49 protein-coding genes and 1 riboswitch (1 of these 50 running past the window's edge) are annotated in these 57,671 nt (G+C 47.1%); of the genes, 15 read left to right on the top strand and 34 right to left on the bottom strand.

The features are described 5' to 3' along the window. From MH144_RS22155 to MH144_RS22115, 9 genes are all read right to left on the bottom strand, one after another. On the bottom strand, positions 1-679 hold the 5' portion of the coding sequence (locus MH144_RS22155; RefSeq protein WP_239304201.1) for a beta-galactosidase. 2,492 nt of this gene lie to the left of the window's left edge; the window shows 679 of its 3,171 coding nt (coding positions 1-679); its start codon is at positions 677-679; the stop codon falls past the left edge of the window. Beyond that, entirely contained in the window at positions 676-1,995 is a 1,320-nt protein-coding gene (locus MH144_RS22150; protein ID WP_239304199.1) for a glycoside hydrolase family 125 protein, read from the bottom strand. The genes MH144_RS22155 and MH144_RS22150 overlap by 4 nt, the downstream gene beginning before the upstream one ends. 259 nt (positions 1,996-2,254) lie before the next feature. Next, positions 2,255-5,362 (bottom strand): alpha-mannosidase, encoded by a 3,108-nt coding sequence (locus tag MH144_RS22145; RefSeq protein WP_239304197.1) that lies wholly within the window; start codon positions 5,360-5,362, stop codon positions 2,255-2,257. A 3-nt stretch (positions 5,363-5,365) separates the two neighbouring features. Continuing rightward, a complete protein-coding gene (locus MH144_RS22140; protein WP_239304195.1) occupies positions 5,366-7,675 on the bottom strand; it encodes a glycoside hydrolase family 3 N-terminal domain-containing protein in 2,310 nt (769 codons plus the stop codon). Between the two features lie 33 nt (positions 7,676-7,708). Beyond that, a complete protein-coding gene (locus MH144_RS22135) occupies positions 7,709-8,563 on the bottom strand; it encodes a carbohydrate ABC transporter permease (RefSeq protein WP_217506623.1) in 855 nt (284 codons plus the stop codon). Positions 8,564-8,647: 84 nt separating this feature from the next. After that, complete coding sequence (locus tag MH144_RS22130) at positions 8,648-9,577, bottom strand: ABC transporter permease (RefSeq protein ID WP_239304193.1); 930 nt, start codon at positions 9,575-9,577, stop codon at positions 8,648-8,650. Between the two features lie 79 nt (positions 9,578-9,656). After that, complete coding sequence (locus MH144_RS22125; RefSeq protein WP_239304191.1) at positions 9,657-11,129, bottom strand: ABC transporter substrate-binding protein; 1,473 nt, start codon at positions 11,127-11,129, stop codon at positions 9,657-9,659. Between the two features lie 283 nt (positions 11,130-11,412). Continuing rightward, on the bottom strand, positions 11,413-12,927 hold the full coding sequence (locus tag MH144_RS22120; protein WP_239304189.1) for a response regulator transcription factor: 1,515 nt from the start codon (positions 12,925-12,927) through the stop codon (positions 11,413-11,415). 1 nt (position 12,928) lies between these two features. After that, complete coding sequence (locus MH144_RS22115) at positions 12,929-14,758, bottom strand: sensor histidine kinase (protein WP_481857387.1); 1,830 nt, start codon at positions 14,756-14,758, stop codon at positions 12,929-12,931. Positions 14,759-14,969: 211 nt separating this feature from the next. Between MH144_RS22115 and MH144_RS22110 the strand changes: the two genes are divergently transcribed. After that, positions 14,970-17,726 (top strand): endo-beta-N-acetylglucosaminidase, encoded by a 2,757-nt coding sequence (locus MH144_RS22110; protein WP_239304187.1) that lies wholly within the window; start codon positions 14,970-14,972, stop codon positions 17,724-17,726. A 122-nt stretch (positions 17,727-17,848) separates the two neighbouring features. Here the strand turns inward: MH144_RS22110 and MH144_RS22105 are convergent, their stop codons facing one another. The 3 genes from MH144_RS22105 to MH144_RS22095 all read right to left on the bottom strand — a co-directional run bounded on the left by MH144_RS22105 (position 17,849) and on the right by MH144_RS22095 (position 20,927). Beyond that, entirely contained in the window at positions 17,849-18,523 is a 675-nt protein-coding gene (locus MH144_RS22105) for a hypothetical protein (RefSeq protein WP_239304185.1), read from the bottom strand. Positions 18,524-18,734: 211 nt separating this feature from the next. Further along, the gene (locus MH144_RS22100) at positions 18,735-20,270 is read right to left on the bottom strand and encodes a replication initiation and membrane attachment family protein (RefSeq protein ID WP_239304183.1); all 1,536 of its coding nucleotides are present in this window, start codon (positions 20,268-20,270) and stop codon (positions 18,735-18,737) included. 363 nt (positions 20,271-20,633) lie between these two features. Further along, positions 20,634-20,927 (bottom strand): YuiB family protein, encoded by a 294-nt coding sequence (locus tag MH144_RS22095; RefSeq protein ID WP_095292079.1) that lies wholly within the window; start codon positions 20,925-20,927, stop codon positions 20,634-20,636. 253 nt (positions 20,928-21,180) lie between these two features. Between MH144_RS22095 and hemQ the strand changes: the two genes are divergently transcribed. Continuing rightward, positions 21,181-21,927 (top strand): hydrogen peroxide-dependent heme synthase, encoded by a 747-nt coding sequence (hemQ, locus tag MH144_RS22090; RefSeq protein ID WP_095361279.1) that lies wholly within the window; start codon positions 21,181-21,183, stop codon positions 21,925-21,927. Between the two features lie 96 nt (positions 21,928-22,023). Here hemQ and MH144_RS22085 read toward each other — a convergent pair whose 3' ends face one another. Next, positions 22,024-22,281 carry a hypothetical protein gene (locus MH144_RS22085; RefSeq protein ID WP_095361278.1) on the bottom strand — a complete coding sequence of 86 codons (258 nt, stop codon included), beginning with the start codon at positions 22,279-22,281 and terminating at the stop codon, positions 22,024-22,026. Beyond that, positions 22,278-23,471, bottom strand: coding sequence for an NAD(P)/FAD-dependent oxidoreductase (locus MH144_RS22080; protein ID WP_175399242.1), 1,194 nt, complete (start codon positions 23,469-23,471; stop codon positions 22,278-22,280). Before MH144_RS22080 ends, MH144_RS22085 begins: the two co-directional genes overlap by 4 nt. 557 nt (positions 23,472-24,028) lie before the next feature. Between MH144_RS22080 and MH144_RS22075 the strand changes: the two genes are divergently transcribed. Both MH144_RS22075 and MH144_RS22070 read left to right on the top strand, forming a co-directional pair. Then, the gene (locus MH144_RS22075; RefSeq protein WP_217990005.1) at positions 24,029-25,003 is read left to right on the top strand and encodes an NAD(P)/FAD-dependent oxidoreductase; all 975 of its coding nucleotides are present in this window, start codon (positions 24,029-24,031) and stop codon (positions 25,001-25,003) included. 74 nt (positions 25,004-25,077) lie between these two features. Then, positions 25,078-25,329: a hypothetical protein gene (locus MH144_RS22070; protein ID WP_239304181.1), complete on the top strand. Its 252-nt coding sequence runs from the start codon at positions 25,078-25,080 to the stop codon at positions 25,327-25,329. 21 nt (positions 25,330-25,350) lie between these two features. Here MH144_RS22070 and sda read toward each other — a convergent pair whose 3' ends face one another. Together sda and MH144_RS22060 are read right to left on the bottom strand one after the other, a co-directional pair. Next, a complete protein-coding gene (gene sda / locus MH144_RS22065) occupies positions 25,351-25,494 on the bottom strand; it encodes a sporulation histidine kinase inhibitor Sda (protein ID WP_017692430.1) in 144 nt (47 codons plus the stop codon). A 353-nt stretch (positions 25,495-25,847) separates the two neighbouring features. Then, a complete protein-coding gene (locus MH144_RS22060) occupies positions 25,848-26,507 on the bottom strand; it encodes a YheC/YheD family protein (RefSeq protein WP_239304179.1) in 660 nt (219 codons plus the stop codon). 236 nt (positions 26,508-26,743) lie between these two features. Between MH144_RS22060 and MH144_RS22055 the strand changes: the two genes are divergently transcribed. Together MH144_RS22055 and MH144_RS22050 are read left to right on the top strand one after the other, a co-directional pair. Beyond that, a complete protein-coding gene (locus tag MH144_RS22055) occupies positions 26,744-26,998 on the top strand; it encodes a hypothetical protein (RefSeq protein WP_127538927.1) in 255 nt (84 codons plus the stop codon). Between the two features lie 25 nt (positions 26,999-27,023). Next, positions 27,024-28,550 (top strand): Ppx/GppA phosphatase family protein, encoded by a 1,527-nt coding sequence (locus MH144_RS22050; RefSeq protein WP_239304177.1) that lies wholly within the window; start codon positions 27,024-27,026, stop codon positions 28,548-28,550. Here the strand turns inward: MH144_RS22050 and ppk1 are convergent. Further along, positions 28,510-30,591 (bottom strand): polyphosphate kinase 1, encoded by a 2,082-nt coding sequence (gene ppk1, locus MH144_RS22045; protein WP_239304176.1) that lies wholly within the window; start codon positions 30,589-30,591, stop codon positions 28,510-28,512. The genes MH144_RS22050 and ppk1 overlap by 41 nt on opposite strands. A gap of 249 nt (positions 30,592-30,840) precedes the next feature. Here ppk1 and MH144_RS22040 point away from each other — a divergent pair, with 249 nt between their 5' ends. The 3 genes from MH144_RS22040 (at position 30,841) to MH144_RS22030 (ending at position 33,120) form a co-directional block, all read left to right on the top strand. After that, positions 30,841-31,068: a hypothetical protein gene (locus MH144_RS22040; protein WP_153979887.1), complete on the top strand. Its 228-nt coding sequence runs from the start codon at positions 30,841-30,843 to the stop codon at positions 31,066-31,068. A gap of 422 nt (positions 31,069-31,490) precedes the next feature. Next, entirely contained in the window at positions 31,491-32,471 is a 981-nt protein-coding gene (locus tag MH144_RS22035; RefSeq protein ID WP_239304367.1) for a glycoside hydrolase family 53 protein, read from the top strand. 145 nt (positions 32,472-32,616) lie between these two features. After that, entirely contained in the window at positions 32,617-33,120 is a 504-nt protein-coding gene (locus MH144_RS22030; RefSeq protein ID WP_239304174.1) for a hypothetical protein, read from the top strand. 213 nt (positions 33,121-33,333) lie between these two features. On the opposite strand, the gene MH144_RS22025 is transcribed toward MH144_RS22030, so the two are convergent. The 6 genes from MH144_RS22025 to MH144_RS22000 form a co-directional block, all read right to left on the bottom strand. Then, positions 33,334-33,975 carry an NAD(P)-dependent oxidoreductase gene (locus MH144_RS22025; protein ID WP_239304172.1) on the bottom strand — a complete coding sequence of 214 codons (642 nt, stop codon included), beginning with the start codon at positions 33,973-33,975 and terminating at the stop codon, positions 33,334-33,336. Between the two features lie 222 nt (positions 33,976-34,197). After that, the gene (locus tag MH144_RS22020; RefSeq protein WP_239304170.1) at positions 34,198-35,187 is read right to left on the bottom strand and encodes a Gfo/Idh/MocA family protein; all 990 of its coding nucleotides are present in this window, start codon (positions 35,185-35,187) and stop codon (positions 34,198-34,200) included. Further along, complete coding sequence (locus MH144_RS22015) at positions 35,184-36,227, bottom strand: Gfo/Idh/MocA family protein (RefSeq protein WP_239304168.1); 1,044 nt, start codon at positions 36,225-36,227, stop codon at positions 35,184-35,186. Before MH144_RS22015 ends, MH144_RS22020 begins: the two co-directional genes overlap by 4 nt. A 50-nt stretch (positions 36,228-36,277) precedes the next feature. After that, positions 36,278-37,891 carry an extracellular solute-binding protein gene (locus MH144_RS22010; RefSeq protein WP_239304166.1) on the bottom strand — a complete coding sequence of 538 codons (1,614 nt, stop codon included), beginning with the start codon at positions 37,889-37,891 and terminating at the stop codon, positions 36,278-36,280. Between the two features lie 36 nt (positions 37,892-37,927). Next, on the bottom strand, positions 37,928-38,809 hold the full coding sequence (locus MH144_RS22005) for a carbohydrate ABC transporter permease (RefSeq protein ID WP_239304164.1): 882 nt from the start codon (positions 38,807-38,809) through the stop codon (positions 37,928-37,930). 13 nt (positions 38,810-38,822) lie between these two features. After that, positions 38,823-39,800, bottom strand: coding sequence for an ABC transporter permease (locus MH144_RS22000; RefSeq protein WP_239304365.1), 978 nt, complete (start codon positions 39,798-39,800; stop codon positions 38,823-38,825). A 295-nt stretch (positions 39,801-40,095) separates the two neighbouring features. Here MH144_RS22000 and MH144_RS21995 point away from each other — a divergent pair, with 295 nt between their 5' ends. Next, on the top strand, positions 40,096-42,381 hold the full coding sequence (locus tag MH144_RS21995; protein WP_239304162.1) for a helix-turn-helix domain-containing protein: 2,286 nt from the start codon (positions 40,096-40,098) through the stop codon (positions 42,379-42,381). 135 nt (positions 42,382-42,516) lie between these two features. Here MH144_RS21995 and MH144_RS21990 read toward each other — a convergent pair whose 3' ends face one another. After that, a complete protein-coding gene (locus MH144_RS21990) occupies positions 42,517-42,873 on the bottom strand; it encodes a HesB/IscA family protein (protein ID WP_239304160.1) in 357 nt (118 codons plus the stop codon). A gap of 472 nt (positions 42,874-43,345) precedes the next feature. Here MH144_RS21990 and mqnE point away from each other — a divergent pair, with 472 nt between their 5' ends. Both mqnE and MH144_RS21980 read left to right on the top strand, forming a co-directional pair. Continuing rightward, positions 43,346-44,452, top strand: coding sequence for an aminofutalosine synthase MqnE (gene mqnE / locus MH144_RS21985; RefSeq protein WP_239304158.1), 1,107 nt, complete (start codon positions 43,346-43,348; stop codon positions 44,450-44,452). Positions 44,453-44,668: 216 nt separating this feature from the next. Further along, entirely contained in the window at positions 44,669-45,730 is a 1,062-nt protein-coding gene (locus tag MH144_RS21980) for an NAD(P)/FAD-dependent oxidoreductase (protein WP_095292109.1), read from the top strand. On the opposite strand, the gene MH144_RS21975 is transcribed toward MH144_RS21980, so the two are convergent. Further along, positions 45,727-45,981: a YuzB family protein gene (locus MH144_RS21975; protein WP_095361258.1), complete on the bottom strand. Its 255-nt coding sequence runs from the start codon at positions 45,979-45,981 to the stop codon at positions 45,727-45,729. The two genes, MH144_RS21980 and MH144_RS21975, sit on opposite strands and share 4 nt — an antisense overlap. An 80-nt stretch (positions 45,982-46,061) precedes the next feature. On the opposite strand from MH144_RS21975, the gene MH144_RS21970 reads away from it, so the two are divergent. Further along, a complete protein-coding gene (locus tag MH144_RS21970) occupies positions 46,062-46,307 on the top strand; it encodes a NifU family protein (protein ID WP_062324083.1) in 246 nt (81 codons plus the stop codon). A gap of 73 nt (positions 46,308-46,380) precedes the next feature. Here the strand turns inward: MH144_RS21970 and MH144_RS21965 are convergent, their stop codons facing one another. After that, positions 46,381-47,163 carry an SDR family oxidoreductase gene (locus tag MH144_RS21965; protein WP_239304156.1) on the bottom strand — a complete coding sequence of 261 codons (783 nt, stop codon included), beginning with the start codon at positions 47,161-47,163 and terminating at the stop codon, positions 46,381-46,383. A gap of 274 nt (positions 47,164-47,437) precedes the next feature. Between MH144_RS21965 and MH144_RS21960 the strand changes: the two genes are divergently transcribed. Then, positions 47,438-48,376 carry a DUF2167 domain-containing protein gene (locus tag MH144_RS21960; protein WP_239304154.1) on the top strand — a complete coding sequence of 313 codons (939 nt, stop codon included), beginning with the start codon at positions 47,438-47,440 and terminating at the stop codon, positions 48,374-48,376. 120 nt (positions 48,377-48,496) lie between these two features. Here MH144_RS21960 and MH144_RS21955 read toward each other — a convergent pair whose 3' ends face one another. The 6 genes from MH144_RS21955 to MH144_RS21930 all read right to left on the bottom strand — a co-directional run bounded on the left by MH144_RS21955 (position 48,497) and on the right by MH144_RS21930 (position 54,010). Beyond that, positions 48,497-49,333 carry a MetQ/NlpA family ABC transporter substrate-binding protein gene (locus MH144_RS21955; RefSeq protein WP_239304152.1) on the bottom strand — a complete coding sequence of 279 codons (837 nt, stop codon included), beginning with the start codon at positions 49,331-49,333 and terminating at the stop codon, positions 48,497-48,499. 83 nt (positions 49,334-49,416) lie between these two features. After that, positions 49,417-50,076, bottom strand: a complete 660-nt coding sequence (locus MH144_RS21950) for a methionine ABC transporter permease (protein ID WP_239304150.1) — start codon at positions 50,074-50,076, stop codon at positions 49,417-49,419. A 1-nt stretch (position 50,077) separates the two neighbouring features. Beyond that, a complete protein-coding gene (locus MH144_RS21945; protein WP_239304148.1) occupies positions 50,078-51,112 on the bottom strand; it encodes a methionine ABC transporter ATP-binding protein in 1,035 nt (344 codons plus the stop codon). 125 nt (positions 51,113-51,237) lie between these two features. Continuing rightward, positions 51,238-51,379: riboswitch (SAM riboswitch) on the bottom strand. Positions 51,380-51,502: 123 nt separating this feature from the next. After that, positions 51,503-52,231 (bottom strand): Cthe_2314 family HEPN domain-containing protein, encoded by a 729-nt coding sequence (locus MH144_RS21940; RefSeq protein ID WP_239304146.1) that lies wholly within the window; start codon positions 52,229-52,231, stop codon positions 51,503-51,505. A gap of 207 nt (positions 52,232-52,438) precedes the next feature. Then, positions 52,439-53,377, bottom strand: coding sequence for a COX15/CtaA family protein (locus MH144_RS21935; protein ID WP_275440247.1), 939 nt, complete (start codon positions 53,375-53,377; stop codon positions 52,439-52,441). Between the two features lie 288 nt (positions 53,378-53,665). After that, positions 53,666-54,010 (bottom strand): thioredoxin family protein, encoded by a 345-nt coding sequence (locus tag MH144_RS21930; protein WP_095292122.1) that lies wholly within the window; start codon positions 54,008-54,010, stop codon positions 53,666-53,668. Between the two features lie 118 nt (positions 54,011-54,128). Here MH144_RS21930 and MH144_RS21925 point away from each other — a divergent pair, with 118 nt between their 5' ends. Beyond that, positions 54,129-55,400 (top strand): DUF2515 family protein, encoded by a 1,272-nt coding sequence (locus MH144_RS21925; RefSeq protein ID WP_239304142.1) that lies wholly within the window; start codon positions 54,129-54,131, stop codon positions 55,398-55,400. A 130-nt stretch (positions 55,401-55,530) separates the two neighbouring features. On the opposite strand, the gene MH144_RS21920 is transcribed toward MH144_RS21925, so the two are convergent. Both MH144_RS21920 and MH144_RS21915 read right to left on the bottom strand, forming a co-directional pair. Further along, positions 55,531-57,159: a putative polysaccharide biosynthesis protein gene (locus MH144_RS21920; protein ID WP_239304140.1), complete on the bottom strand. Its 1,629-nt coding sequence runs from the start codon at positions 57,157-57,159 to the stop codon at positions 55,531-55,533. A 60-nt stretch (positions 57,160-57,219) separates the two neighbouring features. Continuing rightward, entirely contained in the window at positions 57,220-57,660 is a 441-nt protein-coding gene (locus MH144_RS21915; RefSeq protein ID WP_095292156.1) for a DUF456 domain-containing protein, read from the bottom strand. Positions 57,661-57,671 lie beyond the last annotated feature (11 nt).

Below are 57,671 nucleotides of genomic sequence, written 5' to 3'. Positions count from 1 at the left end.
AAAATGAAGCGGAGAGCGGCAGATTCACAAACATCCAGCGTGAACCAGCAAATGTAATGCGGGAGTTCTCCCACAGGACGACCGGAGCAGCGATGCTCCGTTCATCCTTACTTACTCCGCAAAGTAACGGATAGATCTGCGTGCTCATCGGTCCTGCTGAACCCATCTGGTGAGGCAGATCACTAGACTTGGTGGTATGCGGGACCAGATTCCACGTATCTGCAATCTCAAACAAGCCCTCTTTGCCTGAAAGTAGTGAAATTTGTTCAGAGGAAGTGTACGTTTGGATATTAGCTGACGATACGTTCAGTGCCTCGTGAATATAAAGCTCCTGGTGATATGCAGTCTGTTCCGACTCCACAACCCAAGCTCCGTCCTGATCCCGGACAGGGCGCTTAAACGGTGCTCCGCCCACACTGATCAGGCTTCCTCCCTGATGCAGATAGGCTGCAATTTCCGTCCAGGCCGATTTGGGAAAATAGGGTGCATGCAGGTTTACCAGACAGCCCTCGCCTGCTGTTGCTTTCAACACCTCAGCCAGTTCGTGCGCGCTTGCTACGGTGACTTCATTAGACCCTTGCCAAGTATCCAGTGCCTCGCGGGATGGCCGCTGGCCTTCTGCCGGAAAAGCGGGATCAGCGAAGATAATCAGCTTGTTATCCTTCACATGTGTACTCATAACAGGCCATCCTTCATGGATTTATAGACCAACTGGGAGAACAGGCTGTTGGACCATGCAAACCATTTTCTCGTGAAAATGGTTGGATCATCCGCATGGAAACCTTCATGCATATAACCTGTATCCGCATCTGTTGCTTCCAGCATACGAATGATCTCCAGCTTCTCCTCGGCAGATTGTGCCGTCAGTCCCTGCATGGATAGACCCATATGCCAGATGTAATCCGGTGGTGTGTGCGGGCTGCCGATCCCTTTGGCAACCTTGCCCTCATAATAGAACGGGTTCTCTTTGCTCAGGGCGAAGCGGCGGGTATTTTGATAGATCGGATCATCCGCTGTGACGTAGCCGAGATACGGAATGGACATCAGTCCCGGTGTACCGGCATCATCCATGAGACAGTAATTGCCGTAGCCATCCGTCTCGTACGCATAGATGGGACCGAATTCCGGATGACGATAAATGCCGTACAGCTGAATGCCGTGATCCACATCCTGCTCCAGATCCTTAAGCTCCTGCAGCATTGCCATATCCCGGAACACCCACTCGGCAAACTCCTGCATTTGGCGCAAAGCTACGACTGCAAACATGTTGCCCGGGATATTGTAGTGAAAATCGCATGCATCGTCGCTGGAACGGAAGCCGGACCAGATCATCCCTGTATAATTGACCGGCATGCCCTTCCCATGATTACGCAGTGAATCTGTAGGAATGCCGTTATTGCGCGTAAAGCGATATGGAGATTGTTCCATGTGATGCTGTTCCACCTTGAACAGATCCACGATTTTGCGCATGGCTGCTTTGAAGCTGGAATCAAAAATGTCAGTCAGCTCCGTTTCCTTCCAATATAGATAGGCCAGCCGTACAACAAAGCACAACGAATCAATCTCGAATTTGCGTTCCCATACCCAAGGCGACATGTCGGTCTCGTCCGTTGTGTTCCAATGCCAGTCATTAGCCGTCTCATTGAAAGCATTGGCATACGGATCAATATGAACATACTGGATATGACGCTTGATCAGGCCGCCAATGATCCGCTGCAGATCCTCATCTTCCTTCGCAAACGGAATGTAGTGAATGACCTGCTCCACGGAATCACGCAGCCACGAGGCTGGGATGTCTCCAGTGATGACAAAAGTCGTACCATCGTCCATCAGTTTCGTTGTCGTTTCGATTGTATTAGGGAAACAATTTTTGAATAATTGAAGCAGCTTCGGTCGATGAGCCAGTTTCTGTTCCGCCTCTTCAAGCACTGCCTGAATGGATTGCGGCACAGCAACGGGCGGCATTGGTATTTTGGGTAATCTGAATTGTTCCATGGATGAGTGCAACTCCTTAAACGTATTGAATGGTGTAGCTAGATAAGATCAACCCGTGAACTGTTACACATGGTCACTACGATTGCAGTACCATCTTCCGATCGCTGTTATCCCCGGATTTTTTTGGATTCCCTTCTTCAAAGGGAAAAATCCTGTGATAAACGCGAGCGCTCTGCTTCTCCAGACTGGTTCTGCACTCTTCGTTATCGTGTAAATGTTTAAGTTCATCTTGCGTAGCTCAAAGATATGTCAAAAAGGTTTACCGCAGCAGCACGGTTTTAATTTCGTAAGGGGCGAAGGTCAATGTAATCTGACCCTTCGTCATATCCAAAGGCTCGCCCGGTTCTTCCAACGCGTTGGAGAGATAGGCCTGCTCAGAGGCATGTGGCCATTGCAAGGTTACACGTTCACGTTTGCCTGAAGATTCATAGAAACGAAGGATCGTGCCGTGTCCGTCTTCGGCCGGCTTAACCGTATCCAGTACAACATGGCTGCTACCAAAATCGATCCAGGCACCTGTTGCCGGACGTACGCCTGCGCTTTGTTCCGCATGCTGTACCGTCACCTCATGATTCAGCTCTGCAGCATGACGTACCGTGTGCGCATTACGCCAATCCCCTTCATGCGGATACAGGGAATAGGTGAATTCATGCTCTCCCAGATCAGCTGTCCGGTCCGGCCATTTCGGTGCACGAAGCAGGGATAAACGAATGGTGCTTCCCTGTACGTCGTATCCGTATTTGCAGTCATTGAGCAAACTCACGCCGTATCCGTATTCGGATACATCCGCAAACCGGTGGCCGCAAACTTCATATTGCGCTTGTTCCCAGCTGGTGTTACGGTGCGTTGGCCGCTCCAATGCGCCAAACGGAATCTCATACGTCGCCTTGGATGTTACGACATCGATTGGAAAACCGACTTTCAGGAGCTTATGGTTTTCGTTCCAGCTCACCTGCGTCTGGAAGTCGATCCGCCGTGAATCATGGTAGAATACGACATCTTGTGTAATCTCCGATTGATGGAGTTTCCAGCGGAAGCGCAATACGTCCTTCGTTGTACCAGCCAGCACCAGCTTTTTCTCCAATAACTCGACTTCTCCAGCAACCTGTTCTTCATAACGGCTGTCAATATCCCACGCATCCCAGAGCGTCGGACGGTCGTGGAAGAAGTGGAACTGATTGCCCCGTTCACCCGGCTTCAGCATTTCCCGCTCTGCTGCCTTATCCCACAGACGAGTAATCTCCCCTTGGTTGTTAAATTCCACATGATAAAACGCGGTATCCCATGTATCATTAAAGACCGGATGACCGGCAAGGCTGGCCACTTCTGGTACATTCGTTTCCCTAGTATTTTCAGGTACCAGCCAAATCGTCTTATACCCTAACGCCGGAATGTCATCCACAAGAATCGAGATCGCGTTATCCTCCCGATCCATTCGCAGGTGCTCACCTTCTACATCTACCACATAAAGATCCATGCCATCGTCCACAGGGAGCTGAACGACTGCATTACGCTTCCAGCCAAGGCTGTTGAACACTACATAGGCCGCTGAACCCTCTGGACCCTTTGTATTAATACCTGCCGTCAATGCCGCAACACCTTGATTCAACCCTGCTCTACCTAATTCAAAAACTCGTACATACTCCTCATCCGAAGTCACGTATGACTCCGTAATCGCTGAGCCTGGGATAATATCGTGGAATTGATTCAGCAAAATCAGCTTCCAGCCCTCATGCAGTGCCGAACGGACTTCAGCTTCCGCCTGCGCCTCCATGTCCGGCAGAGCGAGTGTGTTCCACAGCTCGGCTTCACGATACAGGACCTCTGCTTTGCGGTTGTTCCGCTTGTTTCGTGCATGTGTCGTGTACGTGCCTCGGTGCAGTTCCAGGTACAGGTCACCGTGCCATTCTGGAAGTGTAGGCTGCCCTGCTTCAATACCTGCAAAAAAAGCTGCAGCTGTACTGTAGCGACTGGCAGGCTGTCCTACCATCAAGTCTGCGCGATCCACGTACTCCAGCATTTCGCGGGTTACGCCGCCACCACCATCACCATGCCCGTATAGAAGCATGTGCTCGGGATGTGCTGCTTTCTCGCGGTAGGACTGCCAGTGATCATGAATATCCTTCGGTAAAGTGTGTTCATTGACACCATGGTTGAGATAAGACAGGATCGGTGTACCGTCAATGCCAACCCAGTGAAAGAGATCGTACGGGAATACATTGGTATCGTTCCATCCCAGCTTCGTCGTCATGAAATAATCCACATTGCCATGCTTCAAAATCTGAGGCAGGGAGGCACAGTACCCGAATGTATCCGGCAGCCATTCAATCTGAGATGTCTTGCCGAACTCTTCCATGTAAAAACGCTGGCCATATAACATTTGGCGAATCAGCGACTCCCCGCTCGGAATGTTCAGATCCGGCTCAACCCACATGCCGCCAACCAGTTCCCAGCGTCCTTCTGCAATACGCTGCTTCACCCGTGCATACAATTCGGGATCATGTTCCTTCAGAAAGGCGTACAACAAAGGCTGGCTCTGGGAGTACACATAATCGGGATATTCATTCATCAGTGCATCCACGGTTGAGAATGTACGACTTGTCTTGCGTACCGTCTCCCGTACAGGCCACAGCCAGGCAATATCGATATGGGACTGTCCCACCATATGTTCCAGACCTTCGGCGTTACCACCAATCTCTCGCACTTGATTCTTTAAACTCTCTTCAATCTGGCGAATGCCATCGCCCTGCTTGATCTCTTCAACTGTCATGCCGACAAATTGATCCATCGCACGATAGATGGCTTCCAGCAGACGTACACGCCGGAAGTCGCTCTCGGGCAGCAGTACGGCCGAATCGCGTACAATAATGACCGTATACATCAGGCTGCGAACCGCCTCGTTCGGTCTCACCAGCAGACTGGTGATCGATGTGATTGGCGGCTGAATAACGGCCTGCTGGTTCAACGGATCGACAGGCTCAGGTACCGGATCGAACAGTTCGATTTCAAGTTCAGGATGGATTCCAATGCTGGATGGGTCCAGCGTAACGTACGTATGATTGCGATCCAGACCCTGATAGGAACGGCCATTCACCCGCAGCAATCCTTCTCCTCCTGATTGAAACAACAGTCCGAATGGGGCCTGCTGCCAGGAAGCGGGGACCTCCAGACGGGTTCGGAAGAAGTAGGTGGTTCCCTGTGTGCTTGGAAAACGATCCAGGCCTTCTCCCTCCGGATAAGGCCCTTTGTTCTCATATTTTCCCGGCACGTCATAATAAGCATGGGTGATGTTCCAGCTGCGTAGATCCACTTGTTCCAGCCACTGATGTTCAGACAGTTCACGAATAAATCGTCTAATACGTTCCATGTTTTACGCCTCCCTTACCGTAAGCTCGGCCATTTGCGTGTCGTTCACGCTGCCGCCGATATGAATACGGAATAGTCCCGGTTCAACCACGGGTTTCAAATGCCGTCCAATATATTGCAGCTGCTCCGCACCAACACGGAATTCAATCGTTTGCGTCTCACCAGGTGCCAGATTCACTTTTGTGAATCCTTTCAGCTCTTTGGCCGGGCGAGTCATCTGGCTGACCACGTCGGTAATGTACATCTGTACCACTTCTGCGCCACCACGCTGGCCAGTATTGGTCACATCCACCGATACCGTAACTGATTCGCCAGCTGGCATGGATGCCCTGCTGAGTTTTGGCTCGCTGTAATCAAAAGTTGTATAGCTAAGTCCATATCCGAAAGAATAACGAGGCTCCAGATCCTCTTCCAGATAACGCTTGCCACGGGAACGTTTACCGTTGTAATAGATAGGTAACTGACCGACATGCTTCGGAATGGAAATCGTCAATTTGCCCGATGGATTCACATCGCCAAATAGAATGTCTGCAATGGCATGCCCGCCTTCTTGACCCGGATACCATGCCTCCAGAATGGCATCTGCATGTTCGTCCACCCAAGGTTCAGTGATGGGGCGACCATTGATGTAAACAACGATCAGCTTCTTGCCGAGCTTGTGAATTTCCTGAATGAGTTCCAGCTGAACCCCCGCAAGTCCTAACGTCATACGGTCGATACCCTCGCCGCACTCCATGTCATTCCAGGAATGATCGGACACATTCGATGCCCCTGTCTTCAGATCGATCGTTCCTTCACCGAAATCGCGGGCACTTGAGCCGCCGACCACCATGATGATGGTATCTGCCTTGCCGGCGATCTCAAGGGCATGATCGAAGCCTTCTCTGGAATCGCCTTTGATTCGGCAACCTGGCGCATAAAGTACCTCACGTGCAGCTTCATTCCCCGTGAGCTTGGAGTGGATACCATCCAGTACGGTTGCCACTTTTGATTTGGGTTGCGGTGACGTGTAATCACCCAGCTGGTTGTAGGCATGATCCGCATTTGGGCCAATTACAGCAATTTGCCCAGCTCCTGTTGGGGATAGCGGGAGAGCTGATTGCTCATTTTTGAGCAGAACCACTCCTTCTGCTGCCAATTGACGTGCCAGCTGGATATGCTGCTCACTGCCAATCACTTCTGCGGCCCGGTCAGCGTCCACATAAGGCTGCTCAAACAAGCCCAGTCTGAATTTCAATGCCAGTACGCGGCTGACAGCCTGGTCCAAAACCTGCACATCAAGCTTGCCCTCCGAGACGGCCTGCACTAGATACTGTCCAAACATCTCACCGGACATCTCCATATCGATGCCTGCCTGAATGGCCTGGACAGATGCATCGAGCCCATCCGCTGCAACATCATGCCCGCCTGCCAGCATGTTGATTGCACCGCAGTCCGTAATGACCAGACCATCAAAGCCCCAGTCTTCACGTAAAACACGATCCAGCAATTCCGTATTTACCGTACAAGGCGTACCATCGATTTCGTTATACGCAGGCATAATGGATGCTGCCCCAGCTTCCACCGCTTTTCGGAATGGATACAGATCCACTTCCAGCAATTCACGCCAGCCCATGTGTACAGGTCCTGCATTGCGCCCGCCTTCCGAACTGCCGTAACCGACAAAATGCTTCAGCGTCGCAGCTACCGCATCCTCCCGGTCAAGGCTTTCCCCTTGAAGTCCTTCGACAGAAGCTACCGCCAATTCCCCAATGAGATATGGATCTTCACCAAAGCATTCCTCCGTACGTCCCCAGCGAGGATCACGCACAACATCCAGTACCGGAGAATACGTAACCGCTCCACCCTGAGCACGTGTTTCCCTGGCTACGGCCTGGCACATCTCTCGGTATAGGTCCACATTCCAAGTGCTGCCGAGCAGCAGCGGTACGGGATATACCGTTCCGTCAATGGCCATATGGCCATGAGAACATTCCTCCCCAATCAGGATCGGAATTCCCAGTCGGGAATGCTCCACCGCATGACGCTGAATCAGATTAACGGCCTCCGCACCTTCTCTCGCGGATAAACCATTTTCAAGTGTAACCCCGGTCCAGGGGTCAGCTCGAAGGGCGCCATAGAGAGAGCCGACGCCGCCATTTTCCACTTGCTCTTTGAAGGAATCATTCAACGTGATGTTTCCCTTATTATTCGTATAGGTATGCCAGCCAAAAGGCTGAATAAGCTGGCCTACCTTCTCTTCCGTAGTCATCAGGCCAAGCAGATGCTGCACCCGTTCTTCGACGGGCTTGCTTTTGTCCTTATATGTCATCATCCTGAAACTCTCCAATCCTATAGAGTGATCCGGTTATTCCTTCACCGCTCCAACCGTCAGACCTTGTACGAAATAGCGCTGGAAGAACGGGTAAGCAAATATAATCGGCAACGTTGCAAGCACGACCATCGCCATCCGGGAAGTATCCTGCGGAATGGACTGCATGGCTGCCAGACTCATGGAACTGTTAGCGGAGTTCTGCTGAATAAACTGGATGCTGGACTCGATCCGCATCAGCATGGATTGCAGCGGTACCAGGTTGGGATTATCAATGTATAAGAGTGCGTTGAACCAGTCGTTCCAGTAACCCAGTGTACTGAACAACCCGATCGTTGCCAGCCCCGGCAGGGACAAGGGAATTACAATTTTCATAAAGGTATAAAACTCTCCGGCACCATCAATTCTTGCGGATTCAATAACCGCATCCGGCACACTGGTGGAGTAGAACGTACGCAGAATCATAATATAGAAGGCATTCATCGCCAGCGGCAGAATCAGGGCCCATACGGTATCTTTCAATCCAAGCAGTTGGGATACGACCATATAGGTCGGGATCATCCCACCGTTGAACAACATGGTCAAAATGGCAAACACGGAGAAAAATCTCCGATATCTGAAGCTCTTGCGGGAAATGGCATAGGCATACAGGGACATGAGGATCAAACTGATGATTGTCCCGAGTACCGTGACCAGAATAGTAACCCCATATGCACGCAGCAGTGTATCACCGCTCTGCCAGACAAATTGATATGCTGCGAGACTCCATTCCGCCGGAATCAGGCGGTACCCGTCACGGGCCAATGCCTTTTCGTCCGTAAAGGAGATGATGACGACAAATATAAAAGGAAACACACAGATCAGAGCGAATAGTCCGGCCATGATATTCATGATGATGTTCCAGCCGCTGGATACATGATGGAAATCGCGTTTTTTTACGAGTTGAGCCACAGTGGTTCACTCCTTTCTCTTGTCCTAGAATAAGCTGCTATCTTTATCGATCTTGCGTACCACATAGTTGGAGATGATAACAAGTACAAAGCCCACAACCGATTGATACAATCCGGCAGCGGTACTCATGCCAATCTCACCGCTCGTTTTCAAGCCGCGATATACATACGTGTCAATGACATTCGTAACGGAATAGAGCGTACCCGAATCCCTCGGCACTTGATAGAAGAGACCAAAGTCAGCGTAGAAGATCCGGCCCACAGCCAGCAGTGTCATAATCGTGATGATTGGGGATAGCAGTGGGATCGTAATGTTGCGAATCTGCTGCCATTTGCTCGCACCGTCAATCATTGCGGCTTCATAGAGCGAACGGTCAATGCCCAGGATAGATGCCAGATAGACGATACTGTTGTAACCGATCGTTTTCCAAAGTGCTACGAAAATCAGAATGTACGGCCAATACTTGGCTTCCGAATACCACTGAATGGGTTCCATCCCGAACCAGCCGATGATCTGATTCAGCATTCCCCGGTCCATGCTCAGGAAACTGAACACAAAGTAACCTACAATGACCCAGGAGAGGAAATACGGAAGGAACATCCCTGTTTGATATATTTTGGCGAGACGTTTATTAATAAGTTCTGAGAGCAGAATCGCCAAACCTACGGCGAACACTAACCCCAAGAATATGATGGCGATGTTATACAAAAGCGTATTTCGGGTAATCAGCAGCGCGTCATTGGTGCTGAACAGGAATTTGAAGTTGTCCCAGCCCACCCACTCACTCTTTGCAAGACTTGCCCAGAATCCTTCACGGCTAAAACGGTATTCCTTGAATGCCGCTATAGTACCCACCAGGGGAAGATAAGAGAAGAAGAAGAACCAGATGGCGCCAGGCAGCACCATAAACAGCATGACTCGGTTTCTTATCAGATTTTTCAAAAATGCAGTCATTGGGATTTCCTCCTTCAAGCTTGAATGAAAAAAAAGAATCGGACGCTACATGCAGCCGCCCGATTCTACGAATGTAACCTTACTTATTTTCCGCTCTCCAGGCATCAAGCTGGCTTTGGGCTTCAGCCATTACCTTCTCAAGACCGGCTTGATTGAACTTCTCAATGACCTGATCCAAGTTGGTCGCCGGGTCCAGCGTACCAGTCATCAATGCGGCCCAGTATTGTTCTTTCACGTTTTGTACTGCTGTCAATTCAGCAGATACGTTGCTTGCATCAAAGTTGAAGCTGAGGATTGGGGAGTTCACGCCTTCAGCATTAAATTTCTTGAACTCATCCCATTTGTTATCCGGATCGTTGTTGTTCAGATAGAGCAGCATGTTGTTACCAAGGGAATACGAAGGCATATCATAGTTCTTCGATTCAGCCAGGTTTTCCATGTGTGTATCATCCACTTTTTTGTAGTGAGTGCCCTCGATACCGGAGTCCACCATGTTGCGCAGCACCGGATCCGTATTGAGCAGGTTCAGGAATTCCATTGCTTTTTCCGGGTACTCCGAGTTGGCAGAGATCGCCATAATGGATCCTTGTACGGAAGTGTTTGTGATGATTGCATCACTTGCCGGTGTGGAAACGACAGGGTATCCATAACTTGCAGACCATTGATTGTCAGCCAGCGGTTGAGTCTGTGCACGATCCAGGAACCAGTTGCCTGATGTCGTCAGGTCGTTGGTTGATCCTGTTGTTGCTGCCTCAGCAGACACGTAGCCAGCTTTGTAATATTTGTTCATCGTTGTGAGCGCTTCCTTCATTTCAGGAGTCTCCAGGATGTTTACGAGCTTGTAATCCGTTGTATCTAATTTGATTGCCATAGGCAAATTTTGAATGACATAGTCATAAGGAACGTAAGGAACATAGTTTTTATCCATTGCAAACGGCGTCACACTTGGCTCATTTTCCTTGATTGTTTTGAGCAAAGGTTCGAGACTATCCAGTGTGCGGATATTGGAGATGTCCAGATTGTATTTATCAAGCAGTGTTTTGTTGAAACGCCATACCTCTTGCTGCGGCAGCTCCTTGTTGGCTGGAATACCGTAGTTATGACCATCGACTTTGGAACCGCTGAGGAATGCCGGATCGATCGTATCGGTCAGCTCTTTGCCATATTCGGGAAGCAGCTCATCCAGCTCCATAAATGCGCCTTTTCTCGCATTCTGTACATAGTCGAATCCGCCCGAAGAGGTGAACAGAATGTCCATTGGCTCACCGGAGGCCACATTCACCTGCATCTTCTGAGGGTAGTCACCCCAATCGACCATTTTCATGGTTACGGTAGCATTGATTTTCTCCTTGGTATACTTGCTGACTTCTTCCATGACCTTGTTCACATCTTTTTGCGGGGTACCGATGGTGTACCAGATCAGTTCGACTGAATCATCTCCAGCCCCACCGGATTCCGAAGCACTCTCGCTTCCACCGCAGGCACTCAGTACAAGTGTAACGGCCATTAATAATGCCAGGACGAGAGAAAAACTTTTTCTTTTTTTAAGCATTGTTTAGATCCTCCCTTTTCGTTTTCCCTTAAGCACTAACGAACTAACTGCTATAACCTTATCGAATGAAAGCATTTTCAAAAAGAAGATAAACTTAAGTTTTCGGGGTACAAATTAAAGAGATATTCTCCCTGACTCTTGTTTTTGTCCCTGATTTAATAAATCGCTTACATGAAAGAGACATGCCGGGTAACATCTGGCATTGAACTCTTCCCATGCCACTGCTGTTCCCGAAATGTCTCTTGTACGTTAAGCCCGCAGACCGAACCTTCCCGTCACCGAATTAATTAAAAACCTTGAAATCGGTCGGTGAAATGCCTACATATTTGCGGAATTGCTTATAAAAATATCCTGTCTCCCAATATCCAACGTTTCTTGCGATCTCATGCACCTTCAGATTGGAAGTGCGCAGCTGTTCCTTGGCACGCTCGATCCGGTATTTATTGATGTACTCGGCAAAGGTCTCTCCCGTCTCCTTGTGAAACAGTTGTCCAAGGTACACGGGATGCAGATGATAGTGTGCCCCTAGCAGCTTCAGGGAAAGCTCTTCTGCGTAATGCTTGTCGATGTGCTGAAGCACTTGGCTCACGATCGGGTTTTTCAGATCCTGCAGCAGAGATTCGATCGTCTCACTACCCACTTGCTGAAGGGCCTGCACCAGTTCGGCAAAGGTACTGCTATCCAGCACCCGTCTTAACCCCTTTTGGTAAATGACAGACTCATCCGTATGCTTAATGCTCTCCAGCTCCATTTTGAAACGAATAACCAATTCGAGCGCCGTATGCTGCAGTTCCACAGGAGTCATCCCGTCGCGATACTGTTCAAAATCCGTTTGAATTCGTTCTGAAAGCTGTTCGGTATTGCGGGATAACATCAGCTTGGCATATTCCTTCCAGTCGAAGGAGAAACGACTGCCAGCACTGCTTCCCGTTTCAAGAATCGCATGATCAATCACTTTAAGATCCGGGTAGATCATCACATACTGCAAAGCGCGCTTGGCTTCTTTGTAACTCGCGGGTGCCTGATGAATGCCCTTCGCCATGCTCCCCATACCAATATAAACCGACGGGTGCGCTTCTGAGATCTGCCTGGATAAATAGGTGACACAATCCATGAACATCTGTCTATCGACCTGCTGCTCGTCCACACTTGCGATCATGACGATATCGCCATCCAAATCATGAAAAGTACTCACATAAGGCTTGTCTGCAAGTAAACGCTGCACTTGATCAAATATGCCCGGCTCTTCTCCCTTCGTACGGAGAATGGCAATGCCATAGCTTGGACCATCAAGTGTAAGATTCATGAACAGAGAACGTTCTTCGAATTCCGCCGTTGCGATCTGTCCCGTCAGCCATCGATGAAGAATGTTGTCCTTCAAAATTTGAATGCCGTAAGCATCATAACTTGTGTTTGCTGGCACTTGATCCAGCTTGGAGGCCGTGTTTCGCAGCGTGGATTCCAGCTCCTCCACATTGATCGGCTTGAGCAGATAATTTTCGATCCCCAGCTGCATGGCTTCCTTCAAGTATTCAAACTCATTGAATCCGCTGAGGATAATCACTTTAAGGTCAGGCTGGACACGCCTTGCTTCCCGAATCAGATCCAGTCCATTCATAATGGGCATCGAAATATCCGTGATCAGAATATCGACAGGCTGGGCAGACAGCGCTTGGAGCGCCGCCTGGCCATTGCCGGCATGGTTTACAATTCCCATTCCAAATGAAGACCAATCCACAATTTCGTATAATCCTTCAATGATGAACGGCTCATCATCCACAATAAACACGTTGTACATGCTAAACACCTGTCCCTTCCGTATGAGGATAACGCACCCTGATCAGGGTTCCTTCTCCAAGCGTACTCTCTATCGTGATTCCAAACTCCGGTCCATACAGGTACCGCAGACGACTGTGCACACTGCGCAGCCCAAACATTTGTCCTGATTCCTCCGGACGATCGAGCTCTTCAAGAATTTCAGCCAATCTGGCAGGCGCAATGCCTTTGCCATTATCTCTGACTTCGACCTGCAGCACATCACCAAGCTCTTCCACTACGATGGACAACTTGTTATCCGAGCGTTCGGTCTGGATTCCGTGCACGACATAGTTTTCAATGATCGGCTGCAGGGACAGCTTGACCACAGGATGTTGATTATGCACAGGATCCAATTGAATCGTATAGGTGAAGATATCCTTATAACGGATTCGAAAGAGTTCCAGATATAGACGGCAAGCCTCCATCTCATCCTTCAATGTATAGTTTTTCTTCTGCTGAACAAGGCTCTTGAAGAGCACGGATAAGCTGTAGATCATCTCACCAACATCCCTTGCCCCCTGGGAAATGGCTCTCATGCGAATCACTTCAAGCGTGTTATAGAGAAAATGAGGATTAATTCTGGCCTGAAGCGCAACCAGCTCCGTCTCCTTTTGCTTGATCTCGGCCTTGTACACCCGCTCTATATACAAATTAAGTTCATCCAGCATATCGTTAAAGCTGTGCGAAATCTGTCCAAGCTCATCGTCACGGGTATCATCAATCCGTGCACTCAGATTGCCGTACTTCACCTTCTGCGTGAATCGGATAATTCTCCGGGTCCGCTTGGCAAAGTTAATGATAAAAAACGCCGGAACGAGCACAGCAAACAGGGTACATACGGTGCTGATCGAAATAATGGTATTGCGAATACCTGCATAGGCCTCAGCCATCTCTTCCACAGGAACCGTGGCCACAATCACATAGCCCTGGTCTGCCGAAACAAACTTGTTCACATACATGTTTTTTTCCTTTTTCATGGAGTCCATATCCGTCTGATCGAATAGCGAATCCGCAACTTCAACATAAGGATACTTCTTGCCATAATAGTTGCTGCTGGAGTCAAATAACACGTTACCTTTGGCCGACAGTACCACGATTTCTCCCTTAAAGTTGCTCTCATAACTATCAAGCGCATTTCCAATGCCTGCAGAGTCAAAAAAAACGAGAAACTGCCCCAGATTTCGCAGCGTCTGTGTATTGTTGATGGGAACACGAATCGCGTACAGGTCCGGGCTCCATTCATTGATCTCTTTGCGAATCCAGTAGTTGGGTGCACTGATATTAGGCGTCTCCATGGCCATCACGTCAGGAATATAGGAATGGGCAGCACTGGTATCCAGCTTCTTGAATTGCTTATTGGGGCTGAACATGGACATGTCCTGGCGTTCTGCACTATATAACATCAATTGATGGATATCCGCATTTCGATCCATAATATTCTGAAAATGTTTCAGTACATCTGCGGAATAATCATCCTGATTGGCGTAATATCCATTGGTCAGATGCTGGACATATTCTGCATAGGTATGGCTCATCAGATAGGAGATATTGGCTGACAGCGCCTCGTTCTGATGCATGTCTCTCACCATATTTTGCACGGACTCATACTGCTGATGAATATATCGGTCCACACTTTCCATTGCAGCCTTTTGGATAGCCAATTCACGGCGGATCGTAGAGTCGGACACTGATAGAAAAATGATATACGACAACGTAATAATCGTCACAATCGAAATCATCGAGAAAATAAACAGCATTTTCATAAACATATTATTTTTGAAGAAATTATTGTAAACGCTAACAATTTTCAAATCGCAAGTTCCCCCCGATGCGGTTGTCCTGTCTGAATTATATCATTTGCCTTCTGACATTAACTTCTCACCTTGAACTTTTCTTTAGTTTATACCTGTCTTTCTTTAATTTCGCCCTATTTGAAAATGCTTTCATGCTCTATCGTTAACCATAAGTTTATATTTGTGTAAACGAATACCTTACATTCAGTCCACTTGAAGGAGGAACAGCATGACACGCAAACTCAAACCGAAAGGCATCATTCCCAAGGTAACTGCACTGGCCATCACATCAGCCCTGGTCGGACAGTTAGTCGCATCATCTGTCTATGCGGGGGATACCCTTCCCTACACAGGTGACAGTGCCAAAGGCGCCAATCAGCCCTATCAGCATGGCTACACCTCTGCACAGATTCTGAATTGGACACCCGAGAGTGACATCTATGGAGAACTGCTTCGTGCACATGTACCATTGCAGCCACGTAATGATGCCTTTGCCGCCACGCAGGCCTACCCCGAACTTAGCCCGGACACCCAGCTCTTTACGATGAGTGGTGATTACGGCAATGCGTTCTTCGACAGTACCCCTTATACCAACGAATTTAGCCAGTATCTGTTCAATTATTGGCAATATACAGACTATTACAGTTACTGGCATGGCATGGCTTCTGCCGGAGTGCCGGAAGAGTTATATGACCCGAATAAGGAGTGGACAGAGCGATATTTCGAGTTCGGTATTCTGAACATTCCGAACCCGGCTTACACCAATGCCGCGCATAAAAACGGCGTTCGTTCCATTGCCAACATTTTCTTCTCCGATAATGACCGTGGTCCTCAAACGTACAAGCAGATGCTCGTACAGGATGAAGACGGCAATTTCCCGGTCGCTGTCAAACTGGCCGAGATGGCCAAGTACTATAATTATGATGGATACTTCTTCAATCAGGAAGAGGTAGCCAAAGGCGTTGCCCCTGAAGACATTCCATCCTACAAAAAATTCATGCAAGATTTAAGAGATCAAGGTCTCTATGTTCAGTGGTATGACTCAACCATTAATACGACGGGAGAGATTCAATACCAGAATGAGTTCAATGAACTCAACAGCCCCTTTGTACAGGACACGGCCCTGGGCAGAGTTTCGGACTCCATTTTCCTGAACTATGTTTGGAACCATGAGATGCTGCAGGATTCACGTGATCATGCCGTCAGCCTTGGACTGGATCCGCTGGAAACCGTCTTTGCCGGAGTTGAAGGCGGCCATGACCGGTTCGGTCGATGGAAACAGCTCTATGACCTGCGGAACAATCTGGATGAAAACGGCCAGCCGATGAACAGCATAGCAACGCTGGGTGCGGATTTCACCCATAATGCCCTCGATGAAGAGATGGGCGATGGAAGCACCAATCACAGGGCTGAAGACGAATATCAGTGGATGACCTTTGTGCGCGATCGTGCCTGGTGGTCCGGACCGAATCAGGACCCTACCGAAGCCCGCCGCAATGCATCGGTTGATCTGTCGGATGTCTACGCTTCCGGAGCCAACTGGGACGGTATAGCCGCCTACCTTACGGAACGTTCCGTCATTCATGGTTCAAACTTTGCAACCAACTTCAATACCGGACATGGTCTGCAATATTATGAAAACGGGAAGGTATCCAATGATACCGAATGGTCCAACATCAACATCCAGGATATCCCTGTCACCTGGCAGTGGTGGATGGATAGCGAAGGGGATGCGCTGAGTGTTGATTTTGACTATGGCCCAACTTATGAAAAAGGTGCCCGTTACCAATACGATTCCATTGGGGCTTTCAACGGCGGTAGTTCTCTTGTCGTTAATGGTGATCTGAACGCGGAGAACTTCCTGCGCCTATACAAAACAGATCTATCCGTTAACGCTCAATCTAAACTGGAACTCACATATAACAAACCATCGAAGAGCGACAAGTCCAACCTGCAAGTTGGGTTAATTCTGGAAGATGATCCATCCCATGTGGCCAAAGTCAATGTCCCGAATTCAGGCAAACAAACGAAAGGCTGGACAACAGCTTCCCTGGATTTGAGTGCCTATGCGGGCCAAAAAATTGCGGCTTTCGGACTGGTGTTTGACCCAAATGGAAAAATGATTGAAGATTATCAAATGAACATCGGTGAAATCCGTATCTTCGATGGATCTGCTGCCAAACCAGATGCTCCTACAGGTTTCCACATCGCCAAGTCTCTGACCAATACAGATGAACTTGTTGTGGAATGGGATATGGAAGACTATTCGAAGGTTAAGCAATACAATTTATATGAAAATGGATCCTATGTTGGCGGAATTTATGATTCCACCTATTACATTAAATCGTTGGAAAATCGTTCTGGCAAGCTATCTATTCGTGCCGTGGGCGCAGATGGCCGTGAGAGTGAGCCTGCAACCCTGTCCTATAATTTGGACGCAGCCGTTCAGGATATTCAAGTGAAATATAACAAACAGGGCGACGCTACCGTCAGCTGGAAATATCCTAAGAAAATCAAAGGTAAGGAAGCGATCGAGCTCACCCTGCAAACCGAATATACGAATGAACCTTTCACAAAGACCGTTCAGCTCAAGAAAGGAAAATCTTCTGCTGTCCTGACGGGATTGCCGACGAATGGTGAACACTATGTGCTCAACATTGCCATAGGCAAGCAACAACCAGTCACAGTTACTGGACAATTGGCTGATCATCAGATTACACCATACGCGAAGGAAAAGGTCACGGTAAATGATGGAAAATACACACTTGCCCTGCCTGATCTGGAGGACTGGTACAAAATCTATGTTTACGAAAATGAAGTACCTCGCGAATTCGGGGTGACTTACGTTACGCAAAAATTCCCGTATATTATCCGGGGAAGAACAAAGTTGAGTGAGATGACCTTCACACCTGCATCCAGCAGCAGCTCGCTCAAACTCGTTATCGAAGACTATGCCGGCAACAAAGCAACTACCATCTTAAGATAACGGTTTCAGCAAATTAAAGGTTAATGCTGTAAGAAAATTAAAACCCTGATTGGCAACAGCCCTTTCCACTTCAACAGGAGGCGGAGAGGGCTTAATTCATATGGTGACATATGTACATGGCGCTATAAGAAACTGTTCAACCCACCAAATATCAGACCCAACACATTAAAATAGATCATAATAAAAGATAAGAACAGAGCGATGGGTAGAATGAATAAAATCTGCATTTTAATTCTTGGAATGAAAATCAGGAGAACCGTGATCATCATTAAATAGAATCCCATTAATAAGGGGATTAAATAATAATGCGTGTGGACAGGTAGATAGGCATTTCGTAATTCAAAACCTTCTACCAGCAAAACGGTGATTGGAAGGGATGCAATTAAATATGAAAATCCCCCCACTCCTCGCGCGTACCAAATCAGATATGCACATATGGGAGATATCACTGCACATATCCCCCAAAATAAAATAGCTTTTGTTGGGAAAAAGTGTAGAAACAACACGGTATATACATAGTACACGGTAAGCATGGATGCAAAGAAGACAAATGCTTTGACAGCAGCTAGTTTGGGAGAACAACTGAAGACCGATAATAGTGTTGCAGCGAATACCCAGATTCCGAGACGTCCGCCAATATCGTCAAATAGGGGATTAATTCCCGGAGTATCTACAAGCTTGGCTGCTAATCCTAAGACAACTCCAATCATTGCTGCAGTTGCGATTGAAAAAACAGTTTGTTTTGCTGTTGGTCTACTCACAATTCTAATCCCGTCTAATTTGTCCTGTACCCTCATGACTTCCCCCCAGTGTTTCAATCTTCTTAATTCAGATGACGATGAATTACCAATAGAAAGCAAAATTAGGTGCATAAGCTTTTACTCAATATATAATAGTAGAATATTCCAATAGTTTCTTCTAGTGTATCCGTAGCTAGGCAAACTAATAAAAAGGCGAGCCTCCTTTAATTAGGGGACTCGCCTTTGATCTCTTTTATAAATAAAAAATTTATGAAGTTCCTTTTTGCTTGCTCGCCTGCATCTGCTGGGCGAATCGCATCATCTCTTCAAACTCTTCCTCGGATACTCCATCGCTTTCAGCGGCAACATCCTGAACAATCGGGATTTCGGGCTTGGCTTTGGCTCCTTTGCCGTATGTACGGGAACGGGTTCCGGCTGCACCAGCAGCCTGCTTGCCTTTTACCTTGGCCTGGTCACGAATATATTGGACTGCCTTCTCATATGAATTGATCTGCTTCAGCAGCATGTTGGAAGCAATCGCTTCAACAAAATTACGGTTAATCCGCTGTTCTCCGCCCGACACAAGGAGCTGCATCAAGTAATGGATAAGAACATTAATAACTTCACCAGGCAGCTTATAGCTCAGATCAATTTTCTCAAAGATATCGACCAGATTATCCGGTACGGCACCTGGGAAAAACGTCTGTAACAGTCGTGTATATGGTTCGTTACGAAGCATCATATTGTATTGATGAATATCACATTTGGTTGCAAACTGTGGTGGAACCTCCACATAGTATTCCATCTGCACCACATGTTCCACTGGCGGTTCTCCGGAATCGCTCTGCTGCTCAGGCTCGTCCAGATGCTGCCTCAGGGCGACTACTTTGGCTGCCTGTACGGTCTGCTGCTCCTGCCGTTTCTTGGTCTGACGGAACTGCAAGCTTGCCCTATGCTGAAGATCGTCCAACATCAGCTGTCCTTGCGGACTGAAGATATCATCCTCATCCAGTAAACGGCACACTTCCTGTACACTGAGATTAAACTTGTTCACCACATAATTCACAATGCCCAGCTGCTCATGATCGAACCGGAGCTTTTCCACATGACGACGGTTCACCGACTCGCGCGGAAAACGCAAAATAATGTCGGCATAATTCAACGTAAGCTCTTCCGTAGCGACACTTGTCCCACTCCGCTGTGCGGATGTGGATACTTCCGAGAGCGCCTGCTCCAACTCGTAATCTATCACATGCGTATTCAGTTCGAATATATCGTAAAAAGGAACCGAGATATTTTCTTTGCTCGCTGCAGGATAAGGAGCGTCCCCGTTCTCCACTGCCGAAAATCCCGAACGCAGGGAGAGAACAGCAAACTTGCCAATCTTGTCACGAAGCAGCAGTGTCAAATGCTGTGTACGGAAGAACTCTGCAGGTGACAGCGGTGGCTGCAGCTCATATTCATAGATGTAATCATCATTCTCCGGAATGTAAAGGCGTGACGTCTGAAGCAATCCGACCGCTTCCAGCTTGGAAGCCTGCTCCACCAAATACTTGCGGCCCTTTTCACTTGGCTCGAGTCCAAGTGTCATGAACAATTTTCGTTGCTGTTCAAGGGGTGAGTAACCGACCTGTTCACCGGGAAGATGCTGAAACAACAGCCGATACAAGCCAATTGCGAAAGCACCTACCATGGGCTGATATGCTCCGGTAAGCATACGATCGTCCAGAGCACTAAGTCCAAACTCCCTGTATACGCAGTAGCGATGATGTTCAGTATAATGCAGCAAATTCTTCATGCGCATGGCTTGATCTCCTTCTCCCCAAAAGTGTGTTTATCTATTCTATCATAAATGCTTGATCTTCAAATGTTCAAAAACAGGTAAAAAGATGGCCTGTTCTCGCTCCGTTTCGTCCTAGGTCGACAGCATTCACGTTTTCGCAGAGTTGCTAGAATACTATAAAAGCTCCAGCCATATAAAACAAGTGAAACTATTTAGAAATGGTTATCCACATGTGTATGCAGCTCAGCGATTCTTTTATGTCTATTTTTCATTACATATGACAAAAAGCCCTCCCTTTGCTCGCGTAAGCGGTTACGAGAAAGGCAAGACTCTCTGTTTCAATTAGCCATGGCAGACAGGGAAAAGATATGAAGCTCCAGCCTGTTAAAACATTTTATATCCGCCCAGTCGAAGTTTGCGAATGGTCCAACCACTGATGATTGCGCCTGCGAGCCCAGCCACACCGGTCAGATAATCGACGATCTGGAACGAGCCCAGATGGGTCATCAGTGAAGCCGTGTGATCCCACAAGGAATACACCACGACAGGCAGGATCACAATGATGAACAGGTAAGAAGGAAACCATGTAGTCTTCATCAACATATTCAGAATGAAACCGATCCCAAACATCATCACGAAAAATAACACCATTAATACCAGCACAGGTATAAACTGCATCGGGTGACGTTCACCTCTTCTTATGAACTCAGGGCTTATTTTGCATAACTTACTGTATTTTCTTCTCTGGCTAGTAGTTAGTGTACCGCAAAAAATGTGGCGAAGCAACGAACTTTCTGGATAAATCCTCCTATATTCATGTTCTCTTCATTTGCCCTTGTGCTTGGTGTTGGGATACAATGTAAACGATATAGTTTTTCTTAACCGTCCCTCATGGGATTTGGAAATATAAACTGCAGGAGGAACAGAACCAATGAACGAAGCCGCATCAACACTGGAGGGCTGGTATGCCCTGCATGACTTCCGCTCGATTAACTGGGCCGCTTGGAAAGCAGCCGATGACGAGGAACGTGCCGTAGCACTGGACGAGCTTCAGGAGTTTTGGAAAGAATGGAAGGATGTCGAAGATTCCTCAAAAGGAAGCACTGTGGTCTATACTGTAGTCGGCCAAAAAGCTGACCTTGTCATGATGCACCTGCGTGAAACGCTTGAGGACCTCAAGGCCGTCGAGAACGCGTTCAACAAAACGATGTTTGCCCAATACACCACCAAATCGTATTCCTACGTCAGCGTCGTGGAACTGAGCAACTATCTTGGCAAAGAAGGCGAAGATCCGATGCAAAACCCGGAAATCGTTGCACGTCTCAAGCCGGTATTGCCACAGCGCCAGTACATCTGCTTCTACCCAATGAACAAAAAACGCGAATTGGCCGACAACTGGTACATGCTGTCCATGGACGAACGCCGCAGCATGATGCGCAGCCACGGCATGATTGGCCGCAGCTATGCTGGTAAAGTCAAACAGATCATTACCGGATCCGTTGGTTTCGACGATTGGGAATGGGGCGTTACCCTGTTTGCAGACGATGCACTCCAGTTCAAAAAACTGGTTTACGAAATGCGGTTTGATGAAGTTAGCGCACGTTATGGCGAATTCGGTTCGTTCTATGTGGGAAGCCTGCTGGGCGAAGGTTCGCTGGAAGACATGTTGAAACTGTAAATAAAACACAAAGCACCGATGACAACTCCCGTAGGAGAACGTCACCGGTGCTTTTTTTATGGTATTCATTTTGTACAGAAATGTTCAAACTCCGAATTAATCCCGGTCCTCTTCTTCTTCCATTGCCTTGAGCGATTCCAGAAACTCGGCCGTGGCCCGGTCACGATCCCGTCCCTTTTCCTTCAACCGCTCAATCGCAGGCAGGATGAGAATGTCCACTTCCTTTTGCACAATATAAGCGAGGTCATACTGGTTCTGCTCCTCCAGATAACCGCCTACCTGCATCAGGGCGTTATAACGATCCAGCTCATCACGCGTAAGCAGGCCGCGAACTTGAACACTGCAATGTCTCATCCAAAAAACCGCCCCTTCTTCAGTACAAGCGGGATTCCACCAATGATGAACAAATACCGGAGATCCACCAGTTTCTTCAGTTGGGCAGCTTTCCAGCCCTTGTATTTTTTACCGCCAACCACAGCAATGGCTTCCCCTTTACCGAGCGAAGCAACCGTTCCCTTGCTGGTAAATACAAAGGGCTGTGGCTGTTTTTTGCGAATGGCAGCGACAACGTTTTTGGCACAGTTCACACCTTGCTGCATGGCAATCTGTGCTGTTGGTGGATATGGACGTCCTTCCCCGTTAAATACGAGTGAATTGTCACCAATAACATAGACATGCTCATGTCCCGGAGCTCGCAGATATTCGTCCACTTTTACCCGGCCGCGCATCACTTCAAGTCCAGCCTGTTCGAGCAGTGCGTTACCCCGGATTCCACCGGTCCATACTACCGTGGCTGCATCAATTTTTTCCCCTTCACCCACAATGACGCCATCCGGCAAGCATTGCTTGATCGGAACACCGATTTTGAAGGTTACGCCTTTTTTCTTGAGCACATTCATTGCATGCTCTACCAGCTCCGGATCGAAGCCAGGCAGGGCAGAAGGCGCAGCCTCTACGTTGTAGATATGCACATTTTTCGGATTAACGTCGAATTCTTTACACAACTGCGGAATGCGGTCAGCAAGCTCCGCCACAAACTCGACTCCGCTGAAACCTGCCCCGCCCACTACAAAACGAATGCGGTTACGTTTATTATCGTTTTTGTACATGGCAAACTGATATTCGATATGCTCACGAATGAGTCGTACCGAGTTGATGCTGCGAATCGTCATGGCATGATCCAGCATGCCCGGAATACCGAAGGTCTCCGGTTCACCGCCGAGTCCAATGATCAGGTAGTCGTAGGATAACGTTCCATCTTCCAAAATGACCTTACGGTCCTGCAGACGAATCTCCTTCACCGATGACTTGACCAAATCAATTTTGAATTCATCAATCAGTTTGGAAATCGGCACCCTCGCATGCTCAATCGTATCCGTACCGGCTGCTGGCATATGTAGGTGTGTTGTAATATAGTGATAATCATGCCGATTCACAAGTGTGACGTCGGCTTCATTATAATTTAATTCCTTCTGCAGCCGCTGGGCTGTTAAAATCCCGCCATAGCCCGCGCCGAGAATGACGATTTTGGGAATGCTGCTCATGTCTTAACCCCTTCCGGTTTCACTCACATCATCTACTTTTACAACATTTTGTATCATCATTCGGGTAGCATACCTTCAGCTGTACTTACTACAAAATATGGATGAGGTCTTATCCATATGACGACAAATGTTAACTTCACGAATTTATTTGAATATTTTGTATGTACATGTCCAATTAAAGTTGTGAAATTATACACAAGAATCAACAAATTACAGGTCTTGTCTTCGTTTTACAAATTGGCTTTTATTTAGACAAAAAAACACATAGTACAGGTCAAGAATATCTGTATTTCTGGTAAATATCAAGGTTTTTTTTGTTATCTTTCATAACCTTTCATTTCCAATTTCATCCTATTCTCACCTGATCTTCATCAATTGTTCCCAAGTTAGTCCCGTTACCAACTTTGCAACCCAGTTTACACCGTTTATAATGAGAAAGACAGTTCAGCAACAAACGCTGGCTACATGAGGTATCCGGCTACATTATTTCTGTTAACTACCTATTAAAATAAGAAAGGTGTTGTTGATTCTTGACTGCACAAACTGCCGGTCATGACATGACCGATTTACTTATTATTGGTGGCGGCCCTGCGGGTCTGTTTGCCGCATTTTACGGAGGGATGCGTCAGGCATCCGTTACTCTGGTTGAAAGCATGCCACAACTTGGCGGACAATTGGCTGCGCTATATCCTGAAAAATACATTTATGACGTTGCAGGGTTTCCCAAAGTAACAGCTCAGGAATTGGTAAACAATCTGATTGAGCAGATGAGCCACTTTAACCCGAATATTCGTCTCGAAGAAAAAGTAGTATCCGTTGAAAAACTGGACGAGCGTCATTTCATCGTCAAAACCGATGTGAACGAATATCATGCCAAAGCTGTAATTATCACTGCCGGTGTTGGTGCATTCGAACCGCGTCGTCTGGAACTTGAAGGTGCTGCCAAGTTCGAAAAATCGAACCTGCATTACTTCATCAGTGATCTGAACGCCTTTGCCGGCAAAAAAGTACTGATCAGTGGTGGCGGTGACTCTGCCGTAGACTGGGCACTTATGCTGGAGCCAATCGCAGAACAAGTAACCCTGATCCACCGCCGTGACAAATTCCGTGCACATGAGCACAGTGTAGAGAACCTGATGAACTCCAAAGTCAACGTGGTTACACCTACGGAGATTACGGAGCTGCATGGAGATGACGCCATTACCAAAGTCACGCTGTCACATGTCAAAACCAAAGAAACACAAGAAATTGACGTGGATGCCGTGATCGTGAACTTTGGATTCGTATCATCGCTCGGGCCCATTGCCGAGTGGGGTATTGAGATCGATAGCAATTCCATCGTTGTTGACTCCCGTATGGAGACATCCATTCCAGGTATTTTTGCCGCCGGGGATATTACAACATATCCAGGCAAGCTGAAGCTGATCGCTGTTGGGTTTGGTGAAGCACCAACCGCTGTTAACAACGCGAAGGTTTACTTCGATCCAGATGCGAAGTTGTCCCCAGGACACAGCAGTAATATGAAACGATAGTTTCGTTCCAATCACATAAATGACACAAAAAAGGGTATCTTACTCCTGAACATTCAATATCAGGAGGGATACCCTTGTCTTATATATGCCCGCTGTGTAACGGTCTGGTTGTACCGGAGCAGGCTTGTCCCCACTGCCTTCAGGGACTGTCAGAATGCGGCAAATTGGACGATTACACCGGACCGTACAGCCCCTATTCGTTACAGACTTCCATGGTAGAGGAAGACGGAAACGAAAACGGTTGCATGCATATGTTGTACTGTCACCATTGCCATACAAGCACCCTCTGGTCTGTAGCACAATGGGACATGTCCGGAAACCAGTAACATTGCCTGCAATGAGGATCTCTAGTGAAGAATGGCAGATACGTCGGTACCCAGTTTGCGCTTATGGATTTCTGCCAATAGCAGCGCGATGAAATCTCTCTCGAGATTAAGCTCAATCGCCTTATGGTAGGAATCCAATAACATCTCATCGGATAACATAGCCATTTCCCGCCACAACCTTTCCTTTTTTTTCCTCAAAACTATCATATCAGAGATTTATAAAGAGAACAAGCGTTCTGTTATCCACAAGGTTTTGTGGAAATCCTGTGCATAGGTTGTTGATAAATGGTAAAAATGTTGATTAAGCAACGTGGATAATGTGGATATTACTTATGCACAGGATCGTAACGTTTCTATTAGAACGAATGTCAGAGAATTTTTTTTAGCTTCAACTCATAGTTTTAAGACGTTTCCGTGTAAATTACCCATTTTGTTTTCATTTCAAACGTTTTCCAGAAATATTTTCTCTATATGTTTATCGGTGTAATCTTGGTTTTTTTTATATTTTTTCACTTTTTTTATTGAGGTCTGGTGTTCACTTCCAGAATCCATATCTTCCCGGAGTGATCGAGCCCATAATCGAACCCGAGTTGACCTACACCTGGAAATTGCCTTTCCATAATCTGAGTGCATGTCAACGTCAATGAACGCATCTCCCGGCGTTTGTGTCTGGTGGATATATGAGGGAGGGATAAACCAAGGGCCCTTCTGCCCTGCAGCATCGTCCCGCCTTTGCTCAGATTGGTTACGCACAATCCGGGACGAGCCCAACGCCCTACCATAGAACGGAAAACCCAGCCTCGCTCGGTTTTGACGACTTTCACCCTGTAATCCACAGGTCTGCCCTGTATCGTTGCCAAATGAATTCCCTGTTGGATCAAGTATCTCCGTCTGACTTTAATTCGTACCAGAGAGCGATACATCTGCCCGTAGTTGGTAAATGTACGTGTAACTTTCATATGCGTATAGCGGTAGTTTCCTCCGCTTGTGGATACCCTGATAACACCATAACCTCCGCCACCGACTACAGGTTTGATATACACCATTCCATAACGGCTGAGCATGTGCAGCAGATTTCTCGAATTAAATGCCATCGTCTGCGGGATATGAATAGCTGCTACCGGATATTTCATCAGTGCCGCCGTCTTCAGCCATTTGCTTGCAAGCTGTCTTGACATGGGTTGATCTCCTTTCCTGAACAATGGTCCTTCCATATACATACTCAACAGAAGCCTTCCTTTCTTGGATGTCTGTCCAAGGCGATTGCCCCTTTTCAATAGGAAGCGTCCATAGGCTTGTTTATAGAAAGGCACACTCGCCTGGTTTACTTTTCAAACGCATCAATCTGTCGTATGCTACTAAGGAATGTAATGGGAAGGCTTAAATATGAGGATCTAAGGAGCGTTCAGAAAATATGGAAGCATTTTTCAAATCACTGTATGGCGTAGCCTATGTCGCAATGTCTATCGTGCTGGTCGCCGTCACAGTACTTCTTTTCGTTACAGGTATTCGGCTGTTTATGAAGAAACGCAATCGCGGTTTTGCTGTAAGCTGCATCCTGTTTGCCTGTTTCATTGTCTTCATTATTGTGGTAATGCTGACCACGCCCTTCTCCTCCACCCCTCCAGGTTCACCGGAAGCCATGGCTGCCCTGCTGCAACTTGGGTAGAATACCTGTCTAGAAGGAGATGCATATGAACTCAAAAGGAACTCTCGGCATTATCGATATTGGCTCCAACTCCATTCGTCTCGTCATTTACGAATTGGATCATGAAGGAGCTTACCGGATCATTCATGAAGATAAATATGCTGCCCGCCTCAGCAACGTGGTTGAAGAGGATGGACAGATTCTGCGTCATTCGCTAGACCAAGCCATCACGGTCTTACAGCAATTCAAGGCTACTTGTGACGCATTCCAAACGAAAGTCATCCGTGCTGCGGCAACAGCTGCCATTCGCAATGCACGCAACGCTGCGCAGATCATTGGCTGGCTTGAAGAGGAGACTGGACTTGAGATCGAATGTGCCTCCGGGGATCAGGAAGCGTATTACGGCTTTCTTGGGGTTATTCAGTCTATTGACCTGCAAGATGGCTATGTCGTGGATATTGGTGGCGGCAGTACCGAAGTAACCGTATTTCGGGATCGCAAAAGACTCCACAGCATCTCTCTGCCCATCGGTGCCGTAAACTCGCATGCCAGGTATGGCGGGGAGGATTCCTGGTCTGAAGCCCATGTTGCTGCGCTGTGCAATGATGTCATTCAGGCACTGAAAGATCAGGATTGGGTCCGTCAGCATCCAGGCCTTCCGCTCATCGGTCTCGGAGGTACCATGCGTACTCTGGCCAAAATTGAGCAAAAAAGAACACAATACTCGTTACCACTGACCCACCACTATGAGATCAACGCTTCAGCCATGGAGAACCTGTCCAAATCCCTGCCTTATCTGACATCTGGTCAGCGCAAAAAGGTGCCTGGTCTGGCAAAGGACCGTGCTGACATCATTGTGCCAGGTGTTCTGATTCTCAGAACGGTCTTTGAGATAATTCAAGGAGATCGTTATGTTGTAAGCGGAGCGGGACTCCGAGACGGGATTCTGCGTGATCTGATGGAGCCCTACCGGCCAGCTGCTCCCACTGCACTTGAGGACAGCATCCGCAACTTTATTCATTTTGGCCCGCCAGTTCCGGAGAAGAAGTTGAAACAAATCCATCAGGATGCAACCGTGCTCTATGAGGCATTGGATGGGGACACACCCAAACCAGCAGATGCACGAATTTTGTATACAGCCTGCATGCTTCATGGGGCAGGAAAACAAATCAATTATTTCCGTTATCCCCAGCACTCGGCGTATTGGATCATGAATGCGGGCATATACGGACTTTCACACCGGGAGACCGTGCTGACTGCTATTGCAGCCGATTATCATCCAAAAAAAAGAACGCCCCAGCTGCTGAATAAGCACCGGGACATTCTGAAGGATTCGGATGAACGACACGCTCACCGACTAGGCTCCATCTTGCGCATAGCCGAGGCCATTCATCGTTCAGAGCAAGTCTCTGCGATACGTGTAAACAAAGAAAACGGCTCGCTGCAGATCAAACTCATCTGCTCAGCCGAGCCGTTACTGGAAATGCATGGCCTGGAAGAGGCCACCAAGGATCTGGAAGAAGCTTGGGACGTTAAGTTGACATACTCCACTCTGCAGGCTTCCAAGGAATAATGCCCATTGCCTCCGTCTGACTTCTCAGCGGGGGCTTTTCGTTTTCCACAAATACATAATTGCCGCCAGGCATCAATTCCCTTGCCTTCACATTGTCATTCAGGGACAAATTCAGGATGTCGACAAGCATCTTCTTGAGTGACGGGTCAAATACCGGGCACATCAGTTCAATTCTCCGTTTCAGATTCCGGGTCATCCAGTCTGCGCTGGATATATATACATCCGGGTTCCCGCTGTTCTCAAAGTAAAACAGGCGAGAATGCTCCAAAAATCGATCCACGATACTGATTACACGAATATTTTCGCTGAGTCCCTCAACACCTGGGCGAAGGCAGCACACCCCGCGGACAATTAAATCGATCTGTACACCAGCCTGGGATGCAACATATAATTCGTCAATCATATCCTGATGAGATAACGAGTTGATTTTGGCAATAATGCGGGCCCGTTTCCCCTTGAGCGCATGTTCTGTCTCTCTCCGTATGAGTGAAAACAGTTCATCCTTCATGCCATCCGGAGCAACTCGGAAAGCCTGCATGGCCTTCGGTCCCGAATAACCAGTTATTTCATTAAAGAGTTCCGACGCATCTTCACCAATGATCGGATTGGAGGTGAACAGTCCTACGTCTGTGTACACCTTCGCCGTACTCTCGTTATAGTTACCTGTTCCAACGTGCACATAACGTCTTAATCCGTTCTGTTCCCTGCGCACAACAAGGATAATTTTTGCATGGGTCTTCAAACCAACCAAACCATATACAACGTGGCAGCCTGCCTTTTCCAACTTACGCGCCCACGCAATATTACGTTCTTCATCAAAGCGTGCCTTCAACTCCACCACAACGGTCACTTGTTTGCCACTCTCTGCTGCATGAGCCAAGGCCGGGATGAGACGTGAATCGCCGTTTACCCGGTACAATGTCATCTTGATCGCCATGACTCGTGGATCTTCCGATGCTTCAAGGACAAAATCAGTGACTGGTTCAAACGATTCATAAGGATGATGAACAAGTACGTCCCGTTTGCGCAGCAGTTCAAAATGGCTCTCCCGCGGTAAAAATTCCGGTGGATACACTGGCTTGACCGGGCTATATTTCAAGTGAGAGAAGCCTTCGATGCTGTCTACAAATCCAGCCAGGAAACTCAGATCCAGCGGACCATCGATCTCATATACTGGATCCTGGATCTCAAATTCTTCCTGCAGCTCAAGCAGAGCATCCGAACGAAAGTCCTTGCATACTTCAAGCCGCACTGGAGCTCCCCGGCGTCGGCGCCGCAGTTCCTGCTCAATCGCTTCCAGCAAATCTTCCGCTTCCTCTTCATTAATGAAAAGGTCCGCGTTACGGGTTAGCCTGAATTCCTGGACAGCCAGCGGAATATATCCGCTAAACAGGGTATGTGTATGATGTTTAATTAGATCTTCTATTAAAATGAATGTTTTCTTTTTGCTGTTCGCACGCAAAGGTACGGGAACGACACGCGGCAGATTGGAGGGTACCTGAACAATCGCAAAAAACGGTTCATCCTCCTGCTCCTCTTCCTTCTGAAGCATCACGGCCAGATAGACCGATTTGTTATGCACCAGTGGAAATGGTCTACTCTGGTCCACGGCCATGGGTGTTAGTACCGGGAAAATAATATCGTGAAAATATTGATCCATTGCCCGTTGCTGGGTTCCATTAAGCTCGTTATACTCTTGTATAACAACTCCCTTTTTGGCGAGCAGGCGAATCAATTCCCGATACGTTTTATATTGCTCAGCCACCATGGCACCTGTTCGTTTGATCAATCTCCGATACAAACCGGACGGGGTGTATCCTGTGAAATCCTTTTGGGTAAACCCTGCTTTAATTTTCTCTTTCGTCTCTGCTACCCTTACACTCATGAACTCGTCCAGATTACTGGCTACAATTCCGAGGAATCTCAACCGTTCCAACAGAGGTGTGGTGGGATCCTGAGCCTCCTGAAGCACACGACGATTAAATTCAACCCAGCTTAAGTCACGGTTAACATAGTTGCCTGTTTTAATATCTCTATGCATGTATGGCCTCCGAATGTGTTGCATATCAATCCTTGTTTAGTTGGTTCTACTATAATTGTACTATCCGTGATTGGATACAAGCGTCATCGCAGTGTAAAAGCAGTGTAAAATTTATGTAAATGATACCTCATGACGATAACTTTTTCCATCCCTTTACAAAGTGCAATAGACAGAGTAAAGTGAGGTACAGTGCGATTTGGTCCGGTTGCTGTCCTTATTCCAAATACGTCGTTATTAAAGGAGTATATAATGAAATCGAATAAACCTAGAACGTTACAAAAAAATATAGAATTTTTCACCGCCGCCCTGTCCCAATGTGTCGTAACGGCATGGCAAGAAGACCCGGCTGGTGTATATTGCGAAGTGGGTCGCGGGATTGTGGAGCGGATCAGCGAAGACAGCGTGCGTATTCGTAACGAGAACGGAACGAAGAGTCATTATGCACGAGATATTACGATGTTCCAGACCGAAAAATAATTTTGCGTTCATACGAAAAAAAAGACTAGCTTTCCGAAACTAGGTGTTGTATACTCTTGCCACAAGGAAAGGAGGTGCGTCAACATTTCTAATCACATGTTGAACGTGTCCCTTACCCGATCCACTAGCTCAAATTAAATGAGACTGGTGGAGGCGCGGGATACGGATCAAGGTTTTGAAAAGCGCCACGGGTAGAAAAGCCGTCTTCGGACGGCTTTTTTTATTTGTCCTTTTTTGTGTAGGAGTGGTTTAAAAAACAACCAAAATATTGGAAATGAACCCTGTAGCGGCACAGTCCCTCCCGCCTATAATTAGATTGCAACTCATTCTAATATTCAGGGAGGAATATTTTAATGGCCAGATTTGTAAGGGGTTACAAAACTTCGATTGTCCTTGTTTTCGTTTTGTTGTTCACTTCCATTATGCTGCCCGCAGGTCAGCATGCCGGTGCTGCTCCCAGCTTCGCCAAAGGGGCAGATATCAGTTGGGTACCGGGCATGGAAGCACAAGGTTACAAGTGGAAAGACAAAAATGGTGTACAGCGTGACATTATTGATATTTTGAAAAACGATTATCAGATCAATTCGGTTCGTATTCGGGTGTTCGTTAATCCGTCCAATGATTATGGCAACGGATATATGAATAAGGATCGCGCCGCAGCTTTGGCACAGCGGGCCAAAAATGCAGGCATGAGCGTCATGTTGACTTTACACTATAGCGATTCATGGGCTGACCCTGGGCAACAAACCAAACCGGCTGCCTGGAAAAATTACACCTTCCAACAGCTGATGGATGCGGTATGGAATCATACACGTGACGTGATGACGGCCATGCAAAGCAAAGGGGTAACACCTGACTGGGTGCAGATCGGAAACGAAACCAGCAACGGCATGTTATGGGAGGATGGCAAAGCTTCCACGAACATGAAAAATTACGCTTGGCTGGTGAACACGGGCCATAATGCCGTCAAGTCCATGAGCACAGGAACCAAAACAATTGTGCATCTGGCGGGCGGAGACGATAACGCACTGTATGTATGGAATATTGGTGGATTAATCAATAATGGGGCTAACTTCGATATGATTGCCATGTCCCTCTATCCTTCGGCTTCCGGCTGGAACACAGCGGTGACGAACACGGTGAACAATGCGAAAGACCTGATCAATCGCTACGGCAAAGAAATCATCATTTCCGAGATCGGCATGGACAATAACCAGGCTGCTGCAGGCAAAAGCTTCGTGGCTGCCATGAAAAATCAAATTCGCAACCTGCCAAACGGAAAAGGAAAAGGCATTTTTTACTGGGAGCCGCAAGCTACTCCAGGGTATAACGGTGGTTATGGCAAAGGCGCTTGGCAGTCGAATATGATGCCGACAGTGGTCATGGAAGGATTTATCGACTAGACCCGGTCGAGTATGCGAAAAGGCGCTGACCCCGGTGGGCCAGTGTCTTTTTTACGATGTCTGGGCTGACACCGTTGGTTTTTTGGCATGCATACGAATATAATAAGCTACAAGAGAACTTATCGTTTCTAGAGGAGGTTCAGGGATGAGCTTTTTAAAAGGATTAGGACAGTTCGCAGGGGAAGTTACCGGAAAAGTACTTGGTGGCAGCGTAAGGGTTGTCGGTGAGATCGCAGGCAGCCCCTTCATTAAGGAGGTTGGCAACGGCGTAGAGAAAGCTACGATTAACACGGGGAAAACGGTAGGACAATTAGCAAGTGGTACATATGACCTGGCCAGCGGTGCCATTCGAAAAGACGATGCCGCGGTCGAGACAGGACTTGCTGATTTGGGAGATGCTGTGACCAATACGGCAAAAGGTGTCGCCGTTTCAGCCAAATATGTGTATAACGGTGGCAAAGATGTTGTCGTAGGCATGAAAGAAGAAGATATGGACCGAGTGAAGCTTGGTGCCAAGCATCTTCTGGCGGCGGCTGCAGTGACTACTCTTGCTGTTGGTGTCATCGATGCCGTTGATGGTGCTGATGGTATGGATACAGCGACCATTGTGGAGCCCACAGATATCACCAAATCCACCGAGAATTCATAAAGCATACACTTAATTCATTCGCAGCATTAAACCTTGATACAACATGATACTCCAATGATAATAAAGGCAATCTGCTTCATCGCTGGCCCTCGTTAAACAGCTTCTCATCATGTCTTTAGCCCCCTGCTACATCCATATCTCTATAATAAAAGAAACGGACACTGATCTATTGGAATGATCGGCGTCCGTTTTCGGTTTCATGGTTAAACAGGTTTATTTCGCTTCGCCTACAACAGTAAAGCGTTCATTTTTGTGCTTTGCATTTTCAATTTCATCTACAAGAGCAATGGCATAGTCTGCATAGCTGATGTAGCTTTTGCCTTCACTGTTCAGAATGATGTGATCTTTACCCGTTTGATATTTTCCAGTGCGTGCACCCTCGGGATTGAAGAAGCTTGCCGGGCTGAGGAATGTCCATTGAATTCCAGAGGATGCTTGCAGGTCCTGCAGGTTTTTTCCTTGGTTTGTTGCTGTTGGTTTGTATGCATCAGGGAACCCTGGCGCATCAACGACACGCAGGGAGTGCGTCTCATCAGTGAACAGACTGCCAGCCCCGCCTATTACGATCAGGCGAGTTTGAGGAGCATCTTTCAGGATGTTAATCAGAGCTTGTCCCACTTCCACATGCAGATGTTCTTTTCCGGCTGGTGCGCCGAATGCATTCACGATAACATCGAAGGCTCGAGCATCCTGTGAAGTAAGATCAAATACATCCTTCTCCAATACGTTCAAGCTTTTGTCTTCCACCTTGGAAGCATTACGTACAATTGCAGTTACTTCATGGCCTCTGCTCGATGCTTCTTTCAGGATTAAATTACCTGCTTTACCTGTTGCGCCAATAATTCCGATTTTCATCATAATCTCTCCTTTAAGTTTGATTTGTGGGATAACTTATATTGTAACTATATTAGTTACAACTAATTTTGTCAACTATCCCTCGCTGTAAAAAATTATCATTTCGTCAAAACAAAAAGACCCTGATAGGTTATCCATTACAGACGTTCCTCATCATTACGGGTCTAAAATTTAGGTTTCACCAATATATTATTGCCTGTGCCGATCTCCTTGTCCGTTCTCTTACTTCATCGTTACTTTGCCTTCTTTCCGGATCGACTTATATGCAGCCAGAGCAATTGATGCGGCCAGCAAACCATCTTCCCCGGTCACGGGAACACCTTTTTCAGCTACAAGAGCATCCACGAAATCCTGCAGCATGTAATAATTCATATGCTCTCCCCAGTAGCTCCATCTTGCTTTATCCTCCAGATCGCTGTATACCTCATTCGTCTGTGCAAAAGCATCCATATGTATGACACCTTCCGTACCGATGATATCCAGCTTCATATCTCCCCAGAACGGATAGTTCCGGTTTCTCGACCAGCTTGTATCAATGAACGCAATTATTCCCTGTTCGAATTCGATATGCACCATCCCCGAATCTTCCACTTCCAGATCATGAAATAGGTGCCCTTGCTCCGCATATACCGCTAACGGTTCCCGCTTAAACAACCACCGAAGCAGATCAGCAATATGAACCGTATGATCCAAGATTGCTCCACCGCCGGATAGAGAAGACTCCACAAACCATCCCTCTGGTGCTGTCCCGCGATTGTATCCTTTAACCGCAACCACTTGCCCTATGTCTCCTCGTTCCAGCGCCTTCTTCGTCTCCACAACGGCAGGCAAATATCTGCAGGGGAATGCAGTCATCAGCTGCACCCCGTATTTGGAACAGATTTCGATCATAATCTTCATTTCATCCATAGCTACTCCAAGTGGTTTTTCACATAAAACATGCTTGCCCGCGCGGGCACTATCCTTGACCATGCTGGCATGATTCACATTCTCTGAACATATAATCACGGCATCAATCTCAGGAAGCTTCAGCATATCGCGATAATCATCATAGTAAGAGAGATGCCCGTGTTCAAGAAGACTCTGAACCCGCTCCCTGTTCTCATCAGCGATGGCAACGACCTCTGCATTCTCAATCGTGCCAAGCTCACGATAGTAACTGAAGGCATGAGAATGAGCGAAGCTAATCATACCAATACGTAGCCGTTTCATCCGATTAATCCCTCCTTTTCCTCGAAACCCAACATGTTCACAGGCAGCCCGCTATGAGCAGATTTGAGTGCAGCCCGTGCGACCTTGGAAGCCATACAAGCATCCTGGAAAGTGACCTCCGGCTGAGACCCCGACTGGATACATTGGATGAAATGAGACAATTCACGGTCATAGACAGTTTCAAACTCAGAATTTTTCCGTAAAACGATAGGGTTATGCTCTCTGCTCGGGTCTGCCCCTGTCGTTGACATGCACTCTGCTGATACCACAGCCCGATGAATCATCACGGATTTGGTCACTTCAGAATTGGCATGGATGACTCCCCGATCGCCTGCAAATTCCATTGCTGTCTGAAATGGTCCCGGGTATCCCCACATGCCTTCCAAATTGGCAATGGCTCCCTGTTCAAATCTCAAGGTTACCCAAGCATAATCCAGGTGAGGAAAGGTTCTACGCTGAGCATATACGGAACGCACCTCTCCAAGCAGGCTGCGCATATAATCAATGTCATGGATCATCAGATCCATAATGACACCACCGCTGTCCCACTCATTGTTGTACCAGTTCTTCATCAGCCCCGGATGGGGCCCGATACGTCTGGCATGAACAACCCCAGGCTTTCCTATTACTCCGGCTTTGATCTGACGGGCTACATCAGCATAGGCAGGGAAAAAGCGGCCCACATGGGCAATCAACAACTGCACCTGATTTGCACGACAAATGACCTCCATCATTTCAGCTTCTTTGGCCGTTGAACTAACAGGCTTCTCGCAGATTACATGCACGCCTGCTTCAGCAGCCATCACCGTATACGTACAGTGCAGCGATGTAGGCAGACAGATGCTCACCACTTCCGGACGCCCTTCGTCTAGCATATCCTCGAAACGGCTGTACGCCTTCGTTCCACATGTATTGGCCAGCCTGACTGCTTCGTCCTCCTCGACATCACAAACACCAACCAGTTCAACGTCTTTCAACTTGGCATAACTTCTCGCATGAACTCCTCCCATCGTTCCACACCCCAGTACAGCAACTCTCACAGCTTAACCCTCCTTCATTCAGGTCTTTGTTCCAGTCTTCAATTCATATCTTATTCTGTCTTATATCTGTCATAGGCTGCTTCATATACCTTCATATACTCCTCCAGCCCCATCTTGTTTAGGGTGTTCACAAACTCATCCCACTGATCAAAACTTGCGCTTCCATTAACGAATTTCGCTTCCATCTCGGTCACGTAATCCTGTATGTCTTTGCCGACAGAGGACATGAATTCAGATTCTTCCTGCGTGAAGTTAAAGTTATACCAGATGTCCTCTACAGCATGATCTTTCGCCTTGTCGGCTGCCTGTAGTGAGCTTGGTAGAGTTTCCGAACCTTTGAAGTAATCTTCTTTAACCAAACCAGGGTAGCTACCGCCGAGCCACGTAAAATATTTGGCTAAGGCCTGATCCTGGGTCAGCCCGTCCGGATTCGATGTGATATCCTGGGTATACTGCAGATTTCCTTCTGCATCCTTTTCATAGGTCTCCCCTTCTTTCCCCATAAAGTAGAGCAGGGCTCCTTCATCACTATAGAAATGATCCATCCAACGGATTGTGGCTTCAGGATTCTCGTTTTTGTCCGTAATCGCAAAGGCGCCCACATGCACCATAGGCACTTTCACATGGGAATACAACTGTTCGCCGTCAGGGCCTTCGAGGGCTCCAAGACCGATGAAATTCTTTTGCCCCATCACTGTCTCCGGATTAGGAACCGTTGTGGCACCAAGCGTTCCTGCCTGTCCTTTTGCATTCAGGGCTCCGCCGTCCAGTGTAAATATCTCGGGATCCAGCAGTCCTTCTTGGTGCAGCTTGTTCACATATTTTAGCACTTCCTTGTACTGAGGCAATGTTTTGGTGAAGCGAAGCTCACCTGTGCCGGGTTCCACATCAACCAACTTGTGTCCAAGTCCACGGTTACCAAGGCCCCATGCTCCTTTGACATGATCAATTATGCCCGTAATGCCTGTTGCGCTAAAAGGAATCTCATCGTTTTTACCGTTACCATTGAGATCCGTCGTTTTGACGGCTTTCAGATATTCATAAAAGCTCTCGGTTGAATCCGGTTCTTCCATGTTCAGCTGCTCCAACCAATCTTCATTAATCCACAGCGGTGCACCAATCAGCATGGATAATAGTGCCGGATCATAGAAGGATGGCATGGAATAGATGTTTCCATCCGGCATCGTCAGTCCTTTACGAATATCGGGGTACTGCTCCATTAACCTTTTAAAATTAGGGGCATACTGATCAATCAGATCATTGAGTGGAAGAAACACACCCTGGGCACCATAGCGGGTCAATTCATCCGAAGTCACACGAGCCGAATAAAATACATCCGGATAATCTCCGCCTGCCAGAGCCAGGTTCCTCTTCTCGGTCAGAGTCTCAAAGGGAACCAGATTGAAGTTTACTTTGACGTTCGACATCTCACTATATGTTTTCCAGATCAGCGTTTCTTCAAATTTGCTTCCATTAGTGGTCGATTTTCCTGTAAAAAAATCCAATTCAATCGGTTCCTTCACGACCGGCATGCCAGTAGCATTCAGATTGGCCTGACTGTCCTGACCCTGTTCTGACGGCGTCTCTCCTGAACCACAACCAGCCATGAGTCCCGCTGTAATTACAATGGATAAGGTCAAGCTGCCCCACTTTTTAAACAACATCCATATGCACTCCTTTATAAAAAAACAAATTATGATTTACCCTTTAACTGCACCAATCATGACTCCTTTAATGAAGTACTTTTGCAAGAACGGATACAGAATCAGCATAGGCAGATTCGTAATGATTACAGCGGCATATTTGATGGCTTCAGCATCCATCATGCTTCTAGCCAGAGAATCGTCACTGATATCTACCATCTCTTGCATCTGTCCCTGAACCAGAATTTCGCGTAAAAACAACTGCAGTGGATACTTGTCCCGGTCTGACAAATAGATTAAAGCATTAAAATAACTGTTCCAGTGCCCCACCGCGTAAAAGAGGACCATTACGGCCAATACCGGGCCGGATAAGGGCAGAACAATTCGCAGCAGCACCTTCATGTTCGAACAACCATCCATAAAAGCAGCTTCCTGAATTTCCTTCGGGATAGAATTCTGAAAAAAGGTCTTCATAATCAGCATGTTCCATACAGACAATGCCGACGGAATAATCATGACCCAGAAGGTGTCAAGCATCCCAAGATCCTTGATGAGCAGATAGGTTGGTATCATGCCTCCACTGAAAAACATCGTAAACACAATCAGAATGGTAAAAACCGTTCTGCCTCTAAAATCGGGTCTGGATAACGGGTATGCTGCCGCAATGGTCATCACCAGATTAAGCAGGGTTCCCGCAACTGTGTATAACAAGGTGTTTCCATAGCCCTTCATCAGTTCGCTATTCGCAAACAGACGTTCATAACCAACCAACGAGAGGTTTTTGGGCCACAACCAGACTTCCCCGCGCATCACGTTTTCCGGATTACTGATCGACGCAATCCCTACAAAAAATACGGGATACAATACCACTACAGATACCAGACCCAGAGCTGCATAGATCATCCATTCGACTACACGGTCACCACGACTTTGTGCCATCCTCTCACCTCCCTTACCATAGACTGCTCGAGCTGACTTTGCGGGCAATCCGGTTAACGGTCAGCAGCAATATAAAATTAATAACTGAGTTAAACAAGCCGACAGCTGCGGAGTAACTGTACTGCGCACCCAAAATACCGCTGCGGTATACATTGGTTGCAATTACGTCCGATGCCTCCATGTTCAACGCATTCTGCATCAAGAATACTTTCTCAAAACCTACACCCATGATGGACCCTACATTAAGAATTAAAAGCACGACCATGGTCGGAGCAATCCCCGGAATGTTCACATGCCAGATTCGCTGAAGTCTGGTGGCTCCATCCACCTTGGCTGCATCATGCAGCTGTGGATCCACTCCGGCCAGTGCCGCCAAATAGATGATCGAGCTCCACCCCATCGTCTGCCATATACCTGACCATACAAATATACTCTTGAACCAACCGGGCTCCGTCATGAACGAAATGGCTTCTCCACCCAGAGCGTTAATTGCCAAATTAACTAATCCACTGACAGGAGACAGGAACATCATAATCATACCGACCATAACGACCGTTGATAAAAAATGAGGCATGTAGGTCACTGTCTGCACAAATCTTCTATACTTCCCGGATCTGACTTCATGGATCATTAACGCCAGTAAAATGGGAATAGGGAAGCCAACAATTAATTCGTACAGACCAATGCCAAGCGTGTTTTTCATGATTCGCCAAAAATAAAAGCTGTCAAAGAACCGTTCAAAATGTTTAAATCCTACCCATGGACTTCCGGTAATGCCTTTGTTGGCGATAAAGTCCTTAAAAGCAATCTGCACACCATACATGGGTACATAATGAAACACTACAAAGTAGATGATGACAGGCGAAAATAACAGATACAAATCCCAATTTCTACGAAACGAATGAAAACGGGATTTCTTCGCACGGCTTCCACTCACTCGACTCCCGTGTGCCTGCTCGTTAACGGATGTCGTCTGTTCCAAAATCAGCAATCCCCCCTTTTTTGCCTGCCTTATTACGACGGGCTCGGCTGCAAATTGAATGTTACAGCCCTTCGGCTCCATTGGGTATAAACCGTTTTTGGGATTCAGGTCTTTCCTTGCGAAATTTACATAATTCGTGATTTTTCCTGAAAAAACAGCCATTTTCGCAAAAAAGGTACAGCTCCTTTTTACAGTGCGTTCATATTTTGCTCCCTGCGTTTTAACAGTTCACGCGTAGAATGGGCCAGATAATCTTGTTCTCTCTAGAAGAATGAAAATGAGGGGTTGTCTTATGAACTGGATCATGAATAAAAAAAGAACCCTGTTTTTCAAAATATTTGTCAGCTTTTTGGCGATTATATCGCTGTTCTGCCTATTCTATATTCTGATTTATTATGTATTTAAAACGAGCCTTCAGGAGGAAATCGTTCAGAACAGTCATAACGAAACAAAGAACACAGCAGAACGCTTCTCGAATCACATGGAGCAAATTCAGATCATGCTGTTCCATGTGTACAACAATCAGGATCTCGTTGCCTTCAATCGGCAGCTCCAGAGAGTGGGCTTTCAACAGGCGGACTATTTAAAGGCCAAAAATGTAATGAAGGATATTCGGGGATATGTGTATAATTCGTTGTTTTTGCTGGAAGATATCATCGTCCATTTTCCCAATGAACGCTTGACGCTCGGTAAATCAGGAAGTGGCAGCTCGGACTACATGTTCAATACATCCTACCAAAGCGCCACCTATCCATTGGAACATTGGAATACACTCAGTTCGGAGCCCAGTACGTTCCTGATCTTGCCAACTGCCTCCTTTCAAATGAAGGCAGGTTCTCCCGAGAGCAGACTTTTGCTGCCGTATACGTTCAAAAACCCTGGCTCCGCTTATCAGATCATTGCCATGATTGATATACGGAAAGCCGTACAATCCTTTTTTGGTACCTTGGACGGACATACTTTGACCATTACAGATCAACAGAGCAACATCCTGTACCACTCGGGTTCCACTTCAGCAGAAGCAAGGATGCCTGTTTTTCAAGAAGGGGAGACAACACACAAGCAGAATGGGAGATATTATTTCAAAGCGGAGGCTGCTGATGGGCTTACCTATATCACATCACTGGCAGATACACGTATTACAGACCAGTTGCAGCGATTGACCGGTTATATGATTCTTATCTTTGTTTTTTCACTTTTGGCAGCCACGCTGGTATCCCTTTATCTAAGCCGACGTCTGCATACCCCGGTCAAAGATATGTTATCCTCGCTGTTAGACCGTACATCACTAAATGATGTCGGTGAATTCAGGCAGGGAGAGAGTCACATTTTGGAATATGATCTCATTCAGAGCAAAATTGGGGAGCTGAAAAAAGAAAAAGATACCATTGTGGCCAAACTTAATCGCCAGAATGCCATTCTAACCAACTACTCCTATATGAACCAGTTGAAGAACATCAATACGGATCTTAGTGAGTGGAGCGATTTTCTGGCAGATGGAGGAAGTTATCAGATTGTGTATTACGATATTCGTTTCCGAATATCAGAAAAAGGCACTATGCCTCTTGACAGGGAACGGGCGGTGCGTCACTTGCTGGATTACATTCATCTGCAAACGAAAGAGAAATTCCATGCCAATCACACGTTCCAAATGGAGAAAAACGAGATTGTCTCCGTATTGAAGGAAGCTCCAGCCTCACAGCTTCAAACGCTGTTAGTACAGCTTAAAGCAAGCCTTGATGAAGAAAAACATTATTATGTCGTGACTATCTGTACCCTTCCCGCTACGGATCAACCGACTAAATTCAATGAAACCTATCAGCAATTAAGAGACCTGGCTTCAGAAGCTCGCTTGCTGGACGAAACCCAACTAATCAGCGAGGCACGTTCCCTGCCCGATCTGAAACAGCCTCTGATGAAACGGGGCCGTGAGCTTAATCAGGCAATTCAAGCACTGGAAGAAGACGCCTGTATGGAATGGATTCATCACTCGTTGGCCTACTTCGTCAAGAAAGATGCCAGTGTTCTTCAATTCAGGCAATTGACTCTCTCTATAATGAGTCATATCGTTGAATTCATGGATCAGCAGCTGTCTTATAAAGCCTCTGGCGTACCAGTGAGCGAATGGGAAGATATGCTTCAGGATTGTCATACTCGGGAAGATTATGAGACTGTTTTCAAGTACATCGTTAGCTCTGTCATTACCAACATGCGTGACAGCATACATCCTGCACCCGAAGAACCTGCAATCGCCATGTTTTACGAAATCATCAACTCTCATTACATGGAGGATATTTCACTCGAATATTTGTCCGAGAAACTGAATTTGTCAACGACGTATCTGTCTGTATATATCAAAGATAAAACCGGTATCAACTTCAGTGAGCATTTGCAAAAAATTCGCATGCGCAAAGCCTGCGAATTGCTGGCTACAACAAACTGGACCATCAACGAAATCAGCGTCCGCGTCGGATATCAGAACATCACTTCTTTTAATCGCCTTTTCAAAAAGACAACTGGCATCTCGCCTGGTGTCTACCGAAAACAACATCTTATGGAAATCCATCAACAGCGGAAACATGTGGACTGATGTTTTCTGAGCAGTGAGCAGGACTAGACCTCCTGCCACGACAAAAAGACCTCTAACACGTAATTAGTACGAGACTAGTACGTGATAGAGGTCTTGATTCGTAATTTGTAGCAGATGTCTTAGAAATTGAAAGTCCTAACAATCCTTATCCGGTACCCCAGCTTCTTCTCTCGTACGGAAAGAAGATCCGCAGCCGCATGTCGCAACCGCATTCGGGTTATGGATGGTGAAACCGCCGGACATGCCGGATTCTTCAAAATCAATTTCAAGACCATTCAGATATTTCAGGTTTTCCTTCTCGACTACAACCTTCATATCTTGAATATCCATATAAATATCCTCATCGGATTCTTTATCATCGAAGCCCATGGCGTAAGAAAATCCGGTACAACCTCCCGGTGCTACGCCCAGACGTAGGAACATGTTAGGTGTCTCTTGCTGTGAAAGCATCTCTTTCAATCGATCGGCAGCTGTCTCGCTGATGCTAATCATGCCAGGTCACTCTCCTTTTCATTAACTCTTCTTTAAATTATACTCCACCCCGTCAAGAGGCTCAAGCCATGTTTATCCCTATTTCCGTGTACCTCCTCTGCTCCTTTTTCTTCCCAGTGTATTGAACCCCCGGGACACGAGGTTTATAATGGATAGGTGATCGCACTGAAATGTCAATATTTTGTCATGACTTATTCAAATGATGATCATATATGGAGTTGTAATTTTTTTCACATTTCGAGACTGCCACGCAGTCCCCAATGCATATAGAGTCATCAGACTCACTTTTAGATTTTACATCCATGATGCGAAGTACTTAAAAAAATTCAGCTTTACAATGCAGCATATGCTGCACCGGGTAATGGAGGGTTAGTCCTCTAAGGAGGCGGCAGATGACCGCATCTTTTTTATGTAGTTCTGTAAGCAAGTCCTACATTTAACTCAAGTCCGGTTAAGAACAGGAGGAAACAAAATGTCTACATTAGTAACACCGTTCACAGACAAAAGAATGGCGGAAATCGTTGAGAAAGTGCAGAACGGCGTAAGGCTGAGCGTAGAAGACGGCGTTTATCTGTATCAAACGGATGATTTGCTGACTCTCGGCCAACTGGCCAATGAGGCCAACCTGCGGAAGAACGGCAAGAAAGTGTATTTTATCGAAAACATGAGTCTTTACTTCACCAACGTTTGTGAAGCACACTGTGCTTTTTGTAATTTCCGCAAAGACCAGGGCGAAGAAGGCTCCTACACGTTGTCGGGAGAGGAAATGATTGAGTACGTAGAACAGCATATTCACCCAGGCGTACGCGAGTTCCATATTGTAGGCGGACATAACAACCATGTTCCTTTTCAATATTATGTCGATTCCCTGCGTGCTTTAAACGAAAAATATCCGGATGTTACTTTGAAGGCTTATACAGCAGCAGAGATTGATTTCTTCACTCGCATCAGCGGACTCAGCATTAAGGAAGTGCTGCAGGAACTGCAAAAAGCAGGCCTGAAATCACTGACGGGCGGCGGAGCAGAAATTCTGTCGGACGAATACCGTAAAAAAATGCGTGTCGACAAAGCAAACGTGGACCGCTATCTCGAGGTACACCGTACCGCTCATAATTTAGGCATGCGTACGCATACTACGATGCTGTATGGATCGATTGAGTCCTACGAGGATCGCGTGAACCACATGGCACAAATTCGCGAACTGCAGGATGAAACCAACGGTTTTATGGTATTTATTCCACTCTCCATGCAGCCTAAGAGCAAAAATGCCAGCATTATGCGCCGTAACTCGGCGTACGAGGATCTTAAAACCATTGCGATTAGCCGCCTTATGCTGGATAACATTGACCACATTAAAGCATACTTCATCAATATCGGCCCACAGCTGGCTCAAGTCGCTCTTGGATTCGGTGCTTCGGATGCACACGGCACCATCGTTCGCGAACGGATTAGTCATGCCGCAGGAGCCCTAACGCCTGAAGGCCTCACGCGCAAAGAGCTCATTTGGCTGATTAAGGGTGCTGGACGGATTCCCGTGGAACGCGACACCTTCTACAACGAAATTCAAGTATACGAATAAACCTGCTGCATCGTCTCGATAACATCTTTCATCCTCACAAGGAGAACGACCATTCGAATCGATGCATCAAGTTGGTATAATACCTCTAATTTTAAACTCCAAAATTTTCGATATAATAATTAAAATAAAACAACAGGAGCAGCTATGTGAAAGCATAGCTGCTCCACAGGTTACAGCCCCGATCATCCGGGACTGATGCAGAAAGGAAGCCGAGTCATGAAAAATTTCGTCATTCTCGGGGGCGGCTATGGCGGCCTCACGATCATCAAGGAACTTCTGGAAGGCAAAATACCGTCAGATACACAAATCGTGTTAGTTGACCGGAGCCCCTTTCAGGGATTGAAGACTGAATATTACGCACTCGCAGCAGGTACCGTATCCGACTATGACCTGCGCATCCAATTTCCAGTCCATGAGAAAGTCACTTACCGTTATGGTGAAGTCACTTCGATTGACTTGGAACAGCGTCAGATTGAATTTGAAGGCCAGGATCCTTTGGAGTATGACAAGCTTGTCATCGGACTTGGCTGTACAGACCGATTCCACAATACTCCAGGAGCTGAAGAATACAGCTGTACCATTCAAAGTTTTAGCAAAACGCGGGAAACCTACCTCCGTCTGAACGAAGTTAAAGCTTACGGACACGTGCATATTGTTGGTGGTGGGTTGAGCGGTGTCGAGATGGCTGCCGAACTGAGAGAGAGCAGACCAGATCTCAATATTAGTATTCTGGACCGTGGTGAGCGCGTATTGTCGGCATTCCCGCAACGATTATCCGCTTACGTGCATGAGTGGTTTAACGAACATCAGGTAGAGACACGCGGACATGTCGCCATCTCTCGTCTTGAGGGGAACGCCATCTATAACCGGGATGAAGAAATTCTGACGGATGCTGTAGTATGGACAGCTGGCATTCAGCCCGTTAAAGTCGTGCAGGATCTCGACGTTACAAAGGATCCTCAGGGCCGGGTTGTACTGAATGAATATTATCAAATTCCTGAATACACAGATGTTTATGTTGTCGGTGACTGTGCCAGTGTACCTTATGCACCAAGCGGTCAGGCTGCAGAAGTACAGGGTGAACAGATCGCTCATATTCAGCATGCCCTCTGGAAAGGCGAAAAGCCCAACCCGCAGCCGCTCAAGCTCCGTGGCACGCTAGGTGCACTCGGCAAGAAGGCTGGGTTTGGGCTGATGGGCAAAACGTCCATGATGGGACGTGTACCTCGTATCTTGAAAAGCGGCGTGCTCTGGATGTCCAAGCGTCATCTCGGTTAGTCGAGATCCAGCTCATCCCAGGCATCAGCTTCGGCAATTTTGGCCAGAATGGCGTTATATAAATCTTCCACTTTGTCCGTGATGACAACTTCACCATTGACCAGTGCAAAAGGGGTCATATAACATTGGCCACAGTTGCTGAGGCAGCCGTATTCTATCACATCATAGTCTGGATTTTCTTCGAGTTGCTCCATGACTTCATCTGTGCCAAAATGCATATTGTTGGCACAAAATTCAATAATCGGTCTCATGTAGGTTCACCTGCTTTGTTTGACCATTTTATTTTACGGCCAATTGTAATATAATATATAGAGGAAAGGAGTTGAAAAATATGAGCGAAAACGCACAAAGCACCATGTATGATGAGGTATCTGACGTGCTTGACAAACTTCGTCCGTTCCTGCAACGCGATGGCGGTGACGTGGAACTGGTCGACGTGGAGGACGGCATCGTTAAGCTGAAACTGGTCGGTGCCTGCGGCAGCTGCCCAAGCTCCACCATTACCTTAAAAGCCGGGATTGAACGCGCCCTTCTTGAAGAAGTTGACGGTGTCGAAGAAGTCGTACAAGTATTCTAATCAATCCTTCACGAAATAAACCTCAAGAGCCTTTCGCTTCCATTGAAGCGGAGGGCTCTTTTTTGTGCGTTTCCTATTGTCCCTCTTCACGCTGGATGGTTGGACGTATAGGATCGAGCCCGCCCGAAACATCCATAATGTTGCCTGTAATAAAATCGGAGTGATCCAGACATAAATACGTGATCACCCGTGCAATATCTTCACCGCTCCCAGGACGTCCTCTCGGCGTCTCCTGATCGGTTATGCCAGCTAATTCATCAATCGTTTTTTCCTTATTGGCCCCCCGGATATCACCGGGACACACCATATTCACTGTGATGCCGTAAGGTGCCTCCTCCACAGCAAGCGTCTTCGTAAAGGAAACCAGACCTACCTTCGCAGCAGCGTAAACCGCACGATGAGGCCAGGATCGCGCCTCCCCTGCATGGCTGAAACCAAAATGAATAATTCGGCCCCACTTTTTGCGTCTCATCTCCGGAAGCACTCGTTGGTCCAGAAGCATGGGTCCCAGCAGGTTCCCCTGTACCAACATCTGAATCTCAGCTTCCGTGTAGTCTGCAAACAATCGGCGTTCGCGAACAAAAGGTCCTGCGTTATTCACCAGTATATCAATACTGCCCAGTTCGACTTCAACCTGTTCTACCAACATGGCGATGTCTTCCGTTTTGGAAATGTCTGCTTGAATAGCAATGCACTGTACACCTTTTGCAGCGATCTGGGCCTGAAGTGCTTCGGCTTCGATTCGGCTGTGCACGTAATTCAAGGCAATATGACATCCCTGATCTGCCAGACGGAGGGCCGTCATTTTTCCAAGACCTTTGGCACTTCCTGTTATGAGGGCAATCTTCCCCTTCACGTCCATCCCCCTCTTCAAAGAGCAGTCACTCATCCAGTATAAAAGATTTATCAGCCCCTCACAACTTGCTCATCCCTTTATGTAATAAATTCCTTTTACTCCAAAAATGCCTTGAAGGAATACTCTTTCATATGTTAATGTCGATTAGGCTCAAGAATCAATATTGAGGGTTCAATAAAATACATATCGTTGAAAGGGTCCCGAAATGAAGAATAAAAACAGAGTTTATACCACCTTCATACTAGTATTATTGATTTTGCTAATGATTCCATTGATGAATCTTTCTACATCTTCAGTCTTCGCAGCAAGCGAAACCACCCCGTCTCCTTATGAATATGACTGGATTGATGGACCTGCTTCCGTTTCTTTGGATAATCAGGCAACTCTTCAAATATTCAAGGATCATTCATTTTTGGACAAAGCCAACACTCAGCGCTCTATGCTAAACAGTGGTTCCAAACCTAATGGGAACGAAATCGGAAGTTTGTACAGCAACAGTCAGCATGGATCATGGTATGTGGTGTTTGAGTACGTCAAAACAGGGCATATCCATGATCACGATCAGAACTTGGATGCTGAAGAATTATTAAGCAGTTACATCCGAGGCACAGAAGAAGAAAATAGGGAACTAGCTCCTGAAGATAAAATATCGGTTACAGGGTGGGAAATTGCACCAACATATGACCCTACCAAGCGCCAATTGGTTTACTCCCTTGGTTTCAAAGACGCTAATGAGCAAGCTATGGTCAATTACAATGTGAAATTCCTGACACGCGAAGGATATATTACTGCTATTCTCGTTACAGATCAGCCTAATTTTGAACAGAATCGTTTGGCATTTGAAGAAGTGGTTCTGAACCAGCTTAGCGTTAACCCAGGCAACACCTATGAAGATTATGATGAATCAACGGACAAAACATCTACCGTGGGACTCAAAAGCATCCTGGTCGGCGGGATCGGGTACACTGCCGGGCAAAAATTCAGCATTTTGCTTTTATTCAAAAAAGGGTGGTACGTAATCCTGGCTATCGTGGTTATCCTATTCTGTTGGCTGAAATTCAGGCGGAGGAAGCAGGGGAAAGATGATGATACATTATCCCCTAATGAAAAGTCCTACCTACAAGAAGCAGATGAGCAGCAATACGCCGATCAGAATGAGTTGTCCTATTATAATCGGAAGTCGGAGCAAACATCTCTTGAAAACAAACAGTAGGGATCATTTGTGCGCCTCAATCAATCCAAGAACAATAAAAAACCGAGTAACTCTCAGGCAGAGAGGCTCGGTTTTTTCGTATATCACTCAACTCAAATGGAGTAGATGGAATGGCGAGATTTAGAACGCAGGTTCAACTGCACCTTGATAACGTTCCTTGATGAAGGTTTTAACTGCTTCGGAATTCAGGGCAGCAGCCAGTTTCTTGATCGCATCTGCATCCTTGTTGTCTTCACGGGCAACGAGAATGTTGGCGTAAGGGTTGCCTTGCAGATCCTCGATAAGCAAAGAATCCTTCTCCGGATTCAGGTTAGCTTCAAGCGCATAGTTGGCATTAATGAATACCAGATCCGCTTCATCCAGTTGACGAGGCATCATGGCTGCATCAAGCTCAATAATATTCAGGTTTTTCGGATTAGCAGTAATATCCTGAATGGTGGATGCAATGTCCGTGTTGTCTTTCAGCGTAATGATTCCTTCTTTTGCAAGCAGCAGAAGTGCACGACCACCGTTTGATGGGTCATTTGGAATAGCTACTTTGGCGCCGTCTTGGAGTTCATCCAAGGATTTGATCTTTTTGGAGTATCCAGCAAAAGGCTCAACATGAACAGGGGTTACTGTAACGAGGTTAAAACCACGTTCTTTGTTTTCTGTATCCAGGTAAGGCTGGTGTTGGAAAAAGTTTGCATCCAATTGTTTATCGGCAAGCTGTTGGTTAGGCTGAACATAGTCGTTGAACGTTACAACCTGCAAACGAATGCCTTGAGCCTCCAGCTCAGGTTTGATGCTCTCCAGAATTTCAGCGTGCGGTGTAGGTGAAGCTCCCACTTTCAGTTCAACCGTACGTGGTGCGCCCGCTTCATTATCTGCGCCACTGTCGGAATCCTTGTTGTTTCCGCATGCAGCCAGTACCGCAATCAGCATCAAGCTTAGCAGTGCAAAAGACCATTTTTTCATGTGTAAAACCCCTTCTCCAATAAAGTTTTTTTGCATCTTTGCATTCATTCAGTACTGAATGGACGCAGTATGCTATATATGTGTTATTTCCGGGTGAACGATTTAACCAGTTGATCGCCAAACATTTGCAGAACTTGTACCAAAATGACCATAAATACCACAGCAACAAACATTATCTCAGTCTGATAGCGGTAGTACCCATAGTTAATCGCAAGCGTTCCAAGTCCACCGCCGCCGACCATGCCCGCCATGGCTGTATAGGATACCAGCGTTACAATTGTGATTGTAATTCCCGCGAGCAGACCAGGCAGCGCCTCAGGAAGCAGTACGCGTCTTACAATTTGTCCGGTGGATGCTCCCATGGCCTGAGCTGCCTCAATGACGCCACGGTCTACTTCACGCAGCGTTGTCTCAACCAACCTTGCGAAGTAGGGAGCAGCTGCGATCACGAGCGGCGGTATGACGCCAAGCACTCCAGTGGCTGTACCCACCAGTGAACGTGTAAACGGAATGAGGGCAACAATCAGAATGATAAATGGTACTGACCTCAGTATATTAACAATAATGGATAACACGGTGTAGATCGTACGTGACTGGATGGAAGCCGATCTTGCTGTCATGAATAGCAGCACACCCAGCGGCAATCCGATAATGATGGTGAACAAACCGGAAGCTCCCAGAATTTGCAGTGTTTCAATGGAGGCCTTGCCGATCTCTCCCCAACGTACAGTTGAAAAATCCATATTAACGAAGCACCTCCACATCAAGCCCTTGCTCTTTCAATTCCTGGACAGTCCGGCTGATCGCATCCGCATCGCCTTCAAACCGCACGGTCAACTGACCATAGGGGATCTGTTTGATCCTTGAGATCGTCCCTTGTAGAATGGCAAAGTCCACTCCGGTCTGACGAACGGTTCTGGACAGAATCGCTTCATACGTCTTCTCACCCAAAAACGAAATTTTGACCAATTGTGACCGACCATCCTGCTGTACTGTTGCACCGGCATGTGCCAATGCTGCTTCTTCCAAGAGAAGCTCAGACTCGTGATCACGCTGCATGAAGTCACGCGTGATGGCATGCTGTGGTTTAAGGAAGACATCCGTTACAGGGCCTTGTTCCACAATTCCCCCCTGATGAATGACAGCAACTTGATCACAAATACTCTGGATGACATGCATTTCATGCGTGATCAGAACAATCGTGAGATTGTATTTCTGATTAATGTCCAGCAGCAGCTTCAGAATCGAAGCTGTTGTCTGCGGGTCAAGGGCAGATGTTGCTTCGTCACACAGCAGAACGGCAGGGTCGCTGGCAAGTGCACGTGCGATGCCTACTCTTTGTTTCTGTCCACCTGACAGCTGTGCCGGATATTTGCTGCTATGATGCTCCAATCCAACGAGAGTTAGCATCTCCTTCACCTTGCGGTCAATCTCAGCCTTAGGTGTATTCACGAGCTTTAGTGGAAAAGCCACATTGTCATATACTGTAGCCGAGGATAACAGATTAAAGTGTTGAAATATCATGCCAATCTTGCGTCGCTGCTGCTGCAGCTCTGTCTTATGGAGATCGGTTAGGTTGACCCCATCTACCCATACCTCACCAGATGTGGGTCTTTCGAGCAGGTTGATACATCTGATCAATGTACTTTTCCCTGCACCGGAGTGTCCGATCACTCCGAATATTTCACCTTTGCCGATCTTTAGATCCAAATCGGCTAGGGCTGTCGTTTGTTTTGAACCTCTGCCATACGTCTTGGTTAATCCTTTTAATTCGATCAATATGACTTCTCCTTCCCACCGCCTACATGTATCTTTACCCGAATGAAAGGAAAATTCCCCTCTGACATATAAAAAAGAGCCCTTTTGCAGAAACAAAAAGGGCTCTTCACACGAAAGAATATACCTTCTCATCTGCCAAAATCGTGCTGTGCACCATTTTGTAGGAATTAGCACCTAACATCTATAAAGTATGACTGGTTGTCATGTCGTTTATAAATCGGTTGCCGGGCTTCATCGGGCCTGTCCCTCCGCCGCTCTCGATAAGAAATATTAAATTTATAAGTTCAGTGGTAAAATGTAAATGGTATGCATGTTAATGTCATGTAACGCTTAATTAGAAACTCAGTATAATCCAAGTATTCCGCTTTGTCAAAGGTAAATATTACACATTCATTTTGCCAGTTCTGACATGCCCTGCTTGTGCCACATTTTGTTGATGTAACCATAAGACGCTTTTAGCGTTTCGCAAACCATATCTACGCCCTGACGCAATTCTTCCAGGTGCTGATCCAGATCTTCGAGCTTCACTTTCCCCTGCAAGGTCTGATGAAGCTGCCACAGATCATCCTGCATCTCGGAATTCATGTAGTGAATCTCCATATTCCGTCGTTTGCGCAGTTTGCTCATCGGTTCCCGGTATGCATCCTTGATTTGGATTAATTCAACCGCAAGATCATTATGCATTTTCGAATAGCCAAACTGTCTCATCACGGTAAAATACGAAAAATGGGATTTTACTTTGGATGTGTTCAGATTAAATATTTCATTTAATACCGTGCCTGTCTTATCAAGAATCGCAAAACAACGAATGAACCCATCCTTGTAGAAGTACACGTATCGTGCGTACTCGGCCTTCTCCTCAATGGTCATATCATCGGTGGAGCCAGCCCTGACCTTCTGGCGGAAGTGTGAAGCAGCGAAGCATGCCTGCTCCAGCTCGTCCAGTGAGGAAATCAATCCCTGTGTCCATACGTACAGTTTGCGATAATCATGAGTCGGGTCCTGATTCAAATCCAGCTGTCGTTGTAAAAGTCCGAGCGTCTCCACCATGGATTCGATGGCTTCTTCCAATACGCCCTCATTCTGACGCGGCAATTCACCCAGCAACGTTCGCAGCATATACAGCCTCCTCTTTCCACTCTGCTGATCAATAAGATGATTTATAATATTAAACCTAATCGGAATCAGAGTAAACGTGTGGTCGCTGCTTACATTAGGGTGCCCTGACCCGCCTGACATCAAACAAAGCCCACCTGCCCAATGATGTGCATCATTGGATGGCGGACTTTGCATTGGAAACCATGAACGACTCCGTACAATTAAATGTTAAAAACGATCAGCTGGCCGATGAAGCTTGTACACCAGGAAACTCATGTAGGTTAGTATCCCGAATAATATGGCGATATCAAGCATGTGAGCCAGTGCCACGAACATGTACACTTCTGGACGGCTGATGGTGAGCATCATGCCAAAACCGATCAGTACTTGAAGCAGAATGAGCACTACAGAAACGACGCCCAACGCCCGAAGTTCCGTGTTATCCGGATGTTTCCGATATGCATAATGTCCCAAGATCGCAATCACAATAACAAGGGAAGCCGCGGCTACACGGTGAGCAAAAGCTACGGCCACGCCACCAGACAGTTCAGGTATAATCTGCCCGTTACAAAGCGGGAAGCCTGAGCAGCCCCCGGCTGAGTCGGTATGACTTACGAAAGCCCCTGTATATACCACAAGATACGTGTAGATGGTTGAGAACCATACCAGGTTGCGGAAGTTTTTGCTGACCCGCGGGTACTTGTTCAACCTTTCGAGACCACCATGACGAGCCTCCTGCCTAATACCGAGAGCCATCATCAGGGAACTGGCAAAGGCAATCAGGGCAAAACCGAAATGCAGCGCCATGACCGCCGATGATTGGGAGAAGACGACGGCAAAAGCCCCCATAATCCCCTGGATAATAACAAAGATCAACGTTAAGAATGAAAACAATTGCAGATCACGACGTGATTTGCCATATCGTAGGAATGCAACAAAAGAGGCAATGGAGAGCAATCCTGCCAATGCGCTGACCGCACGATGTGAATATTCAATCAGTGAGGCTACAGTATGTGCAGGAACGAGTTTACCGTTACATAAAGGCCACTCCGTGCCACACCCTAGTCCCGATTCCGTTTTGGTAACGACCCCACCGCCGAACGTAGCCAAGAACATAACAAGACAAGTTAATACGGTTAACCATTTAAACAAGGTTAAGTGCTTCAATTTTTTCTCACCCGCTGTTGGTTTAATATGGCGAAGAACGATCTCTCCGCTTGTTTCGATACTTTGACACTTATTTCACAACTAAATTCATTATACCGGATAAAAGTGTCATTGACGCCTCGCTTTGTGACAAAATGTTAACGTCTGTCGATAGAATGACCAACAAGTCACCTCTTTATATGTACCTTTTTATTGTCCCCCGAAAATGCAAAAATAAAAACGCCATTTCCTCTTTCAAGAGGAACGGCGCTAATTAGGTATCACAGGCGAATTCGCCCGGGCCTGCCTTTATTTATGAATCGTGTTGTACACTTCAACCGCACGCTGTAAAAATTGCTCAATCTCTTCTCTCGACTTGCGAAGTTTGTTCACGTAACGAACAAGTTCGCGGCCATCGGTGTATGCAACAAAACTTGGAATACCCAAAATATTTTGTTCCTCACTAACAGTGCCCACCTGATCCACATCAACCTCAATTAGCGTCAAATCGCGAGCAAATTTTTCCTCAACCTCAGGCATAAACGGATCAATGTACTTGCAGTCCCCACACCAATCTGCCTTAAATACCGCTACGGTTAGCCGAGGAGATTGAATGGCCACATCAAACGCAGGTTTGGATGTAATCTGTTCCATGACAACATCTTCCTTTCTGTACCTTGTCTTATCCTTAGTGAAGCAAATTGCCGAGTGGAAGTCAAATATTCAGCACATACTTATTATAAAACCAACCATGATGAAAGGATGGCAGGCGATGACTCCCACCAGAAACGATGCTGTATCCCGTGATTCGCTCTTTCGTATAGTTCGTTCCATTCCTGGAGCCGCCAGAGAAGTATGGCGCGGCAAACAGGCCGCTTGGCAGGCTTCGGCGCAGCTTCGTCATCCTTCGCGTGATTTGGCTTGGGAAGCTGAAATGGCTGAGGCGCTGAAGGGGGAAATTGAACGACTGTTACCCGATACGGAGACGGCTTCTGCCCGCCATGCCAAAAGCGCCCCATTATGTGAAGAGGATTGCATCATTCTGGAGGAAATCAAAACATTAACGGTGGAAAATAATCGAAGCAACATCACGCGTACAGCAGCCTATCTGACTTGTTATGACCAATATCCGGAACTGCATTGGGCCTTACTTGCCCATATGGTTTCCCGCAATGGTGGTTATCATATGACCGATCTGCAGAGCAACCTTATGCATAACCTGCAGAACCAGACGGATCGGGAACATATGTATCGGCTGCTTGAGCGCTGTAACGCGCTCATTTTCCAGGATGCCTATCCTCAGCTCTTGCTCTACATGAACAGCAGGCGCATCGGGCGAAGCTGCTTCCACCTGCTATCCCATTTTCACGTATCGGCGTTCATGACACCCATCTGGGAGCGCTTCTGGTTGGAACGATGCAGCTCCCTGCTTAGTGTGGCATTAATTATTAATGAGCAGAACTATATTGAGAGCCGGGTCGTACAGCATCCTTATTTTCAAAAAGAAGTCCTCTCCAAGCCTGCATTTCACCTTCACAACCTCGCTGGGCTTAATCATATAGTGTTTCCACTTGGACGCGGTAAAGGACTCGCCGGGAGGGTCATCGAACATTTTGGCAAGCTGGATGAGCGAATCATGTTTGGCAAAAGCCTGTACGCCATGCTGTTTGGCACCGAGCAGGTGTACAATCATGTGTTGGAGTTTGCCCGTTCGGTTCCTCACAGAGGCTCACGTGCCGAATATTGGCCGGGTTTATTCACAACGAGCCTGGAGGGAGCAGCAGATTCGAAATTCTATACTCAGGAACTGCTGGAACACGAATGGATGCCAGAAGGCGGACGATTATACAGTCCTGAGTTGCTCAGCGTATGGAAAGACACGCCGTATGAACCGATTACGAGACAGGACTGGCTTCAAAATCGGGATAGTCTTGGACACCTCAGTGCACCGCGTCGTCCCTGGTTATTTGAAATGAGCCATGAACACCGATATGGGATGCTCAAAACGGCCGTTACCCACGATGCCAAGGCATTGCTGCATTAAGTGACCTAGAGTACGGTTTTTCATGAATCGGCAGTCAGCTGTTCATCTTATATGATTCAAATAAAAAAAGCCCTGCCCGCTTAAGCAGCTGACAGAGCTTGTACTTATTTTAAAAAAGTTTGGCATCAGCCTATGCCCGCTGACCTGTACCACGCTGAAGACGCATGAGCGGCCGCAGTACCTTTTGCAAAATACGCGGGTAGCTGCCAAGTTCATCTCTGCGCAAAACGCGAAGAATGACAAGCATGACCAGGTATACGACCACAACGAGAGCACCGACAACCAGACAGGTCAAGAGGAAGGATACACGTGCTGGCAGGAATAAACCAAAGATCCAATTGCCAGCCCAGTTCGCACCGAAACCAACACCTGCAGCAAGCAGGACCGTTACCACGAACCCAACCCAGCGATCACCCATGATCGAGAAAGTTACGATTTTTCTTAGTACTCGCAGGTTCAGATAAGTAATTACCAGGAAACATAATGCTGTTGCAATAATGATCCCATAAATGCCGAATATTGGAGCCAGGATCAAACTTGCTACAAATTTAATGATAATCCCTGCTGCTACACTGATCATTGTAATCCGCGGTTTACCTACTCCAAGCAGAATGGAGTTTGTCGTCATCATCGTAATTTGGAAAATGGTACCGAAGGTCAGCAGGGTAATGATCGGAGTCCCATCTGGCGTACTGAACAGTAATCCATTCACCGAATAGGCTGCTGCACATAGGGCAATGACGATTGGCATCCCTGTCAAAATCGAAATGCGCATGGCCAGCGTAATCTGGTTCTGGAGATGGGCTTCATCTTTGCGTGCAAAGGCTGCCGAAATGACAGGTACGAGCGATTGGCTAAGCGCAATGGCCAGAATTGGCGGGATTCCCGCAATACTTTGCGCCTTCGCACCGAGGATCGCCAGCACCCCTGTTGCCTCTTCCAGCCCAATACGGCCGCTGAGCAGCGGAACCACAAGTGATGAATCGATAAAGTTAATCGCAGGAACCGCAAGGGACGATAACACTATGGGAATCGACAGTTTGAAGATATCACTGTATATCCCTCGCATTGGCAGCTGCTCTGCACGAACAACCTCCAGCTGGGCTGCACGATCACTACGGCGCAGCTTCAAGGTGAAGTAGAGCATGACGGCAAACGCACCGATACTGCCTAGCACCCCACCGAATGAAGCTCCTGCAGCAATCGTTCTGTCATCATAATTCCATTGCAGCATGACATATGCCACGATAATGGCTGTACCCACCCGGGCGAACTGCTCTACGATCTGAGATATGCCGCCTGCCGTCATATTGCCGCGTCCCTGGAAATAACCACGCATCATGGCAATGGCCGGGAAGAGCAGCAGAGCCGGAGCAAGGGCCCGAATCGCGCTAACAGCCTCCGGTACCTTGGATACATACGTTGCATAATAAGGCGCTGCAAACCACAGTAAGGCTGACATGACAACCCCGGCTACCGCAGCAAAGATCAAGGCAGCCTTATAAATTTGCTGTGCTTCTCCCGCACGCCCCAGCGCGTAACGTTCAGACACCATTTTGCTAAGCGTGCTGGGAATTCCCGCAGTTGCGACGGTTAACAGCATTAAGTATACCGTATTGGAGATGGTAAACGATGCATTACCGATATCGCCAAGGATATGCTCCAGCGGTACCCGCTGCACGAGACCAAGTACTCTGGCAATGAGTGCTGCGGCCGCCAGGATGAGCGTACCCTTAATGAATGTTTCCTTCTTAGACAAACTAATTCCCCTTCTTTCCCCCACACGGACGTGCATCTGGTTGAAGCCAATCCCGAACGTCTATGCGAATCTTGCTACCCAGATAATAAACAGAACAATCATTACGATTTGCAAAATAATTTTCATTACCGTACTGGTAAACAGACCAACAACGGAACCGAACCCGACCTTTGTAGCTTTGGAAGGTGATGATCCGCCAATTAATTCCCCGATAAATGCACCGATAAATGGTCCCAGTACCAACCCGAATGCCGGGATAACAAATGGACCAATAATGACACCAATCGTACTCAGGGTTGTGGATAGCTTGGAGCCTCCGAACTTCTTGACCCCCCATGCACTAACCACATAATCCGCCACGAACAGGACCACCACGATTAGAATCTGGAAAATCCAGAACCATACGCCAAACGGATCAAAGCTGAAGAACCAGCCATAGACCAGAAACGCGAAAAAGATCGCTATAGCTCCAGGCAGTATAGGATATACCGTTCCGGCCATCCCCACTGCAA

It is taken from the genome of Paenibacillus sp. ACRRY, from assembly GCF_022346995.1.
Classification (GTDB): Bacteria; Bacillota; Bacilli; order Paenibacillales; family Paenibacillaceae; genus Paenibacillus.
Note: the sequence above shows the minus strand (reverse complement) of the source record. Positions and strands in the feature narration are given on the sequence as shown.

What these genes read in the sequence shown, in the direction of transcription:
- MH144_RS22055 (WP_127538927.1), top strand. Translation starts at nt 26,744, where the DNA reads ATGGAAGCATTTTTCAAATCACTGTATGGCGTAGCCTATGTCGCAATG.
- MH144_RS22105 (WP_239304185.1), bottom strand. Translation starts at nt 18,523, where the DNA reads ATGAGGGTACAGGACAAATTAGACGGGATTAGAATTGTGAGTAGACCA.
- MH144_RS21915 (WP_095292156.1), bottom strand. Translation starts at nt 57,660, where the DNA reads ATGGCCGGAACGGTATATCCTATACTGCCTGGAGCTATAGCGATCTTT.
- MH144_RS22030 (WP_239304174.1), top strand. Translation starts at nt 32,617, where the DNA reads ATGAGCTTTTTAAAAGGATTAGGACAGTTCGCAGGGGAAGTTACCGGA.
- MH144_RS22050 (WP_239304177.1), top strand. Translation starts at nt 27,024, where the DNA reads ATGAACTCAAAAGGAACTCTCGGCATTATCGATATTGGCTCCAACTCC.
- MH144_RS21925 (WP_239304142.1), top strand. Translation starts at nt 54,129, where the DNA reads ATGACTCCCACCAGAAACGATGCTGTATCCCGTGATTCGCTCTTTCGT.
- MH144_RS22060 (WP_239304179.1), bottom strand. Translation starts at nt 26,507, where the DNA reads ATGTCAAGACAGCTTGCAAGCAAATGGCTGAAGACGGCGGCACTGATG.
- MH144_RS22130 (WP_239304193.1), bottom strand. Translation starts at nt 9,577, where the DNA reads ATGACTGCATTTTTGAAAAATCTGATAAGAAACCGAGTCATGCTGTTT.
- hemQ (WP_095361279.1), top strand. Translation starts at nt 21,181, where the DNA reads ATGAACGAAGCCGCATCAACACTGGAGGGCTGGTATGCCCTGCATGAC.
- MH144_RS21950 (WP_239304150.1), bottom strand. Translation starts at nt 50,076, where the DNA reads ATGGATTTTTCAACTGTACGTTGGGGAGAGATCGGCAAGGCCTCCATT.
- mqnE (WP_239304158.1), top strand. Translation starts at nt 43,346, where the DNA reads ATGTCTACATTAGTAACACCGTTCACAGACAAAAGAATGGCGGAAATC.
- MH144_RS22100 (WP_239304183.1), bottom strand. Translation starts at nt 20,270, where the DNA reads ATGCGCATGAAGAATTTGCTGCATTATACTGAACATCATCGCTACTGC.
- ppk1 (WP_239304176.1), bottom strand. Translation starts at nt 30,591, where the DNA reads ATGCATAGAGATATTAAAACAGGCAACTATGTTAACCGTGACTTAAGC.
- MH144_RS22005 (WP_239304164.1), bottom strand. Translation starts at nt 38,809, where the DNA reads ATGGCACAAAGTCGTGGTGACCGTGTAGTCGAATGGATGATCTATGCA.
- MH144_RS22125 (WP_239304191.1), bottom strand. Translation starts at nt 11,129, where the DNA reads ATGCTTAAAAAAAGAAAAAGTTTTTCTCTCGTCCTGGCATTATTAATG.
- MH144_RS22135 (WP_217506623.1), bottom strand. Translation starts at nt 8,563, where the DNA reads ATGAATATCATGGCCGGACTATTCGCTCTGATCTGTGTGTTTCCTTTT.
- MH144_RS22095 (WP_095292079.1), bottom strand. Translation starts at nt 20,927, where the DNA reads ATGCAGTTTATACCTGTGCTGGTATTAATGGTGTTATTTTTCGTGATG.
- MH144_RS21955 (WP_239304152.1), bottom strand. Translation starts at nt 49,333, where the DNA reads ATGAAAAAATGGTCTTTTGCACTGCTAAGCTTGATGCTGATTGCGGTA.
- MH144_RS21940 (WP_239304146.1), bottom strand. Translation starts at nt 52,231, where the DNA reads ATGCTGCGAACGTTGCTGGGTGAATTGCCGCGTCAGAATGAGGGCGTA.
- MH144_RS21975 (WP_095361258.1), bottom strand. Translation starts at nt 45,981, where the DNA reads ATGAGACCGATTATTGAATTTTGTGCCAACAATATGCATTTTGGCACA.
- MH144_RS22010 (WP_239304166.1), bottom strand. Translation starts at nt 37,891, where the DNA reads ATGTTGTTTAAAAAGTGGGGCAGCTTGACCTTATCCATTGTAATTACA.
- MH144_RS22040 (WP_153979887.1), top strand. Translation starts at nt 30,841, where the DNA reads ATGAAATCGAATAAACCTAGAACGTTACAAAAAAATATAGAATTTTTC.
- MH144_RS21980 (WP_095292109.1), top strand. Translation starts at nt 44,669, where the DNA reads ATGAAAAATTTCGTCATTCTCGGGGGCGGCTATGGCGGCCTCACGATC.
- MH144_RS22145 (WP_239304197.1), bottom strand. Translation starts at nt 5,362, where the DNA reads ATGGAACGTATTAGACGATTTATTCGTGAACTGTCTGAACATCAGTGG.
- MH144_RS21930 (WP_095292122.1), bottom strand. Translation starts at nt 54,010, where the DNA reads ATGGAACAGATTACATCCAAACCTGCGTTTGATGTGGCCATTCAATCT.
- MH144_RS22035 (WP_239304367.1), top strand. Translation starts at nt 31,491, where the DNA reads ATGCTGCCCGCAGGTCAGCATGCCGGTGCTGCTCCCAGCTTCGCCAAA.
- MH144_RS21970 (WP_062324083.1), top strand. Translation starts at nt 46,062, where the DNA reads ATGAGCGAAAACGCACAAAGCACCATGTATGATGAGGTATCTGACGTG.
- MH144_RS22150 (WP_239304199.1), bottom strand. Translation starts at nt 1,995, where the DNA reads ATGGAACAATTCAGATTACCCAAAATACCAATGCCGCCCGTTGCTGTG.
- MH144_RS22140 (WP_239304195.1), bottom strand. Translation starts at nt 7,675, where the DNA reads ATGATGACATATAAGGACAAAAGCAAGCCCGTCGAAGAACGGGTGCAG.
- MH144_RS22085 (WP_095361278.1), bottom strand. Translation starts at nt 22,281, where the DNA reads ATGAGACATTGCAGTGTTCAAGTTCGCGGCCTGCTTACGCGTGATGAG.
- MH144_RS22110 (WP_239304187.1), top strand. Translation starts at nt 14,970, where the DNA reads ATGACACGCAAACTCAAACCGAAAGGCATCATTCCCAAGGTAACTGCA.
- MH144_RS22120 (WP_239304189.1), bottom strand. Translation starts at nt 12,927, where the DNA reads ATGTACAACGTGTTTATTGTGGATGATGAGCCGTTCATCATTGAAGGA.
- MH144_RS21990 (WP_239304160.1), bottom strand. Translation starts at nt 42,873, where the DNA reads ATGATTAGCATCAGCGAGACAGCTGCCGATCGATTGAAAGAGATGCTT.
- MH144_RS22025 (WP_239304172.1), bottom strand. Translation starts at nt 33,975, where the DNA reads ATGAAAATCGGAATTATTGGCGCAACAGGTAAAGCAGGTAATTTAATC.
- MH144_RS22075 (WP_217990005.1), top strand. Translation starts at nt 24,029, where the DNA reads ATGACCGATTTACTTATTATTGGTGGCGGCCCTGCGGGTCTGTTTGCC.
- sda (WP_017692430.1), bottom strand. Translation starts at nt 25,494, where the DNA reads ATGGCTATGTTATCCGATGAGATGTTATTGGATTCCTACCATAAGGCG.
- MH144_RS22020 (WP_239304170.1), bottom strand. Translation starts at nt 35,187, where the DNA reads ATGAAACGGCTACGTATTGGTATGATTAGCTTCGCTCATTCTCATGCC.
- MH144_RS21960 (WP_239304154.1), top strand. Translation starts at nt 47,438, where the DNA reads ATGAATCTTTCTACATCTTCAGTCTTCGCAGCAAGCGAAACCACCCCG.
- MH144_RS22080 (WP_175399242.1), bottom strand. Translation starts at nt 23,471, where the DNA reads ATGAGCAGCATTCCCAAAATCGTCATTCTCGGCGCGGGCTATGGCGGG.
- MH144_RS21995 (WP_239304162.1), top strand. Translation starts at nt 40,096, where the DNA reads ATGAATAAAAAAAGAACCCTGTTTTTCAAAATATTTGTCAGCTTTTTG.